The organism is Curtobacterium flaccumfaciens (assembly GCF_018598405.1).
Classification (GTDB): Bacteria; Actinomycetota; Actinomycetes; order Actinomycetales; family Microbacteriaceae; genus Curtobacterium; species Curtobacterium aurantiacum.
This window is the reverse complement of sequence record NZ_JAHEWS010000018.1, coordinates 1-57,671: the sequence shown is the minus strand read 5'-3', so window position 1 is coordinate 57,671 and position 57,671 is coordinate 1. Positions and strand designations below refer to the sequence as shown.

Sequence of the window (57,671 nt, the reverse complement as noted above, 5' to 3'; positions counted from 1 at the left end):
CATCGGGCCCGCGCCGACGCGAGACCCTCGGATTGCACTGCCTCCGCTTGCCATGGATCAGACCCCCGCCGTGAACTTGTTGATGAGACCGAGCACGATGATGGACACGATCCAGACCAGACCGAGGATCACCGTGATGCGGTTGAGGTTGCGCTCGGCCACGCCGGACGCACCGAGGTTGCTCGTGACCCCACCGCCGAACATGTCGGAGAGGCCACCACCGCGGCCCTTGTGCAGCAGGATGAGGAGCGTGAGCAGGAGGCTCGTGATTGCGAGCAGGACCTGCAGCACGACGGAGAGTATCGCCACGACGTACCTTTCGTGTCAGTCAGCCGTACCAGTGTACCGGCCGCGCGGAGCACGGCCGGTACACGGACCGGAGTGGTGCAGAACTGCAGCCGGCACCCGGCTCCAACTCGTGGGGGCTACAGCCCGACGTGCTGCCGGAACCGGGCGATCGCCGCGAACTCCTGCACGTCGAGGGAGGCGCCGCCGACGAGGGCACCGTCGATGTCCGGCTCGCGGAGGAACCCCGCGATGTTGCCGGACTTCACCGAGCCGCCGTAGAGCACGCGGGTGTCGGCAGCGGCCTGGTCGCCCCAGGCCGCGGCGATCCCGCGACGGATGGCCGCACACTCGTCCTGCGCCTGCTCGGCCGTGGCCGCCTGGCCGGAACCGATGGCCCAGACGGGCTCGTACGCGACGACGATCTCGGCGGGCTTGACCGCGTCGAGCACGACGCGGAGCTGCTCGACCGGCACGACACCGGGGCCGCGCTCCTCACGCTGCGCACCGGTCTCGCCGACACAGACCACCGGCACGAGACCGTGCTTGACGGCCGCGCCGGTCTTCGCCGCGACGACCTCGTCGGTCTCACCGTGCAGCGTGCGCCGCTCGGAGTGTCCGACGATGACGTACTGGGCGTCGAGCGCCGCCAGGAACGCACCGGAGACGTCGCCGGTGTAGGCACCGGAGTCGTACTGCGACAGGTCCTGGGCGCCGAAGCGGATCGGCAGCTTGTCGGCCGAGATGAGCGTCTGCACGCTCCGCAGGTCGGTGAACGGGGGGAAGACCGCGACCTCGACGTCGTCGAAGTCGTGCCGGGCGTCCTTGAGCGTCCACGCGAGCTTCTGCACGGTGGCGATGGCCTGGAGATGGTCCAGGTTCATCTTCCAGTTGCCGGCGATCAGAGGAGTACGGGTCATGCGGTCCACCCCAGTGCTTCGAGACCGGGCAGCGACTTGCCCTCGAGGAACTCGAGGCTCGCGCCGCCGCCGGTCGAGATGTGCCCGAACCTGTCGTCCGAGAACCCGAGCGAGCGCACGGCGGCAGCGGAGTCGCCACCACCGACGACGCCGAGGCCGTCGACCTCGGTCAGCGCCTGGGCGACGGTCTTCGTGCCGGCGGCGAAGGCCGGGAACTCGAACACGCCCATCGGGCCGTTCCAGAACACGGTCTTCGAACCCGAGACGGCCGAGGCGAACCGCGCGGCGGTCTCCGGGCCGATGTCGAGGCCGATGCCGTCCGTACCGAACGAGGAGGACTCGATCGCGTCGGCCGCGACGGTCTCGTGGTCGGCGTCGGCCGCGAAGCCGGAGGCCACCACGACGTCGGTCGGCAGGTCGATGGTGACGCCGAGCTCCTTCGCCCGCGAGAGGTACTCGCGGACGACGTCGAGCTGGTCGGCCTCGAGCAGGGACTTCGCCACCCCGTGGCCCTGGGCCGCGAGGAAGGTGAAGAGCATGCCGCCACCGATGCAGAGGGTGTCGACCTTCGGCAGGATGTGGTCGATGACACCGAGCTTGTCGCTGACCTTCGAGCCACCGAGCACGACCGTGTACGGCCGCTCCGGGTCCTTGGTCAGGCGCTCGAGCACGCGGAGCTCGGTCTCGATCAGCGAACCGGCGGCACTGGGCAGCGCGGACGCGAGTTCGTAGACCGAGGCCTGCTTGCGGTGCACGACCCCGAAGCCGTCGGAGACGAAGGCGTCACCGAGGGCCGCGATGCGGTCCGCGAAGGCCCCGCGTTCGGCGGCGTCCTTCGAGGTCTCCTCCGGGTTGAACCGGAGGTTCTCGAGCAGCAGGACGTCGCCGTCCTCGAGGGCCTCGGCGGCAGCGGTCGCTTCGTCACCGACGGTCTCGCCGACGAACGTGACCTCTTTGCCGAGCAGCTCGGAGAGCCGCTGGGCCACCGGTGCGAGCGAGAACTCGGGCTTGGGCTCCCCGTCGGGGCGGCCCAGGTGCGAGATCACGATGACGCGTGCGCCGGCGTTGACGAGGGTGTTCAGCGTGGTCAGCGACGCGCGGACGCGGCCGTCATCCGTGATCGTGCCGTCCTTGAGCGGAACGTTCAGGTCACAGCGGACGACGACGCGCTTGCCGGCGAGGTCGCCGAGGTCCTCGAGGGTGCGGAGGGCCATGTGTTACAGACGCTCGCCGACGTACTCGGTGAGGTCGACGAGGCGGTTCGAGTAGCCCCACTCGTTGTCGTACCACGAGGTGATCTTCACGAGGCCGCCGATGACCTTGGTCAGGCCGGAGTCGTAGATCGAGGAGTGCGGGTCCGTGGTGATGTCGGTCGACACCAGCGGGTCCTCGCTGTAGAGCAGGATGCCCTTGAGGGGGCCTTCTGCGGCCTCCTTGTAGGCGGCGTTGATCTCGTCGACGGTCACCTCGGACTTGGTCTCGAGGGTGAGGTCGGTGATTGAGCCGGTCGGGACCGGGACGCGCAGCGCGAAGCCGTCCAGCTTGCCGGCGAGCTCGGGGAGCACGAGGCCGATGGCCTTCGCAGCGCCGGTCGAGGTCGGCACGATGTTCAGCGCGGCGGCACGGGCACGGCGGGGGTCCTTGTGCGGGCCGTCCTGCAGGTTCTGGTCGGCGGTGTAGGCGTGCACCGTCGTCATGAGGCCACGCTCGATGCCGAACTTGTCGTGGAACACCTTGGCGAGCGGCGCGAGGCTGTTCGTGGTGCAGGACGCGTTCGAGATGATGTGGTGGTTCGCCGGGTCGTACTGACCCTCGTTCACACCGAGCACGATGGTGACGTCGTCACCCGAGGCCGGAGCGGAGATGATGACCTTCTTGGCACCGGCGTCGATGTGCTTCTGCGCATCGGCGGCCTTGGTGAAGAAACCGGTCGACTCGATGACGATGTCGACGCCCAGCTCGCCCCAGGGGAGGTTGGCGGGGTCGCGCTCGGCGAGGACCTTGATGGCCTTGCCGTCGACGACGATGTTGTCGCCGTCGAGCTCGACGGTCGCGGGGAGCTTGCCCGTGATGGAGTCGAACTTCAGCAGGTTGGCGAGCGACGCGTTGTCGGTGAGGTCGTTCACCGCCACGATCTCGAGGTCGGAGCCCTTCGCGAGGGCGGCCCGGAAGAAGTTACGGCCGATTCGGCCGAAGCCGTTGATACCGATCTTGACGGTCAATGGATCTCCTGGTGGTGTGGAGCGCCCAGGGGGCGCTGCTTTCGGGAGTCGCGCACCCTGGCGGGTCCGCGTGTGGTGGACGATACGCCCCGTAACGTCGCCGTAACGACCCTAGCAGTCGGACACTGCGTGCCCGAGCGGGATGACGGTCCGTCCGGACGGTCACCGACCGGGCCGGGAACGGGCCCGAGAACGGTCGGGAGACGGACAGGAGGCGCGGTGCCAGCTGGCACCGCGCCTCCTGTCCGCAGGGTCGACAGCCCGCGCTCAGACCCCTTCGAGCTCTTCCGGGACGCTCGCCTCGGTACCGGGGACGCCGAGGTCCGACGCCCGCTTGTCGGCCATCGCGAGCAGGCGGCGGATGCGCCCGGCGATGGCGTCCTTCGTCATGGGCGGGTCCGCGTGCTGACCGAGCTCGTCGAGCGATGCGTCGCGGTGCTGCAGACGCAGCGCGCCGGCGTACTTGAGGTGGTCGGGGACCTCGTCGCCGAGGATCTCGAGCGCACGCTCGACCCGGGCGCAGGCGGCCACGGCGGCCTGCGCGGAACGGCGCAGGTTCGCGTCGTCGAAGTTGACCAGGCGGTTCGCGGTCGCACGGACCTCGCGGCGCTGGCGCATCTCCTCCCAGTCGGCGGTGGTGCGTGCGGCGCCCATGACGGTGAGCATCTGACCGATGGCCTCGCCGTCGCGGATGACGACCCGGTGCACCCCGCGGACCTCGCGGCCCTTGGCGGCGACACCGAGGCGCGACGCGGCACCGACGAGGGCCATGGCTGCCTCGTTGCCGGGGCAGGTGACCTCGAGCGCTGCGGCGCGACCCGGGTCGGTCAGCGTGCCGGAGGCGAGGAATGCGCCGCGCCAGATGGCGGCGAGGTCCTCACGGTTGCCGGTGGTGAGACGGTTCGGCAGCCCGCGGACGGGGCGGCGACGGGCGTCCATCAGCCCGGTCTGGCGCGCGAGGGTCTCCCCCGCCTCGAGCACACGGACCAGGTAGCGGGTGCCACGGCGGGAGGACGCGGACGACCCCACCGAGGCCTCGCTGCGCACCCCGTAGAGCTCGGCGAGGTCCTTGCGGACCCGGTGCACGATGATCCGGGTGTCGAGCTCGACCTCGACCGCGATGCGGCCCGAGATGACGTGCAGACCACCTGCGAACCGGAGGATCGTGGCCAGTTCGGCGGCGCGGACCGTGTTGCGGTTCACGGCGACCCTGGCCAGTTCGTCCTTGACCTCGGCAGTCAACGGCACAGCATCATTCCTAACTTCGTTCAGTGGTTCCCGCAGATCCGGCGGCACGGGCGTGGGAGCGGCCGGAGGGACGGTCACTCCCGGCCGAGATCTCGGTTCTTCACACGCACGGCGACGCCTGGCATCCCGCGGAGGAGGTTCGCCAACTCGGCGACGATGGCGACCGAGCGGTGCTTCCCGCCGGTACAGCCGATGGCGATCGTAGCGTGTCTTTTGTTCTCGCGCTGGTACCCCTCGAACACCGGCTCGAGCACGGAGGCGTAGCGGTCGACGAACGGACGGGCCCCGGCCTGGGCCAGGACGTAGTCCGAGACGGGCTGGTCGAGGCCGGTGTGGGGCCGGAGTTCCGGCACCCAGTAGGGGTTCGGGAGGAACCGCACGTCGGCCACCATGTCGGCGTCGGCGGGCAGCCCGTACTTGAAGCCGAAGCTCATCAGCGTGACCTGGACACCCACGAAGTGCTCGTCGGCGAACTGCTCGATGACGGTGTTCGCGAGCTGGTGGATGTTCAGGTCGGACGTGTCGATCACCACGTCGGACGCCTCGCGCAGGCCGGCGAGACGGGCCCGCTCACGTGCGATGCCGTCGAGCAGGGTGTCCTCGCCCTGGAGCGGGTGAGGTCGTCGGACCTGCTCGAAGCGCCGGACCAGCACGGCGTCGGTCGCCTCGAGGAACAGCACCCGGACCCGCGCGGACGTGCTGGACCGGACCTGTTCGACCGCGTGCTCGGGGTCGGTGAAGAACCGCCCGCCCCGCACGTCGACAACGGTGGCGATCTTCGGGATCTTCTCCCCCGCACGGTCGGCGAGCTCGGTCAGCGGTGCCAGCATCTGCGTGGGGAGGTTGTCGACGACGTACCAGCCCAGGTCTTCGAGGGCCTTGCCGACGGTGGAACGCCCGGCGCCGGACATGCCGGTGACGATGAGGATGTCGTGCTGCGACGCGTGCGTGGTCGCGGTGGCGCTGTCGGTCATCTGGGAGTGGGCTCCGTCGTGGCGGCCCGGGCGCGTCGCCCGGGGAGGTCTCGGCTGCCGGACCAGGCTACCGCCCGGTCTCGCCCTGGAGGCACGGGGACCGTCACGACGGTCGCTGCGGACCGTCGCTGGTCACCTCGGGGACCCGCACCGGGCCTCCCGGGTGGGTGGCGGTCTGCTCGGTGGCCGCGTTCTCGGGTCCGGCGTCCGCGATCGCGTCCGTTCCGGTGTCCGAGATCGCGTCGGCGTCCGGTTCAGGGGCGCTGGACGCGCTCGTCGCCGGCGCGCTCGTCGGCGTCTGCGCGAGCTTCGACACGACCGCGGCAGCGGTCGCCGGGCCGATGCCGTTCACCTCGCCGATGTCCGCGGCCGTGGCCTCACGCAACCGTGCGACCGACCCGAAGTGCTTCAGCAGCGCGTTGACACGGCTCGGCCCCAGACCGGGGATCTCCGAGAGCCGGGAGCGGACGTCACGCTTGCGCTTGCTGCGCTGGTGCGTGATGGCGAACCGGTGCGCCTCGTCACGGATGCGCTGGATGAGGAACAGCGCCTCGGAGTTGCGGGGCAGGATGACCGGGAAGTCGTCGTCGGGCAGCCAGAGCTCCTCGAGACGCTTCGCGATGCCCACCAGGGCGATGTCGTGCACTCCGGCTTCGTCCATCGCACGCTTCGCGGCCTGCACCTGGGGCTGGCCGCCGTCCACGATGAGCAGCTGCGGGCGGTAGGCGAACCGCTTCGTGGGCTTCGACCCCTCGACGACCTCGTCCGTCGTGACGTCGGGGACGTCCGGCAGCTCGGCGTCCTCGTCCAGCCGGGCCAGACGGCGCGACAGCACCTGGTACATGCTGTCGGTGTCGTCGGTGGTCTCGGCGATCGAGTACCGCCGGTACTGGTCCTTGCGCGGGAGGCCGTCTTCGAACACCACCATCGACGCGACGACGTTCGTGCCCTGCAGGTGCGAGATGTCGTAGCACTCCATGCGGAGCGGCGCCTCGGTCATGCCGAGGGCGTCCTGGATGTCCGCGAGTGCGGCCGCGCGGGTCGTGTAGTCGGCGGAGCGCTTGGTCTTGTAGAGCATGAGCGCCTGGCCGGCGTTCTGCGCGGCGGTCCGGGCGAGACCCGCTCGGTCGCCGCGCTGCGCGGTGCTGAGCTTGGTGCCACGCCCGCTCCGGCGCTCGCTGAGCCACTGCTGCAGTGCGTCGGCGTCCTCCGGCAGCTCGGGGACGACCACCTCGCGCGGGGGCTCGTCGGTGACGTAGACGCCCTGGACGATCTGCTCGACGAGGTCGCCGGTGGCGATGTCGAGCTCCTTGTCGACCACCCAGCCGCGGACACCGCGGATGCGGCCGCCACGGACCGAGAACAGCTGGACGGCGGCGGCGAGCTCGTCTTCCGCGATGCCGAACAGGTCGAGGTCGACCGAGTCACGGAGGACCACGGCGGACTTCTCGAGCACGGCTTCGAGCGCCTCGACCTGGTCACGGTACCTGGCGGCCTGCTCGTACTGCATCGCATCGGCCGAGGCCCCCATGCGCTGCCGGAGTTCGGTGATGACGCGGCGATCGTAGGAGTTCATGAAGCGCACGAACTCCTCGACGAGCGCACGGTGCTCCTCGATCGTCACCTTCTGCGAGCACGGGCCCCCGCACTTGCCGATCTGTCCGGGGAAGCACGGGCGCCCGGTCTGCATCGCCTTCTTGTACGAGGAGTCCGAACACGTCCGGATCGGGAACACCTTGATCATCAGGTCGATGGTGTCGTGCACGGCCCAGATCTTCGGGTACGGACCGAAGTACTTCGCGCCCTTGATCTTGCGGTTGCGCGTCACCATCACCCGCGGCGCCTCGTCCCCGAGGGTGACCGCCATGTACGGGTAGGACTTGTCGTCGCGGAACTTGACGTTGAACGGCGGGTCGAACTCCTTGATCCAGGTGTACTCAAGCTGGAGTGCCTCGATCTCGGAGCCGACCGTCGTCCACTCGACGCTGCGGGCCGTGAGGACCATGCGCCGGGTTCGCTCGTGCAGCGTCGGCAGCGGGGCGAAGTAGTTGCTCAGCCGCGCGCGGAGGTTCTTCGCCTTGCCGACGTAGAGCACCCGACCGGCCTCGTCACGCCATCGGTAGACGCCCGGGTCAGTCGGGATCTCCCCCGCCTTCGGACGCCACGGGACGGTGTCCGCCACCTACCGAGCACCCGCCTTCTGCTTGCCGGTGCCCTGCTTGCCCGTGCCCTGCTTGGTCGCGCCCTGCTTGGTCGCGCCCTGCTTCTGGGTGGCCTGACGCGCGCCGACGGCCAGCTGCTTGCCGACCCGGGCGTCCTGCGCGTCGAAGATCTCGCGCAGGAAGACGCCGGTGTGGCTCTCCGGCACGGTCGCCACGTGCTCCGGTGTGCCGGTCGCGAGCACCGTGCCGCCACCCGAACCACCCTCGGGGCCCATGTCGATCACCCAGTCGGCGGACTTGATCACGTCGAGGTTGTGCTCGATCGTGACGACGGTGTTGCCCTTGTCGACCAGGCTCTGCAGCACGAGGAGCAGCTTGCGGACGTCCTCGAAGTGCAGACCGGTGGTCGGCTCGTCGAGCACGTAGACCGTGCGACCGTTGGAACGACGCTGCAGCTCGGTGGCGAGCTTGACGCGCTGTGCCTCGCCGCCGGAGAGCGTGGTGGCGCTCTGCCCGAGTCGCACGTAGCCGAGGCCGACGTCGACGAGGGTCGCCATGTAGCGGTGGATCGCGGAGATCGGCTCGAAGAACTCGGCCGCCTCGCTGATCGGCATGTCGAGGACCTCGGAGATGTTCTTGCCCTTGTAGTGCACCTGGAGCGTCTCGCGGTTGTAGCGCGCACCGCCGCAGACCTCGCACGCGACGTAGACGTCGGGCAGGAAGTTCATCTCGATCTTGATCGTGCCGTCGCCCGCGCAGTTCTCGCAGCGGCCGCCCTTGACGTTGAAGCTGAAGCGTCCGGGCTGGTAGCCGCGGGTCTTGGCCTCCTGCGTCTCGGCGAAGAGCTGACGGATGCGGTCGAACACACCCGTGTAGGTCGCCGGGTTGGATCGCGGCGTGCGGCCGATCGGGGCCTGGTCGACGTGCACGACCTTGTCGAGCTGGTCGAGGCCCTTGACGCGGGTGTGCTTGCCCGCGATGTGCCGTGCGCCGTTGAGCTGGTTGGCCAGCACCTTGTACAGGATGTCGTTCACCAGCGTCGACTTGCCGGAGCCGCTGACACCGGTGACGGCCGTGAAGACACCGAGGGGGAAGTCGGCGTCGATCGACTTGAGGTTGTTCGCCCGGGCACCCTGCACCGTGATGGCACGCTTGAGGTTGACCTTGCGGCGCTCGGCAGGCACCTCGATCGCACGTCGGCCGGCCAGGTAGTCGCCGGTGATCGACTCGCGGTTCTCGATCATGCCCTCGTACGAACCGGAGTGCACGACGTTGCCGCCGTTCACACCCGCGCCCGGACCGATGTCGACGACCCAGTCAGCCGTGCGGATCGTGTCTTCGTCGTGCTCGACGACGATGAGCGTGTTGCCGAGGTCCTTCAGCTTGACCAGGGTGTCGATGAGGCGACGGTTGTCACGCTGGTGCAGCCCGATGCTCGGCTCGTCGAGGACGTAGAGCACGCCCGTCAGGCCGGAGCCGATCTGTGTCGCGAGGCGGATGCGCTGCGCCTCGCCGCCGGAGAGGCCACCCGCACCGCGCGCCAGCGTGAGGTAGTTCAGGCCGACCTCGAGCAGGAACTCGAGACGGGCACGGATCTCGCGGAGCACCGCCGCGGCGATGTGCGCTTCACGGTCGGTCAGGGTCAGGTCGTCCATGAACGCGTACGCGTTGTCGAGCGACATGTCGGTGACGTCCGCGATGCTGCGGTCGTTGACCGTCACCGCGAGCACCTCGGGCTTGAGGCGTGTGCCCTCGCACACCGGGCACGGGACCTCGCGCAGGTACCCCTGGAACCGCTGGCGCTGCGAGTCGGACTCGGCTTCGGCGAACTTGCGCTCGATGTAGGGCATGACGCCCTCGAACCCGCTCGTGTACCGCATCTCGCGACCGAAGCGGTTGCGCCAGGAGACGGACACCTGGAAGTCCTTGCCGGTCAGGATCGAGGCCTGGACCGCCGGGTCGAGCTGGTTCCACGGGGTGTCGAGCGAGAAGCCGAGCTCCTTGCCGAGACCACCGAGCAGCTTCTCGAAGTAGGAGTACAGCCCGCTCGTCCCCGTCCAGGGCAGCAGGACGCCGTCGCGCAGCGAGGCCTCGGGGTCGCCGAGCACCAGGTCGGGATCGACCGACATGCGGGTGCCCAGGCCGGAGCACTCGGGGCAGGCACCGAACGGCGCGTTGAACGAGAACGTGCGGGGCTCGATCTCGGTGAGCGCCAGCGGGTGGTTGTTCGGGCACGAGAGGTTCTCGGAGTACGTCCGGACCGCTCCTGGCCCCTCGTGGTCGACCAGGTCGATGCCGACGGTGCCGTCGGTCAGGCGCAGGGCGGTCTCGAGCGAGTCGGTGAGACGACCGAGGATGTCGTCGCTCGCCACCAGGCGGTCGACGATCACCGAGATGTCGTGCTTGACCTGCTTCTTCAGCTTGGGCGGGTCGCTGAGCTGGATGCGTTCACCGTCGACGATCGCGCGTGCGTAACCGGACGCCGCGAGTTCCTGGAAGAGGTCGACGAACTCGCCCTTCTTCTTGGAGATGACGGGTGCCAGGACCTGGAACCGGGTACCGGTCTCGAACTGCATGAGCTGGTCGGCGATCTGCTGCACGGTCTGCTTGCTGATCACCTCGCCACAGGTCGGGCAGTGCGGGACCCCGATGCGCGCCCAGAGCAGACGCATGTAGTCGTAGACCTCGGTGATCGTGCCGACCGTCGACCGCGGGTTGCGGTTGGTCGACTTCTGGTCGATCGACACCGCGGGCGAGAGCCCCTCGATGAAGTCGACGTCGGGGCGGTCGACCTGGCCGAGGAACTGGCGCGCGTACGCGGACAGCGACTCGACGTACCGACGCTGCCCCTCGGCGAAGATCGTGTCGAACGCCAGCGAGGACTTGCCGGAGCCGGACAGCCCGGTGAAGACGACGAGCGAGTCACGCGGGATCTCGAGGTCGACGTCGCGGAGGTTGTGCACGCGCGCACCTCGCACGCTGAGCGTGGAGGTGCTGTGCGGTGCGGTGCCGCCGGGGAGGTGGAGGTCAGCGGGCTCGCCGAAGGCGTTCCGGCCCGACGTCGAGGTACCGGGATCAGAGGTGATGGTCATCGCCGTCGATTCTACGAAGCCGCACCGACATTCGGCCGGGAGGGAGGGTCAGACGAGTGCGTCGAGAGCGAACGCGACGCCCGAGGCCTGCTCGCTGGCGGCCCAGAGCCGGGCAGCGGCGGTGCGGTCGTGCGCCCGCGGCTCGGCGCGGACGACCGCTGCGGGCCCGCGCAGTTGCATCCAGCCGGCCGGGCCCCAGTACTCCCCCGAACGGACGTCGGTGCCGACGGCTGCGTGCACGAGCGGCTGTGCACCGACGTCCTTGCCCTGGGCGGCCAGCCGCTGCGGCGGACGGATCCACGACGGCTCCGGACGGCTCGGCGCGATGTCCGGACGGGCGGGTGAGAGGCGCTCGAGCGACAGACCGGGGTGCGCGACGACGCTCGACACCGACGAACCCGAGTCGGCCAGGCGTTCGGCGAGCTCGAACCCGAACAGCATCACGGCGAGCTTGCTGCGTGCGTACTGGCGGTGGTTCGAGTACCGGCCGACCCCGAGCGGGTCGACCGGGTCGAGGCGCGCGAACCGGTGGGCGATCGACCCGAGGTGCACGACACGGCCGGCGCGCCGTTCGAGCAGGGGCAGGACCAGGCCGATCCAGGCGAAGTGCCCGAGGTGGTTCGTGCCGATCTGCAGCTCCGTGCCCTGGGCCGTGCTCCCTCGGGTGGACGACCCGACGACACCGGCGTTGTTGACGACGGCGTCGACGCCGTCGGGTTCGAGCACGGCGAGCTCGTCGGCGGCAGCATGGACCGAGTCGAGGTCGGCGAGGTCGAGGTGCACGTGGGCGAGCGACGCACCGTCGACGTGGCGGCGGATGCTGCGCTCGGCCGACGCCGCCCGATCCCCGTCACGGGTCGCGAGCACGACGCGGTGCCCGGCCGCTGCCAGCTGCTCGGCAGCGTGGTAGCCGAGGCCGGCGCTCGCACCGGTGACGACGACCGTACGACGGTCGTCAGCTGACATGCCCGGCGGACTCCATCTGCCGCAGGGCCTTCTTCAGGTCCTGCACCTCGTCGCGCAGGCGGGCGGCGAGCTCGAACTTCAGTTCTGCGGCTGCCTGCAGCATCTGGTCGTTGAGGTCGGCGATGGTGGCACCGAGCTGCGTGGCGCCCTCGCCGGCGATGCCCCCTCGCTTGAGGTTCGGCGTCGGTGACCGACGACCATCGGTCCCGGGGCGGCCCTGCAGCAGCGCCTTCGTGTCGTCGTTCTCGCGCTGCAGCACCTCGGTGATGTCGGCGATCTTCTTGCGCAGCGGCTGCGGGTCGATGCCGCGCTCCAGGTTGTACGCGACCTGCTTCTCGCGACGGCGATCGGTCTCCTCGATCGCGGTCTTCATCGAGTCGGTCATCTTGTCGGCGTACATGAGCACCTGCCCCGAGACGTTGCGGGCAGCGCGGCCGATCGTCTGGATCAGGGACGTCGACGAGCGGAGGAAGCCTTCCTTGTCGGCGTCGAGGATCGCGACGAGCGACACCTCGGGCAGGTCGAGGCCCTCACGCAGCAGGTTGATGCCCACGAGGACGTCGTACACGCCCTGCCGCAGCTCGGTGAGCAGTTCGACGCGCTTGAGGGTGTCGACGTCGGAGTGCAGGTACCGGACGCGCACGCCGGCGTTCCCGAGGAAGTCGGTGAGCTCCTCGGCCATGCGCTTGGTGAGCGTCGTGACGAGGACGCGCTCGTCCTTCTCGACGCGCTGCTTGATCTCCTCGAGCAGGTCGTCGATCTGGCCGTCGCTCGGCTTCACCACGATCTCGGGGTCGATCAGGCCGGTCGGGCGGATGATCTGCTCCACCACGCTGTCGGTGACACCGAGCTCGTAGCGGCCCGGGGTGGCCGACAGGTAGACCTTCTGCCCGACGCGCTCGAGGAACTCTTCCCACTTCAGCGGACGGTTGTCCATCGCGCTGGGCAGGCGGAAACCGTGCTCGACGAGGGTCCGCTTGCGGGAGGCGTCGCCTTCGTACATCGCGCCGATCTGCGGCACGGTGACGTGCGACTCGTCGATGACGATGAGGAAGTCGTCCGGGAAGTAGTCGATGAGGCAGTGCGGTGCTTCGCCCGGCCCACGGCCGTCCATGTGGCGCGAGTAGTTCTCGATGCCGGAGCAGAAGCCGATCTGCTCCATCATCTCGATGTCGAACGTCGTGCGCATGCGGAGGCGCTGCGCTTCGAGCAGCTTGCCCTGGCCCTCGAGCTCGGCGAGCCGCTCCGCGAGTTCTTCCTTGATGGAGACGATCGCCCGGTGCATCACGTCGGTGTCGGCGACGTAGTGCGATGCCGGGAAGATCGAGACGGCGGGCAGGTCGTCGATGACGTTGCCGGTGAGGGGGTGCAGCGAGGAGAGCGCTTCGATCTCGTCACCGAACATCTCGATGCGGATCGCGTGCTCTTCGTACATCGGGATGATCTCGATGGTGTCGCCGCGCACACGGAAGGTGCCGCGGGCGAAGTCGACGTCGTTGCGCTGGTACTGCATGGCGACGAACTTGCGGACGAGCTGGTCGCGCGAGATCGTCTGACCGACGTGGAGCGCGACCGAGGCGTTCATGTACTGCTCAGGGGTGCCGAGACCGTAGATGCACGACACGGTCGACACCACCACGGTGTCCCGACGGCTGAGCAGCGAGTTCGTCGTCGAGTGCCGGAGGCGTTCGACCTCGGCGTTGACGGAGGAGTCCTTCTCGATGAACGTGTCCGTCTGCGGGACGTACGCCTCTGGCTGGTAGTAGTCGTAGTACGAGACGAAGTACTCGACCGCGTTGTTCGGCATCAGGCTGCGGAACTCGTTCGCGAGCTGCGCCGCGAGGGTCTTGTTGTGCGCGAGCACGAGCGTCGGCCGCTGCACCTGCTCGATGAGCCACGCCGTCGTCGCCGACTTGCCGGTACCGGTCGCCCCGAGCAGCACGACGTCGGTCTCACCGGCGTTGATCCGCCCGGCGAGTTCGGCGATGGCCGCGGGCTGGTCGCCGCTCGGCGAGTACTCGCTGATGACCTCGAACGGACGCACCGCTCGGGTCGGTTCGATCGCAACACCCATGGGCACAACGGTAGTCGGCACCCCTGACACGGGAGGACGTTGCTCGCCCTGGGCGTATTGTCCGCTGCAAGCAGGCTCCAAGTCCACTGCTAACGGTCAGGCATACCGTCCGATCTGTTCAGCACCCCGACTCCTTCCCACTCCCCCGAAGAGGCCTCATGACCACGGCGACCCCGGCCGCACCGTCCAAGGGCACCCCGTTCCGCGGACGCATCCGCGGCCGCGTGCTCGTCCTGCTCTGCTTCATGTACGCGATCTCGTACATCGACCGGACGAACATCTCCACCGCCCTGCCGCACATCACCGAGGAGTTCGGCTTCAACGAGGCCACCGCTGGGCTCATCGTCTCCGCGTTCTCGCTGCCGTACGCCCTGCTGCAGGTGTTCGGGGGCACCATCAGCGAGAAGTTCGGTCCGCGGAGGGCGCTCTTCGTCATCACGGTGATCTGGGGCGTCGCCACGCTCTGGACCGGGTTCGCCGTCGGTTTCTGGACCCTCTTCGCCGCGCGGGCGCTCCTCGGACTCAGCGAGGCCGCCGCGTTCCCGACCGCGACCCAGGCGATGAGCCGGTGGATCCCCCGTGACCGGAACGGCTTCGCCCAGGGCGTCGTGCACTCGGCGGCGCGACTCGGGAACGCCCTGGCCCCGCTCATCGTCGCGTGGGTGATCGGCGCGACGGGGAGTTGGCGCTGGGCGTTCTTCGCCACCGCGGTGCTCTCCCTGGCGTGGGCGATCGTCTGGTTCGTCTGGTTCCGCGACAAGCCCGAGTCCGCGAAGGGCATCACGCAGGTCGAACTCGCCGAGCTCCCGCCGGTCGAGACCCGGGCGACCCGTCCCCCGGTGCCGTGGCGGCAGATGGCGAAGCAGATCCTGCCGGTCACGTTCGTCGACTTCGGCTACGGGTGGACCCTCTGGGTGTTCCTCACGTGGCTGCCGACGTTCCTCAGTTCGACCTACGGACTCGAGATCGCCGACTTCGCGCTCTTCACCACCCTCATCCTGCTCGCCGGTGTCGTCGGGGACACCGTCGGCGGGATGCTCAGCGACCGGATCATCCACCGCGGCGGGGACACCCGGAACGCTCGACGGGTGATCCTGGTGATCGGCCTCGGCGGCTCGCTGCTCTGCCTCATCCCGCTCGTGGTCGGCCAGGGCCTGCTCGTCGCAACGGTCTCGCTCGCCCTGTCGTTCTTCTTCCTCGAGCTCTGCAACGCCAACCTCTGGGCGATCCCGATGGACGTCGCACCGCAGTGGTCCGGCACGGCCTCCGGCTTCATGAACACCGGGTTCGGGATCGCGGGTGTGGTCTCCCCCGTGGTCTTCGGCCTGCTCATCGACGCCTCCGGATGGCAGCTGCCCTTCGCGCTCTCCTGCGTCCTGCTCGGGGCCGCTGCCGTCGTCGCCTGGTTCATGAAGCCACAGCGGCTGACGTCGACGGACGGCGTGCTCGAGGTCGGCACCCCGAAGGCCGAGCAGCGCTCGGCCTGACGCGCGGTGCGCACGGGACGTGCGCCGTGCCCTGGTGGTCCGCACGCGCGGTCTGGAGGCCCGGGTCGGGCCCGCCCCGCGCCTCCAGACCGCCCCGCCACGGGTCCACCGCGCCGCACGCGGACGGCTGGTGCGAGGTTCCGGACTCCGTGCGGCGGAGCCGCCATCGCACGACGAACGGAACCTCGCACGAGAGCTGCGCCGTGCGAGCGCTCAGCGGTCGGCGCGACGCGCCCGCGCCGCCCGCTGCCCGCGCGAGGCGAGCGAGGGACGCCCGGTCAGCGGCACGCTGAGCGGGGTCCACCGGAACAGCTCGGTCACGGCGACCGACAGCACCAGCACGAGCAGGTAGGTCACCAGGGTGAGCCACGGCCGCGGCACCACGGCCTCGAGCCAGCTGTCGCCGTACAGCAGGACCCAGATCATGAACGGGTGACTCAGGAAGATGCCGAACGACCGATCGGACGCGTAGTCGACGAAGCGGGCGATCCGGCTGCCTGCCCGACGTCGGTCGGCCCACGCCGCACCGATCGCCAGGAAGCCGACGAACACGGCGGTGCTCCAGATCACCTGCATCGGCTGCAGCGGCGTGCCGGCTGCGTAGAGCGACTGGCCGAGCCCCACCTGCAGCGCCCACCCGCCGAGGGTCAGCCCGCCGACGCCGGCGAACGCCCAGAGCACCGCGCGCCGGTGGACCCGGACGAACCGCAGGAAGGCGTCCGCGTGGTCGGCGGCGATCGCTCCCGAGACGATGAAGAAGACGTACGAGAAGAAGAACTGCTTCTGGTACCCGTGCATCCAGGCGTCACTCGCCGGGAAGTACTTGTACCCGGCGAAGACCACCAGCTGCACGACGAGGGCGACGACCAGCACCGTGACGTGGTGCCCGCGGGTGCGTCGTACCAACCACACGATCACCGGGAGGAGCAGGTACACCTGCATCGTCACGAGCAGGAAGTACAGGTGGTACCACGACGTCCCGGTCACGATGCCCTCGGCCGCGGTCCGCACCAGGTCGGGGACGTCACCGCGTCGGGTCTGGCTGAGCAGCCAGGCCGATGCCACGTAGACGAACGACCACGCCAGGTACGGCACGCCGACGAGCAGGAAGCGCTTCGGCCAGAACTGCGCCATCGGCCGCGGGCGCAACGTGTAGCTGTAGACGAGCACGAACGCGGTCAGCGAGAAGAAGACCAGCCGCGTGAAGTGGAGCAGGGCGAGCAGCGCGTTCAGCCCGACGTCATCGGTGGCTGCGGTGTGGCTCGTGGTGTGCACCCCGATGACGCACGCGAACGTGAGGATGCGCAGCACGTCGACCTCGTACAGGTGCCTCGGCTTGCCCTCGGCGGTGCGTGTCGGCGTCTGCACCCCCGTCCCGGCGCCCCTGCGAGCGTCCCCCGTCGAGGGCGCCGGCGACGCTCCGGTCACGAGGGTCGGGCCATCGTCCGGACCTTCGCGCGCTGCACCTTGCCGGTCGGCGCACGCGGGAGGTCGGGCACCACGATGACCTCGACGGGGCGGCGGAACCGCGTCAGCCGCGCTTCGGCCCGCGCCACGAGATCGGCGACGAGGGTGGCGGGGTCGACTGGTTCATCGGGCTGCGGGATCACGTAGGCGACCGGCACGGATCCGAGCACGTCGTCGGGGCGACCGACGACGACCGCCTCGAGCACGCGCGGGTCGCCGAGCAGGACGTCCTCGACCTCGGACGGGTAGACCTTCTCACCGCCGCGGTTGATGACGTCGTCGGAGCGTCCGGCGAGTGACACCCAGCCGTCGGCACCGACGGAACCGACGTCGCCGGTGTGGAGCCAACCGTCCGCGTCGAAGCGCTCGGCGGCCCGGCCACCCAGGTAGCCCCGGACGATCCCCTCGCCCCGCACCCACAGCGCGCCGACCTCGTCGGCGGGCAGCACCGAGCCGTCCTCGCCGCGGACCTGCACCTCGGACCCCACCGGCACCCCGACGGTCCCGGGCCGGGCGGGCTCGTCGAGCGGGGTCGCGGTGATCTGCGAGGCCCCCTCGGTCATGCCCCAGCTGACGACGAGCGGCACGTCGCCGAGGGCCGCGCGGACCGGATCGGGGAGCGGCGCCGACGCGCTGCGCACGAACCGCAACCCCGGTGGGAACGCGAGGGGCCCGGTCTTCGCCAGGACCGCGAGGACCGCGGGGACCGCGTTCAGCCAGGTGATGCGCCGTTCTGCCAGCAGCTCCCAGAACCCGGTGCGGCGGAAGCGGCGGTCGAGGACGAGCGTCGCGCCCGCGACGAGGGTCGCGAGCAGTCCGACCACCTCGGCGTTGACGTGGAACAGCGGCAGCGAGTTGAAGCCGCGGTCGTCCGGCGTGAGCCGGTTGTGCCGCGCGACGGCCCGGGCGACGAACAGGAGCTGTGTCTCCGGCAGTTCGACGCCCTTGGGGGTACCGGTCGAGCCGGAGGTGAAGAGCACGACGGAGCCCTCGCCCGGTGCGTGCGGGCTCACGGCGGGCAGGTCGCCGTCACGGACGGTGGCCGGGAGGAACGTGGCCGGGTCGATCCCGCTGGCCGGCGCCCCGGGGACGGTCGCGTCCACCGCGCGGTCCGACACGACCATCGACGCGCCGCCGATGAGGTCGGCGAGACGGCCGGGCTCGGTGGTCGGCTGTCCGGTGTCGACGGGGATGGCGCGGCGGCCGGACGCGACGGCGGCAAGGTGCACGACCGCGAAGGCGAGCGGGTCCCCCACGTCGACCAGGACGGCGCCGGACGGGGCGATGCCGATCGCGTCGAAGGTGTACGACCAGGCGGTCACCGCGTCGTCGAGCACGCCGTAGGTGAGGACGCGTCCGGACCGGGCGTCCTCGAGGAAGTGGCGCTCGCCCCCGTCGGCCGCACGGGCCCGGATGAGCGAGCGCAGGTCGGGTTCGTGACGAACGGGCTGCACGGAGAAAGCGTATTGCGCGACCCTATGAGCGGTCGGAGGGAGCAGCGGGATCTGTGGAGAACCGCTGCAGCATCCACTGCCAGAGCGGGAGCATCCGGGGCTCCCCGTCGCTGCCGAGCGGGGTCGAGTCCTTGATGATCACGGAGTGCGCCTTGCCGTCACCACCGATGTCCGTGAGGATCGCGTGCGGGTCGGCGCCGGCGAGGGGCGGCGCGGTGTCCGTCTCGAACGGGCCGGTCACCCCGCTCAGCCCGAGGACGTCCCACGAACCGGTGATGCGGGGGCCGAAGGTGTCGCGGACGTCGTCGATGGCGTACATGCGGTCGACGGGTGTCCTCCCGGGTCGGTCCATCCACGCGGCGTGCGCCGGGCCGCGGGACTCGACCGGCGAGGAGAACATCAGCGCACCGCGGACACTGCGGATGTGCGCGATGTACGCGGCCTCGCCCCCGCCCTGCGAGTGACCGGCCACGACGATGTCCTTCCAGATGATCCGGTCGTCGCCCTGCACGAACCGGCCCCAGCCACCGTCCGGGTCGTGGTCGTCGAGGTAGGCGACGGCGTCACGGAAGCGCGAGACGATGGACCCGGCCGGGCTGACGGCGCTGAACTCGGACGGTCGGGTGCCGTCGAAACGGTTCCGCTGCACCATGCCGTAGCAGCGGGCGTTCGCCTCGCAGGTGCCGGACAACGTGCGGCCGAGGTTCCAGTAGTCGAGTCCGAGCACGTGGTACCCGTCCGCCAGCGCGGCAGCCAGGAACCGCTGGTACTCGGCCGGGCGCGAACGGGTCGCCGGCAGGAACAGCAGCAGCGGGCCGTCGGACGAGGTCCGGGCGGCGAAGTCGTCCCGGTTCGGGGTGAGCCGCTCCCCGTTCACCGTCCCCAGCCGGAACCGGTGGAACTCCCCGTCGGGCCCGTACTCGTCACCGGACGGCCCCTCGTCGCCCGACGGACCGGCTCCGGCTGCCGGCCGGTCGTCGGACCTGGGCTCCTCGTGCACCGCGACCCGCCCGTTGTCCGCCACGCGCTGGGCGCCGAGGACGTTCGCGGCGACGAGTGAGCCCGCCCCGATCGCCACGAGGACGATCGCGGCGAGCACCAGGAGCAGGCGGTGGCTCATGCCGTGATCCGCGCCCAGACCTCGTCAGCGGAGCGGATCGTCTGCTCGAGCGTTCCGGTGGCGTCGACGACGTGGTCCGCGAGGGCGAGACGGTCCGCATCGCTGGCCTGCGCGGCGACGCGACGCTCGGCCTCGTCCCGTGGCATGCCGCGGTGCTCGACGAGCCGTTCGATGCGCTGCGCGGCGGGCGCATCGACGACCACGACCGCGTCGAACCGGAGCGGGCGGGATCCCCGGGCCTCGGCGAGCAGTGGCACGTCGTACACGACGACGGCGTCGGGATCGGCGGACTCGGCGGCATCGAAGGCCTGCTGCGCGAGGCGCCAGACCTCGGGGTGGGTGATCGCCTCGAGGTCCTTCCGCGCCGAGGGGTCCGCGAACACGACCGAACCGAGTGCCGGCCGGTCGAGCGAGCCGTCCGCAGCGATGACGGACGGACCGAACCGCTCCGCGACCTGCGTCAGGCCGGGGCTTCCCGGTGCCACGGCGTCCCGCGCCAGCCGGTCGGCATCGACGACGACCGCGCCGTGTTCGGCCCAGCGCCGGGAGACCGTCGACTTGCCCGCGGCGATGCCGCCCGTGAGTCCGATGATGTGCACGGCAACAGGGTAACGACCCGGGCCGCCGGAAACGCCGGAAGCCCGGCACCCTGTCAGGGGTGCCGGGCTTCCGGTCGGGACGAACCGCTCGATCAGTTGTTGGTCGAGCTGAGCTTCTCGCGGAGTGCTGCGAGCGAGGCGTCGTCGGCCAGGGGGCTCGCGCCACCGGTCTCGCCGGCGAACGACGAGGAGGAGGAAGACGACGACGACGACGACGAAGCGCCGGCCGGGAGGTCGAAACCACCCTGCGCCTCGTCGGCGATGGTCTTCGCGACCTGCGCCTTGTGGGCTTCCCAACGCCCCTGGGCGGCCGCGTACTGGCCTTCCCACTCGGTGCGCTGGGTGTCGTAGCCCTCGAGCCACTCGTTGGTCTCCGGGTCGAAGCCCTCGGGGTACTTGTAGTCACCCTTCTCGTCGTACTCGGTCGGCATGCCGTAGAGCGCCGGGTCGAACTCGTCGCTCTCCGGGTCCACGCCCTCGTTCGCCTGCTTGAGGCTGAGCGAGATGCGGCGACGGTCGAGGTCGATGTCGATGATCTTGACGAAGACCTCGTCGTTGACCGAGACGACCTGCTCGGCGAGCTCGACGTGCTTGTTCGAGAGCTCCGAGATGTGCACGAGGCCCTCGATGCCGTCGGCAACGCGGACGAAGGCACCGAACGGGACGAGCTTCGTGACCTTGCCCGGTGCGATCTGACCGATCGCGTGGGTACGGGCGAAGACCTGCCACGGGTCCTCCTGCGTCGCCTTGAGCGAGAGCGACACGCGCTCGCGGTCCAGGTCGACCTCGAGGATCTCGACGGTGACTTCCTGACCGACCTCGACGACCTCGCTGGCGTGCTCGATGTGCTTCCAGCTGAGCTCGGAGACGTGGACGAGACCGTCGACGCCGCCGAGGTCCACGAACGCACCGAAGTTGACGATCGAGGACACGATGCCCTTGCGGACCTGGCCCTTGTGGAGGTTGTTGAGGAACGTGGTCCGGGACTCGGACTGCGTCTGCTCGAGGAGCGCACGGCGCGACAGGACCACGTTGTTGCGGTTCTTGTCGAGCTCGAGGATCTTGGCCTCGATCTCCTGGCCGAGGTACGGCGTGAGGTCGCGGACACGACGGAGCTCGATGAGCGAGGCGGGGAGGAAGCCACGGAGACCGATGTCGACGATGAGGCCGCCCTTGACGACCTCGATGACCGTGCCGGTCACGACGCCGTCGGACTCCTTGATCTTCTCGACGTCGCCCCACGCACGCTCGTACTGCGCGCGCTTCTTCGACAGGATGAGGCGGCCTTCCTTGTCCTCCTTCTGGAGAACCAGGGCCTCGACCTCGTCGCCGACGTTGACGACCTCGTTGGGGTCGACGTCGTGCTTGATCGAGAGCTCGCGCGAGGGGATGACGCCCTCGGTCTTGTAACCGACGTCGAGGAGGACCTCGTCGCGGTCGATCTTCACGACGGTGCCGGAGATGAGATCACCGTCGTTGAAGAACTTCAGGGTCTTCTCGACCTCGGCCAGGAAGTCATCAGCCGAACCGATGTCGTTGATGGCGACCTGCTTAGGAGCCTTGGTCGTAGTGGTTGTCATGTAGAGATTGCTCCGAACGGACATGAGTCGGGCCATGGCGTGCGGGGACTCGGCCCCCGTGGTGCACCGCCGTGGCGATTGATTGAGTGGCGCGGATTGCGCCGCACAAGTCTAACCGCACCGGCGGAGGCCCCACAACCGGGCGTGTCGACGGCGCGTCACCCGACCAGGGCGGTCCGGAGGGTGTCGAGGCCGATGCTGCCGAGCGAGAGCGCACGGTGGTGGAACGCCTTCAGGTCGAACTCGGCCCCCTCGCGCGCGGCGACCTCGTCGCGGATGGACTCCCACACGCGCTGGCCGACCTTGTACGACGGTGCCTGCCCCGGCCACCCGAAGTACCGGGCGACCTCGAACCGGACGAACGCCGGGTCCATGTTGACGTTCTGCCCCATGAAGTCGAGGGCGTACTCCCACGTCCAGCCCCCGCCGTCCGGGTTGGTCTTCTGCAGGTGCACGCCGATGTCGAGCACCACACGGGCCGCACGCATCCGCTGTCCGTCGAGCATGCCGAGCCGGTCGCCGTCGTCGTCGAGGAACCCGAGCTGCTCCATCAGCCGCTCGGCGTACAGCGCCCAGCCCTCGACGTGCCCGGAGGACCCGGACAGCTGCCGGCGCCAGGTGTTCAGCTCGCCGCGGTTGTAGACGCCCTGGCTGATCTGCAGATGGTGTCCGGGGACGCCCTCGTGGTAGACCGTCGTCTTCTCGCGCCAGGTGCCGAACTCGGTGACGCCCTCGGGCACGGACCACCACATGCGGCCGGCACGGGAGAAGTCGTCGGAGGGGCCGCTGTAGTAGATGCCGCCCTCTTGCGTGGGGGCGATCCGGCACTCCAGGCGACGGATCGGGTCCGGGATGTCGAAGTAGGTCCCGGCCATCGCGGCGATCGACGCATCACTGGCCTCCTGCATCCACCGCTGCAGGGCGTCGGTTCCGTGCAGGATCCGGGACGGGTCGGTGTCGAGCACCTCGATCGCACGGGCGACGCTCGCACCGGACTCGATGCGGTCGGCGATGCGCTCCTGCTCGTCCCGCATGCGCGCGAGTTCCTCGAGGCCCCACTCGTAGGTCTCGTCGAGGTCGACGACCGCACCGAGGAACCGGCGCGAGTGCAGCTCGTAGGCTTCGCGCCCGACCGCGTCGACCGGGGTGGCGAGCGGCAGCAGCTCGTGCTCGAGGAACTGCCCGAGGGAGCGGTACGCGGCCGAGGCGACCTGGGCTCCGCGGGTGAGCTCGGCGCGGAGCGTGTCCGGCACCGGCGAACCGTCGTCGAACGCGGCACCTTCGGCGAGGCGTGCGAAGAAGCCGTCCTCGGCACCGTTCCGGGCTGCCTGCTCGGCGACCAGGGCGACCTGGCGCTTGGCCGGGGTGACGTCTTCACGGGTGCCCTCGAGCAGGGTCTCGCGGATTCCCTCGAGCGCATCGGGCAGCGCGTGCAGCCGGCTCGCGATGTCCTGCCAGTCGCCCTCGGTCGCGGTCGGCATCAGGTCGATGATCTCGCGGACCGACTGCGCCGGGCTCGCGATGACGTTGAGGTCGCGGAGGTGCAGCTTGCGCTCGTACGACTCCTGCACCAGGTCGAGTTCGGCGCCGAGGTCGGCCTTCGTCACCTGGTCCACGGAGTCGACGGCGGGCGCGGCGTCGAGCGCACGCTTCGCACCGCGCGCGGCCTCGGCCATCGCGGCGGCACCGGCGGGCGAGGTGTCGCCGTACTCCCCCGTGCGCCCCGGGACGCCGATGTACGTGGCGGTCGTGGGGTCGAGGTCGACGAGGGTGGTGACCCAGTCCTCGGCGACGCGGTCGACGGCGGACGGCTGGCGGACAGGACGCTCTTCGCTCATGCCCCGACCCTACCGACCCGCGGGGCAGGACGGCCCCCGGGCAGAGCAGAGTCCGCGCCGCCCCCGGGTCAGTGGGCGGCGATCTCCCAGTTCGGCCCCACGCCGACCGAGACGTCGAGCGGGACGCTCAGCTCGGCGGCGTTGCCCATCCGGGTGCGCAGGATCTCCTCGACGCGCTCCTGTTCACCGGGAGCGACCTCGAGGATGAGCTCGTCGTGCACCTGGAGCAGCAGGTGGGACTGCAGCTCGCCCTCGCGCAGGTCGTCGGCGACACCGAGCATCGCGATCTTGATGATGTCGGCGGCCGAACCCTGGATCGGGGCGTTCAGCGCGGCCCGCTCGGCGTTCTCACGCAGGACCCGGTTCGGGCTCTTCAGGTCCGGGAACGGACGACGGCGACCGAAGATCGTCTCGGTGTAGCCGTCTTCGCGGGCCTGCTCGACGACGTTGCGCAGGTAGTCGCGCACGGCGCCGAAGCGGGCGAAGTACTCGGTCATCAGCGTGCGCGCCTCGGACTGCTCGATGCGCAGCTGCTTCGACAGACCGAAGGCGCTCAGGCCGTAGGCCAGTCCGTACGACATCGCCTTCACCTTGGTGCGCATCTCGTTGGAGACCTCGGACGGGTCGACGCCGAAGACCCGGGCGCCGACGAAGCGGTGCAGGTCCTCGCCCTCGTTGAAGGCCTGGATGAGCCCGGGGTCGCCGGACAGGTGCGCCATGATGCGCATCTCGATCTGCGAGTAGTCGGCGGTGACGAGCGTCGTGAACGGCTCGGCGACCGCGAAGGCCGAACGGATCCGACGGCCGACGGCGGTCTTCACCGGGATGTTCTGCAGGTTCGGGTCGGTCGACGACACGCGGCCGGTACTCGTGCCGGTCTGCTCGTACCGGGTGTGGATGCGACCGTCGACGACGGCGGCGTCGAGCGTGTCCACGATCTGGCGGAGCTTGGTGGCGTCACGGTGCTGCAGCAGGAGCCCGAGGAACGGGTGCGGGTGCTGTTCCTGCAGGTCGGCGAGGCTCGCGGCGTCGGTCGAGAACCCGGTCTTGGTCTTGCGGGTCTTCGGCATCGCGAGCTCGGTGAACAGGACTTCCTGCAGCTGCTTCGGCGACCCGAGGTTGACCTCGTGCCCGATCTCGGCGAAGGCCTGCTGCGCGAGTTCGGCGGCACGCTCCCCCAGCTCCTTCGACAGGCCGGTGAGCACCGGGCGGTCGATGCCGACACCGATGGTCTCCATGCCGGCGAGCACGGACACGAGCGGCAACTCGATGTCGTCGAGGACCTGCAGCGAGGACGCGTCGATCCGGGCGCGCAGGGCCGTGGTGACGCGGAGCACGAACCAGGCGTGCACCCCGACGTTGACCGGGTCGGTCTCGGGGACGAGCTGGTTCGGGTCGGCCGTCGGCAGCTCTTCGCCGAGCTCCTGGTAGACGAGGTCGGACAGCGGCTGCCCCTGCTTGCCGGGCTGCGCGAGCCACCCCATGATCCGGGCGTCACCGGCGATGCCGTTGACGACGAAGCCGGCGGTACCGAGCGCCTTGATCGCGGCCTTGGCGTCGTGGAAGTGCTTCGGGGCGTCGGAGGCGAACCAGGCCGAGAGCTGCTCGTAGTCCTTCGCACCGCTGCCGCCCGGCACGAGCACGGCGTCGTCGTGGGTCGCGATGCCGATGGCGCTGAGGCGGCCGTCGATGACCTCGACCGCGACGCCGTAGCCGTTCGCCGCCTCGGTCGCGTTGCGGCGCTCGAGCCAGTAGCCGAGCTCTTCGTCGATCAGGGTCTTGACGGGCGGCGGGGTCGGCGCGCCGTCGGTGACGGTGCCCTCGGCCGCGGGCTCGGCGGGGTCGCCCGATCCGGCGACCTTGAAGACGCGGTCGAGCAGCGTGCGGAACTGCAGCTTGGCGAAGAGCTCGCGCACCGCGGTCTCGTCGACCGGGCGGAGCGCGACGTCGGCGGGACCGACGGGCAGCTCGACGTCGGTGACCAGGCGGTTGAGCCGGCGGTTCCGGATCGCCCGGTCCCGCTGCTCGCGCAGGTTGTTGCCCACGACGCCCTTGATCTCGTCGGCGTGCTCGAGGACGCCGTCGAGTGACCCGTACTGCGTCACCCACTTGACCGCGGTCTTCTCGCCGACCTTGTCGATGCCGATCAGGTTGTCGCTGGTCTCACCGACGAGGGCGGCGATGTCCGGGTACTGGTGGGGCTCGATGCCGTACCGCTCGTAGACCTTGTCGCGGTCGTAGCGGGTGAGCTCGGAGACACCGCGGACCGACGGGTAGAGCAGCGTGACGTCGTCGTTGACGAGCTGGATCGAGTCGCGGTCGCCGGAGACCACGTAGACCTGGAAACCCTGGTCGGCACCCTGCTTGGAGAGGGTCGCGAGGATGTCGTCGGCCTCGTAGTCCTCCTTCGTGACGGTGGTGATCCCCATCGCCTCGAGCGCCTGCTGCAGGAGCGGGATCTGGCCCTTGAACTCGGCCGGGGTCTCGGAGCGGGTGCCCTTGTACTCCGCGTACTCACGCGTGCGGAACGAGAACCGGGAGATGTCGAACGCCACCGCCAGGTGGGTGGGCTTCTCACGCTGCAGGAGCATCAGCAGCATCGAGATGAAGCCGTGGATCGCGTTGGTGTGCTGCCCCTCGCGGTTCACGAAGCTGTCGACCGGCAGCGCGTAGAAGGCCCGGAAGGCGAGCGAGTGGCCGTCGATGACCATGAGGGTAGGCTTTGCGGAGTCCGACACCCGGACAGCCTACCGACGCCCGCTGACACGGAAGGTCGACGCAGACCGTGACCGACGACACCACATCGACCACGATCGATCCCCGCCTCGACGAACGCGGCATGGGCGAGCTGGCCGAGAAGATGGGCATGGTCATCACCGAGCTCTCGGCCGAGCGGGCGGTCGGTTCGATCCCCGTCGAGGGCAACCGCCAGCCGGTCGGGCTGCTGCACGGCGGCGCCTACGTCGTGCTCGCGGAGAGCCTCGGTTCGATGGCCGCGAACGTGCACGCCGGGCCCGGCCGCTACGCCGTCGGCATCGAGCTCAACGCCTCGCACTCCCGGAGCGCCACGAGCGGCATCGTCACGGGCACGTGCACCGCCATCCACCTGGGCGGCACGCTCACCACGCACGAGATCGTCCTGACCGACGACCAGGGTCGCCGGTGCTCCACCGTGCGGATCACGAACATGATCCGCGAGCGTCGCTGACCGACCGACGGACCGCTCAGTCCTCCGGCGGCCGCTGCAGGAGCAGGCGCGCGTCGCCGAACCCGAGCCGCCGGTAGAGCCGTTCGCCGTCCACGCTCGAGTGCACCGACGTCCGCTCCACGCCGAGTTCGTCGGCGAGCTCGAGGAGGGCCGTCACGAGGCGTCCGGCGACGCCGGAACCTCGCAGCTCCGGATGCACGTAGACCGTCTGCAGTTCAGCGGCGAACCGGTCACCGTCGACGTGCGGCGCCGGCGGTCGCGGGTTGACCGCCAACCACGCCATGCCGAGCACGACACCGTCCCGCTCGGCGACGACGCACCGGTGCGACTCCTGGTGCGTGGCCGCGAACTCGGTCATCGCACGGCGGTACTCGTCCGGCGTCTGCACGGGCGCGCGGCCGTCCTCGTCCACGCTCCACCGCCACCGCAGGTCGGCCACGGCCGGCATGTCGTCAGGCCGGGAGGCCCGGATCACCACGTCGTCCATGCCTCCAGCCTGCCAGGTGGTCGCGGAACACGCCCCGCCCCCGGACGCAGGAACGCCGCCGACCCCAGGGGGTCCGGCGGCGTTCCGTGAGCGACGGTGGTGCGCTGGACTACTTCTTGGCGCTGAGCTGCTCGATGATCGCCTTCGCGACGTCGTGCATGGTCAGGCGGCGGTCCATCGAGGCCTTCTGGATCCAGCGGAAGGCCTCGGGCTCGGTGAGGCCCATCTTCTCGTTCAGCAGGCCCTTGGCACGGTCGACGAGCTTGCGGGTCTCGAAGCGCTCGACGAGGTCGGCGACCTCGGCTTCGAGCGTGATGATCTGCTGGTACCGCGAGAGGGCGATCTCGATCGCGGGGAGCAGGTCGTTCGGGGTGAAGGGCTTGACCACGTAGGCCAGCGCGCCGGCCTCGGTCGCACGCTCGACGAGGTCCTTCTGGCTGAACGCGGTCAGCAGGACGACGGGCGCGATGTGGTTCTTGGACAGCTTCTCGGCTGCGGAGATGCCGTCGAGCTGGGGCATCTTGACGTCCATCACGACGAGGTCGGGGCGGAGGTCGGTCGCGAGCTGGACGGCGGTCTCACCGTCACCGGCTTCACCGACCACGTCGAACCCGTTGTCGCGGAGGATCTCCACGATGTCGAGGCGGATGAGCGACTCGTCCTCGGCGACGACGACGCGACGGGGTGCTGGTGCTGTTGCTTCTGTGTCACTCACGGACGAAAGCCTACTAGACGCCGGAAGTGCCGTATCCCAGACCACGCAGAACGATGCTTGGTACGAGTGGCGGGACGCGGGTCCGAACTGCCCCGCACGCCGTGAGCAATTTCGTACGAGTGGCGGGACGCGGGTCCGAACTGCCCCGCACGCCGTGAGCAATTTCGTACGAGTGGCGGGACTTGAACCCGCACGCCGTGAGGCAGAGCATTTTGAGTGCCCCGTGTCTGCCGATTCCACCACACTCGCGAGGAGGCCAACACTACCAGCCCGACCCGCGCCTCCCGGCCCGTCGTCGACGGTCTCAGAAGCCCTCGAGCGCCTCGATCGCCGCCACGAGACCGGCCCGTCGCGGCGACCGACGCGGCAGCACCGCGAGCAGCGCGCGGAGCACGAGCGCGTCGGTCGCGCCGTCCGGGGTGCGCGCCCATGCGAGCAGGGCATCGACGCCGCCGTCGGCGACGACCGACTCGCGGAACCGCAGCCGCACCAGGTCACGGACGGCGTCCACGCCGGGTGCGGCGGAGCCCGGCAGCACCGGTCCGGCGTACCGGTCGACGGCCTGGAGGCGCGCCCCACGTTCGAGCGCGGACAGCACGCCGTCGACGTCGGTCCGGACCCCGGTCACCCGGTACGGCCGCGACGTCACGGTCACGTCCGGCGCGTGCCGCGCGAGGACCCGGCGCAGCCGGACGACCTCGGCGCGCAGGGTCACCACGGCCCGCGGATCGCCGTAGACGGCGGTGGCGAGGTCCGGGGCCGCGAGGCCGCCCGGGTGCGCGGCGAGCACGACCAGCAGTTCCGAGTGCCGGGCGGACAGCTGGACCCGGCGGTCGGCGAGCCGGAGCACGGCGGTGTCGGTGCCGAGCACCGTCAGCTCGGCCGCGGCCTCCGGCGCGCGGGGCGGCCGTGACGGCGTGCGGGCCGCGGCGAGGGCGAGCTGGGCCTCGGCCGCGGCGACCGTGGCGGTGAGCAGCGACAGCGTGTGCCGCTCGACGGCGCGGTCGTCGCCCGTCAGGTCGAGCACCCCGATCGTGGCACCGCTCGCGTCGTGCACCGGGACGGCCGTGCACGAGAACGGTTTGACGGCGTTCGCGTAGTGCTCGTCGGAGCGGATCTGCACCGGACGGTCCAGGCGCAGTGCCGTGCCGGGCGCGCTGGTGCCGACGCGGTCCTCCGACCAGTCGGCCCCGGGGACGAAGCCCATGTCCTCGGCGGCGCGACGCGTGGAGCGGGCACCGTCGACCCAGACGAGACGACCCGCAGCGTCCGCGACGGCGACGACGCACCCGGCCGAGCGGGAGTCGTCGAGCAGCAGCCGGCGGACCACCGGCAGCAGGGTGGCGAGGGGGCCGTCGTGCCGGACGGCGTCGAGTTCGTCGTCGCCGAGGGCGAGGACCGGGGCGGCGTCGGGGTCGACCCGGGCGGACCGCTGCCACGACGCGGCGACGAGCGGGCGGAGCCGACCGGGTGCGCGCATGCGTCCTCCGATCGACCCCACCCGCCGCTCCGTCGCGACGCGTGCGGCCAGCCTACGTCCGGGCCACCCGCGGGACCAGGCCGAGATCGGCGAGCTCGGCGTCGTCGAACATCCGCGACCGGGTGAGGAACCGTTTGCCTTCCGGGACCTCGACCGAGAACCCGCCGCCCCGACCGTCGACGACGTCGATCGTCAGGTGCGTGTACTTCCAGTACTCGAACTGCGACACCGACATGTACACCTCGACCGGGTCCAGCCCGTCGACCTGCAACGCACCGAGCAGGACGTCCCCGGGGCCGGTCCGGAACATGCCGACCGGGTAGCACATCGGACTCGAGCCGTCGCAGCAGCCGCCGGACTGGTGGAACATCAGCGGGCCGTGCCGGGCGGTGAGGGTCCGCAGGAGCTCCCCCGCCGCCGGCGTCACCGCGACGCGTGCGGTGTCGGGCATCAGAAGAAGCCCATCGGTCCGTCGGCGTAGGAGACGAGCAGGTTCTTCGTCTGCTGGTAGTGGTCGAGCATCATCTTGTGGTTCTCGCGCCCGATGCCGGACTGCTTGTAGCCGCCGAAGGCCGCACCCGCCGGGTACTGGTGGTACGTGTTCGACCACACGCGCCCGGCCTGGATGTCACGTCCGGCGCGGTACAGGGTCGTGACGTCACGGCTCCACACGCCGGCGCCGAGCCCGTACAGGGTGTCGTTGGCCGTGGCGATCGCGTCGTCGTAGCCGCTGAAGGACGTCAGGGCGAGCACGGGCCCGAAGATCTCCTCCTGGAAGATCCGCATCGAGTTGTCACCCTCGAACACCGTCGGCGTGACGTAGTAGCCACCCGAGAGTTCGCCGCCCAGGTCGGCGCGCTCGCCACCGGTCAGGAGCTTCGCGCCCTCCTGCTTGCCGATGTCGATGTAGCTCAGGATCTTCTCGAGCTGGTCGTTGGACGCCTGGGCGCCGATCATCGTCGACAGGTCGAGCGGGTGCCCCTGCTTGACGGCACGGACGCGCTCCAGGCCGTCGGCGACGAACCCGTCGTAGATCTCCTTCGCCACGAGCGCCCGGGACGGACACGTGCAGACTTCGCCCTGGTTGAGGTTGAAGAACGTGAAGCCCTCGAGCGCCTTGTCGTAGAAGGAGTCCTTCTCGGCCGCCACGTCGGGGAAGAACACGTTCGGGCTCTTGCCGCCGAGCTCGAGCGTCACCGGGATGAGGCTCTGCGAGGCGTACTGCATGATCAGTCGCCCGGTGGTGGTCTCCCCCGTGAAGGCGATCTTCCGGATGTCCGGGTGCTGCGCGAGCGGTGCGCCGACCTCGATGCCGAAGCCGTTGACGACGTTGAGCACGCCGGCGGGCAGCAGGTCGCGGATGAGCTCGACGAGCACGTGGATGGACGCCGGGGTCTGCTCGGCGGGCTTCAGCACGACGCAGTTGCCGGCGGCAAGGGCCGGTGCGAGCTTCCACACCGCCATCAGGATCGGGAAGTTCCACGGGATGATCTGCCCGACGACGCCGAGCGGTTCGTGGAAGTGGTAGGCCACGGTGTCGTGGTCGATCTCGCCGGCGGAGCCCTCCTGCGCACGGATCGCCCCGGCGAAGTACCGGAAGTGGTCGATGGCGAGCGGGATGTCCGCGCCGAGGGTCTCGCGGATCGGCTTGCCGTTCTCCCACGTCTCCGCGACGGCGAGCATCTCGAGGTGCTCCTCCATGCGGTCGGCGATCTTGTTGAGGACGACCGCGCGCTCGGCCGCGCTCGTCCGTCCCCAGGCCGGGAACGCCTTCCACGCCGCCGCCACTGCACGGTCGACATCGGTGGAGTCTCCGCGCGCGACCTCGGTGAAGACCTTGCCGGTGACCGGGGTGGGGTTCTCGAAGTACTGGCCGCTCGCGGACGGCACGTACTCGCCGCCGATGAAGTGGTCGTACCGCGACCGGAACTCGACGAGGGAGCCGGCCTCGCCGGGTGCGGCGTAGCTGGTGGGCGAGGGTGCGATGGTCATGGTGGTGCCCTTTCGACGACGCTGTCGGGGCGCACGGGTCGCGCGCCTGCTCCGCACGGTACGACCGCGGGGGTTGCAGGTCGTTGCACGGCCCGCGGCTCCGACGGGTAGCGTGCTGGACACCAGCGCTGGCGATCAGGGAGGAGCGCTCGTGGATTCTCGTGCCGTCAGGACGTTCCGGGTGTTCGTCGTCGTCACCGCCGTCGTCGCCATCGCACTGGGCATCGTGGCGATCGTCTGGCCCCGCCCGTCGCTCGTGCTCGTGGCGCTGCTGTTCGGCGTGTACCTCGTCGTGGCCGGAGCGCTCCGGGTCTTCGCCGCGGTGCGGGGGCACGGCACCCGTCCGGTGTGGCGGTGGACGTCCGGCATCGTCGGCGGCCTGGTCGCGGTCGCGGGGCTCGTGACCCTGCTCGACCCGGCGATCCCGCTCGTCGTCTACGCCGTGCTCGCCGGGGTCGGGTTCCTGATCGAGGGGGTCGCCGCGATCGTCGGCGGGTTCGTCGGCCACCCCGGTTCGTCACGCGTGCCGACGGTGGTCAGCGGTGTGCTGTCGATCATCGGTGGCATCGTCGTGCTCGTCGCGCCCGGGCTGGCGCTGACGGTGTTCATGGTGTTCGCGGGGATCGCCCTCATCACGGTCGGCGCCGCGGCACTGCTGCTCCTGCCGCCGCGCGCCGCCGTCCGCAGGTAGGCAGCCGCCAGGTCGTGCGCTGGCCGGCCGGGACGGCCCGCGCTCAGGCCGCGCCGGTCCCGAAGAGCAGCCCGAGCGCGTAGGTGACGATCGCCGCACCGAACCCGATGGCGAGCTGCCGGAAGGCCCGCTTGCCCGGCGAGGCTCCGCTCAGCACACCGACGACCGCACCGGTGCCGAGCAGCGCGATCCCCACCAGTCCCCCGGCGACCGCGATCGCCGGCCATCCCTGCATCCCGAACAGGAACGGCAGCACCGGGATGACCGCGCCCGAGGCGAAGAAGCAGAAGCTGGACACCGCGGCGCTCAGGCCCGTGCCGACCGCCTCGTGGTCGTCCCCCACCGGGACCGGGCCCGTCGCCGGCCGCCGTTCCCCGATGCCGGACAGGACCCGGGCGGCGTGCTCGGTCGCCTCGGCCTCGGACATCCCGCGGGCCCGGTAGACCAGCGCGAGTTCGTTCGCGTCGACGTCGAGGTCGGACACCGCACTGCGCGCCTCGGGGTGCGGCGTGGACGCGTCGAGCAACTCGCGCTGCGAGCGGACGGACACGTACTCCCCCGCCCCCATCGACAGCGCGCCGGCGAGCAGACCGGCGATACCGCTGAGGAGCACGAAGTGCCGATCGGCCCCGGACGCGCTGATGCCGATGATGAGGGCCAGGTTCGACACCAGGCCGTCGTTCGCGCCGAAGACCGCGGCGCGGAAGGTACCGGACAACCGCATCCGCCCCCGGTTCGCGAGCCCCCGGACGACCTCGCCGTGGATGCGCTCGTCGGCGGCCATCCGTGCGGTCGCGTCGGCGTCGTCGGCGTACGGCGAACGGTCCTCGGCGCGCTGCATGAGCGCGAGGACGAAGACCGACCCGAACCGCTTGGCCAGCACGGCGAGCACCCGGGTGCGCAGGCTCCCCCGCTGCGGCCGTCCGACGTCGTCGCCGAGCAGGTCGAGCCAGTGCTCGGCGTGCCGCCCCTCGGCCTCGGCCAGGGCAGCGAGGATCTCGCGTTCCTCGCCGGACCGGCGGGCGGCGAGGTTGCGGTACACGGCCGCCTCGGCGCGTTCGTCGGCCAGGTAGCGACGCCAGCGGCGGACGTCGGCGCGCGACGCCGGGGTGTCGGATCGGAGGCTCACAGCGACCATCCTGCCGCCTGCGGCCGACGTCGGGTCGCCACCAGGGCCGTGGAGACGCGGCAGGGCGCGGACCGGAAGCGGTCGGCGCTGCTCGCACCGTGCCTCCCGTCCGCGCCCTGGTGGCGACGGAACCTGCTGATCAGTCGCGGACGTACGCCGGGGCGGCCTCGGCGTGGGCGTCGCCCACCCGGTGCACACGCAGGTCGTTCGTCGAGCCCTCGATGCCGGGAGGGGACCCGGCCGTCACGATGACGCGGTCGCCGGGGGCGGCCAGGCCGTTCTCGAGGAGGACGTCGTCGACCTGCGAGAACAGCTCGTCGGTGTGGGTCTTGCGCTCCACGAGGAACGAGCGGACGCCCCAGGTGAGGGCCATCCGACGGCGCGTGGCCTCGTTCGGGGTGAAGGCGATGATCGGCAGGCCGTGGCGCAGGCGCGACATGCGGCGGGCCGAGTCACCGGACTCGGTGAAGACGCAGAGGTACGACGCCTCGGTGAACTCGGCGATCTCGACGGCGGCGAGGGTGATCGCACCACCGAGCGTGCGCGGCTTCGTGCCGAGCGGGGCGATGCGCTCGAGGCCGTGGTCCTCGGTGGACTCGACGATGCGGGCCATCGTTCGGACGGTCTGCACCGGGTACTCACCGACGCTCGTCTCGCCGGACAGCATGACCGCGTCGGCACCGTCGAGGACGGCGTTCGCGACGTCGGAGGTCTCGGCGCGGGTGGGGATCGGCGACGAGATCATCGACTCGAGCATCTGCGTCGCGACGATGACCGGCTTCGCCATGCGGCGGGACAGCTCGACGGCGCGCTTCTGCACGATCGGGACGGCCTCGAGCGGGAGCTCGACACCGAGGTCGCCGCGAGCGACCATGATGCTGTCGAACGCGTCGATGATCTCCTCGAGCGCGTCGACGGCCTGGGGCTTCTCGACCTTGGCGATGACCGGGAGGCGCTTGCCCTCCTCGTCCATGATCTCGTGGGCACGCACGACGTCGCTCGCGTTGCGGACGAACGACAGCGCGATGAGGTCGGCGCCCTGGCGGATCGCCCAGCGGAGGTCGGCCTCGTCCTTCTCGCTCAGCGCGGGGACGTTGACGGCGACACCGGGCAGGTTGATGCCCTTGTTGTTCGACACCGTGCCGGCCACGACGACCTCGGTGCGGACCCGCACGCCGTCGGTGTCGAGGACACGGAGGCGGACGCGGCCGTCGTCGATGAGCAGCGGGTCGCCGGGCTTGACGTCCTGCGGCAGGCCCTTGAACGTCGTGCCGCAGATCTCCTTCGAGCCGGGCACGTCCTCCGTCGTGATGGTGAAGATGTCCCCCACCGCCAGGTCGTGCGGGCCGTCGGCGAACTTGGCCAGGCGGATCTTCGGACCCTGCAGGTCGACGAGGATCGCGACGGGCTTGCCCAGCTCTTCGGCGGCACGGCGGACGTTGACGTAGTTGGCCTCGTGGACGCTGTAGTCACCGTGGCTGAGGTTGAGGCGGGCGACGTCGACGCCCGCTTCGATGATCTCCTTGACGGTCTCGTAGTCCGACGTTGCCGGTCCGAGCGTCGAAACGATCTTTGCGCGTCTCAATGGATTCCTTCGTGGTGGTGGATGGAGCTTGGGTTTCCGCGCTGTGGGGCCGCGCGGAACGAAGCGAGGCCACCAGCACCTTATCGAGTGCTGGTGGCCCCACGCTCACGGGAGCGTGAGCATCTGGTGGAGACGGTCCGCCGCCTGGCCGCGTCCCGACATCCGGTGACCGTCCGACATCAGACGGAGATCGCCCGGTCGGTCGCCTTGACCGGTGCCGGCAGGATCGTGGAGCCCTCGAGGTACTCGTCGACCTGCGCGGCCGCGGCACGGCCCTCGGCGATCGCCCACACGATGAGCGACTGCCCGCGGCCCGCGTCTCCGGCGACGAACACGCCCGCCTCGTTGGTCGCGTAGTCGGCACGGCGGTCGAGCGCCCCGGACACCGCGGTCGGCAGACCGAGCTGCGGCTCGATGGTGTCCGACTCGGGACCGGTGAAGCCCATCGCGATGAGGACGAGGTCGGCGGGGATCTCCCGCTCGCTGCCCGCCTTCGGGACCCGTCGGCCGTCGAGGTACTCGGTCTCGGCGACCCGCAGCGCACGGACCTCGCCGGCCTCGTTCGACAGGAACTCCACGGTGGAGGCGAGGAAGTGCCGCTCGCCGCCCTCCTCGTGGGCGCTGGTGATCTCGAACACGGTCGGGAACATCGGCCACGGCTGGTCGGACGGACGCTCGAGCGGCGGCTGCTTGCCGATCGCCAGGTTCGTCACGCTCAATGCGCCCTGGCGGTGGGCGGTGCCGATGCAGTCCGCACCGGTGTCGCCGCCGCCGATGACGACGACGTGCTTGCCCTCGGCCGTGATCTGGTTGTCGACCGTCGTGCCAGCGTTCGCCTTGTTCTGCTGGACCAGGTAGTCCATGGCGAAGTGCACGCCCTCGAGGTCGCGCCCCGGGATCGGCAGGTCGCGCGGCACCGTGGCACCGGTGGCGACCACGACCGCGTCGTAGCGCGACTTCAGGTCGTCCCAGGTGATGTCCTTGCCGATCTCGACGCCGGCACGGAACCGGGTGCCCTCGGCCTGCATCTGCGCGAGACGCGCGTCGATCTGGCGCTTCTCCATCTTGAAGTCCGGGATGCCGTAGCGGAGCAGCCCACCGATGCGGTCGTCCCGCTCGTAGACGGCGACGGTGTGACCGGCGCGCGTGAGCTGCTGTGCGGCGGCGAGCCCGGCGGGACCGGACCCGACGACGGCGACGGTCTTGCCGGTCAGACGCTCGGGCGGGTGCGGGGTGACCCAGCCGTTCTGGTACGCCTGGTCGATGATCGAGACCTCGACCTGCTTGATCGTCACCGGGGGCTGGTTGATGCCGAGCACGCAGGACGACTCGCACGGTGCCGGGCACAGCCGACCCGTGAACTCCGGGAAGTTGTTCGTCTCGTGCAGGCGCTCGATCGCCTGACGGCCCTCACCACGCCACGTCAGGTCGTTCCACTCGGGGATGAGGTTGCCGAGCGGGCAGCCCTGGTGACAGAACGGCACGCCGCAGTCCATGCAGCGGCCGGCCTGACGCTTGAGTACGCCGGACTCCTGCTGCTCGTAGACCTCTTTCCAGTCCATGAGCCGCACGGGCACGGGTCGCCGGGGCGGGAGTTCGCGTTCCTGGACCTTCAGGAATCCCTTGGGGTCAGCCACCGGTCACCTCCGAGGTCGTGTCGGGCACTGCCTGTTCCGGACGTGCGTGACGCTCAGCCACCGGTCACCTCCATGATCCTGTTCCAAACGATGTCACCGTCGGGGTCGAGCCCCTCGTCGACGGCCTGTCTGCGCGTCTCGAGCACCGCGGCGTAGTCGCGCGGCAGCACCTTGACGAAGTCGCTCAGGTCTCCGGACGCGAGCAGGTCCGATGCGAGCGTCGACCCCGTCTCGTCGGCGTGCCGGGTGAGCAGGTCGGTGACGATCTCGACGTCGGCACTGTCGAGTGCCTCGAGCCGGAGTTCGCCGGAGGCCAGCGCGTCGGTGTTGACGTGCTCCTCGCGCAGCCCGCGGACGTACGCCGTGCCGCCGGACATGCCGGCGCCGAGGTTCCGACCGGTCTCACCGAGGATGAGCGCGAGGCCGCCCGTCATGTACTCGAGCGCGTGGTCGCCCACGCCCTCGACGACGGCGGTGGCACCGGAGTTGCGCACCAGGAACCGCTCGCCCACGATGCCGCGGATGAACATGCTGCCCTGGGTCGCGCCGTAGCCGATGACGTTGCCGGCGATGACGTTCTCGGCCGGGTCGAAGCCCGATCCGGCATCCGGCCGGACGACGATCTGGCCGCCCGACAGCCCCTTGCCGACGTAGTCGTTGCTGTCCCCGATCAGCCGGAGCGTGATGCCCGCGGGGAGGAACGCCCCGAGCGACTGCCCGGCCGAGCCGCGAAGGGTGACGTCGATCGAGCCGTTCGGCAGCCCGTGCTCGCCGTGCCGCAGGGTGACCTGGTGGCCGAGCATCGTGCCGACCGCACGCTCGGTGTTCCGGATCGGCAGGTCGAGCGCGATCGAGCCACCGTGGTCGAGCACGTCGGCGGTCTGCTGGATGAGCTGCACGTCGAAGTGCTGGTCCAGCTCGTGGTCCTGCTCGCGGTGGTGGCGACGCGGCTCGGCGTCGTCGAAGTGCGGCCCCTTGAGCACCGGCGCGAGGTCGAGCCCCGACGCCTTCCAGTGGTCGACGGCGCGGTCGACGTCGAGGACGTCGGTCTGCCCGATGGCCTCGTCGAGGCTGCGGAAGCCGAGCTCGGCGAGGAGCTCGCGGACCTCCTGGGCGATGAACTCGAAGAAGTTCACGACGAACTCGGGTTTGCCGGAGAACCGCTTGCGGAGCTCGGGGTTCTGCGTGGCGACGCCGACGGGGCACGTGTCGAGGTGGCACACGCGCATGAGGATGCAGCCCTCGACCACGAGCGGCGCGGTCGCGAAACCGTACTCCTCGGCGCCGAGGAGCGCTGCCACGACGACGTCGCGGCCGGTCTTCATCTGCCCGTCCACCTGCACGACGACCCGGTCGCGCATGCCGTTGAGCATGAGCGTCTGCTGCGTCTCGGCCAGACCGATCTCCCACGGGGTCCCGGCGTGCTTGAGCGAGTTCAACGGGCTCGCACCGGTCCCACCGTCGTGGCCGGACACGAGCACGACGTCGGCCAGGGCCTTCGTCACGCCAGCGGCGACCGCGCCGATGCCGGACTGGCTCACGAGCTTCACGTGGACGCGGGCGGCCGGGTTGGCACGCTTGACGTCGAAGATCAGCTGCTTGAGGTCCTCGATGGAGTAGATGTCGTGGTGCGGCGGCGGTGAGATGAGCCCGACGCCCGCGGTCGCGTGTCGGGTCCGGGCCACCCACGGGTAGACCTTCGCCGGGGGCAGCTGTCCGCCCTCGCCCGGCTTCGCACCTTGTGCCATCTTCAGCTGGATGTCGGTGGCGTGCGTCAGGTACATGCTCGTCACACCGAAGCGCCCGGAGGCGACCTGCTTGATCGCACTGCGGCGCTCGGGGTCGAGCAGGCGGTCGACGTCCTCGCCGCCCTCGCCCGTGTTCGAACGGCCGCCGAGGCGGTTCATCGCGATGGCGAGCGTCTCGTGGGCCTCCTTCGAGATGGACCCGTAGGACATCGCACCCGTGTTGAACCGCTTGACGATCGACTCGATCGACTCGACCTCGTCGAGCGCGATGGGCTTCCGCGCGCCCTGTTTGAACCGGAACAGCCCGCGGAGCGTCATGAGCTGCTCGGACTGGTCGTCCACGGCGCTCGAGTACTCGCGGAAGATGTCGTACCGGCGGGCACGCGTGGCGTGCTGCAGGCGGAACACCGTGTCCGGGTTGAACAGGTGCGGCGGACCCTGACGGCGCCACTGGTACTCGCCACCGACCTGCAGTCGCTCGTGTGCGAGCACCGCGCCGTCCTGCGGGTACGCCTGGGCGTGCCGCTCGGCGTTCTCCTTGGCGATGACGTCGATGTCGACGCCGCCCAGGATCGACGAGGTGCCGGTGAAGTACTTGTCGACGAACTCCTGGCTGAGCCCGACGGCCTCGAACGCCTGCGCACCGGCGTAGCTGGACACCGTGGAGATGCCCATCTTCGACATGATCTTCAGCACGCCCTTGCCGAGGGCCTTGATGACGTTCTTGACGGCCTGCTCCGGGGTGATGCCGGGGATCATGCCGGCGCGGACCAGGTTCTCGCAGGTCTCCATCGCCAGGTACGGGTTGATCGCCGACGCGCCGTACCCGATGAGGGTCGCCACGTGGTGGACCTCGCGCACGTCGCCGGCCTCGACGATGAGCCCGACCTTCATGCGCTGCTCGGTGCGGATGAGGTGGTGGTGGACCGCGGCGAGGAGCAGGAGGCTCGGCACCGGTGCCTGCTCGGAGTTGCCGTCGCGGTCGGACAGCACGATGAACTGCTTGCCGGACTCGATCGCGGCGTCGACCTCGTCGCACACGGCGGCGATGCGCTTCTGCATCGCCTTCTTGCCGGCGTCGACGCGGTACAGGCCCTTGATCGTGACGGTCAGGTGGCGACCCGACTCGGTCTCGAAGTGCTGGACCTTGGCGAGCTGGTCGTTGTCGATCACCGGGAAGTCGAGCGTGATCTGCTTCGCGTGCTCGGGACCGGCGGAGAGCAGGTTGCGCTCCGGACCGAGCCCCATCCCCATCGAGGTGATGACCTGCTCGCGGATCGAGTCGAGCGGCGGGTTCGTCACCTGGGCGAACTGCTGCGTGAAGTAGTCGAAGAGCAGGCGGGGGCGCTCCGAGAGCACCGCGATCGGGGTGTCCGAGCCCATCGCACCGAGCGGCTCCGCGCCGGCGGCCGCCATCGGGCGCAGCAGGATCCTGACCTCTTCTTCGGTGTACCCGAACGCGCGCTGACGGCGGGTGACCGAGGCCGGGGTGTGCACGATGTGCTCACGCTCGGGCAGGTCGTTCAGGTTGATCCGACCGGCTTCGAGCCAGTCGCCCCACGGACCCGACGCGGCGAGTTCACGCTTGACCTCGTCGTCCTCGATGATCCGACCCGCCTCGGTGTCGACCAGGAACATCCGGCCCGGACGCAGGCGGCCCTTGCGCACGACCTTCTCGGCCGGCACGTCGATGACCCCGGTCTCGGAGCCCATGACGATGAGTCCGTCGTCGGTGACCAGGAAGCGCCCGGGGCGCAGACCGTTGCGGTCGAGCGTGGCACCGACGAGCGAGCCGTCGGTGAACGTGATGGCGGCGGGGCCGTCCCACGGCTCCATGAGCATCGAGTGGTACTCGTAGAACGCCCGGAGGTCCGGGTCCATCCCGACCTGGTTCTCCCACGCCTCCGGCACCATCATCGACACCGCGTGCGGCAGGGTGCGACCGGTCAGGGTGAGCAACTCGAGTACCTCGTCGAAGGAGGCCGAGTCGCTCGCGCCGGGGCTCACGATGGGCAGGAGCGGGGCCATGTCGCCGAGCAGTTCGCTCTCGAGCTGGGACTGCCGGGCACGCATCCAGTTGCGGTTGCCGCGCACCGTGTTGATCTCGCCGTTGTGGGCGATCGTCCGGAACGGCTGCGCCAGCGGCCACGACGGGAACGTGTTCGTGGAGTAGCGCGAGTGCACGATGGCGAGCTTCGACGCGAAGCGCTCGTCGCTGAGGTCCGGGTAGAACGGCTCGAGCTGGAGCGTCGTGACCATGCCCTTGTAGACCATGGTCCGACTGGACAGCGACATGAAGTAGAGGTCGTTGTCGTGCTCGGCACGCTTGCGGAGCCGGAAGGCCTGCCGGTCGAGGGCGATTCCGCTCCACGAGGCGCCGTGGACGTCGTGCCGGATCGACGCGACGAACAGCTGCTCGAACGCGGGCATCGCCGCGCGGGCCAGGGTGCCGAGGACCTCCGGGCGGACCGGGACCTCCCGCCAGCCGAGGACTTTCAGGCCCTCTTCACGGGCGAGTCGCTCGACCGCGCCCTTGACCGCGTGGCGGGCGTCCTCGTCGAGGGGCAGGTAGGCGGTCCCGACGGCGTACTCCCCCGCGGCGGGCAGCTCGAACGGCACGACGGCCCGGAGGAACTCGTCCGGCACCTGGCACAGGATGCCCGCGCCGTCACCGGTGCCGGCGTCCGAGCCGACGGCACCGCGGTGCTCGAGGTTCCGGAGCGCACCGAGCGCCGCGTCGACGATGTCGTGGCCCGGGGTCCCGCGCAGCGTCGCGACCATGGCGAGCCCGCAGGCGTCCTTCTCGTTCGCCGGGTCGTACATGCCCGTGGCGTCCGGGATCGCCGAGAACCGGCGGTGCGGCGGCACGAGGCTCGTCGATGCCGAGGGCTGTGTTGGCTGGAGCGCCATGGGGAACCGTCCTCACGAGGAAGTGGAACAGGGACAGCGGTGGCCCGGTGGTGCGTTCCGCCCGAGCGGGCGGGACTGGTGCCCGTGCCCGCCGTCAGTGAGTTGCCCTGCCGGCCGGCGAGGTTGCCCGGCCCCGCTTGTGGCGGGTCCGTCTGGTGCTGCTGGTGGTGCTGCTGCGCGTGACCGGTGGCCGTCGGAGAGGGTGTCCCCGCGCGGCGATCAGCGAGTGGTCGTGACCGGTTCGTCGCTCGTGACGCCGTCTGCTGCGTCGTCGTCGTGCTCCGAGAAGGTGTCGTCCGAGTCTACAACGGACCTCGGACCGGGCTCGCGGCCGGGCAGGTACGGGCTCGGCTCCTTGCCGGTGTGCCGGCGGCTCTGCACCACGAAGATCAGGATGCCGATCAGGACCGCGGCCAGGGCCACCCACACGTTCGTGCGGACCCCGAAGAAGGTCTCGCTCGTGTCGACGCGGATGGACTCGAGCACGGAGCGCCCGGCGCCGTACCAGATCAGGTACAGGCCGAGGACCTTGCCCCACTGCAGCGTGAACTTGCGCGCCAGGAAGAGGATGACGACGACACCGAGGACGTTCCAGATGATCTCGTACAGGAAGGTCGGGTGGAACAGCGTGCCCTCGGGCAGCCCCTTCGGGAACGCGGCGTTGCTCGAGTCGATCTCGAGCCCCCACGGCAGGCTCGTCGGCATGCCGAAGAGCTCCTGGTTGAAGTAGTTGCCCAGACGGCCGAACGCCTGCGCGAGCAGGACGCCGGGCACGACGGCGTCGATGAACGACGAGAAGCGCAGGCCGACCTGACGGCAACCGATCCAGGCACCGACCGACCCGAGGATCAACGCGCCGAAGATCGCGAGCCCGCCCTCCCAGATGTACAGGAACGACAGCGGGTCGATGCCGGGGCCGAAGTAGTCGGACACGTGCGTGAACACGTGGAAGAGCCGACCGCCGATGATGCCGGCTGGGACGGCCCAGATCGCGATGTCGATGATGATCCAGCGCTCGACGCCGCGGGCGTTGAGTCGACGGTTCGCCAGGACGACCGCGGCGACGATCCCGATCAGGATGCAGATCGCGTACGCGTGGATGCGGAAGTCGAGGGGCAGCGACCAGCCGAACGCGTCGCGCAGCCAGGCGGTCAGGTCGAAGTACTGCCAGGCGGTGCTCGGGCTCGGGATGCTCAGGAGGGGCATGGAGGTGCTGTCGCCTTTCGGAACTGACGGGGCGCGGTCGACGTGGCGTCGGCCTCGCTCACTGTAGCGCGGGTCGCGGGCCCGACAGGAACTGGACTAGCGGCGGCGGGCGCCGGTGGCGAGGTCGGCAGCGCGGTCGGCCACGCCCTGCACACCGAGGTCGGCCAGTGCGCGGACGAACGCGGACCCGACGATCGCACCGTCGGCGTACTCGAGCACCTCGCCGACCTGCTCGGCCGTCGAGATCCCGAGGCCCACGCAGGTGCGCTCGACCCCGGCCTCGCGCAGGCGCGACACCACGGTGCGTGCGGCCACGTCGACCCCGGCCCGCGCCCCGGTCACACCCATCGTCGAGACGGCGTACACGAACCCGCGGCTGGCCTCGACCGCCTGACGCATGCGCTCGTCCGACGAGGACGGTGCGGCGAGGAAGACCCGGTCGAGGCCGGTGCGCTCCGAGGCCTCGGTCCACGCAGAGGCCTCGTCGGGGATGAGGTCCGGCGTGATGAGCCCGGCGGCACCTGCGGCGACGAGGTCGTCGGCGAAGCGGTCGACGCCGTAGCGCAGCACCGGGTTCCAGTACGTCATGACGAGCACCGGGACGTCGGCCCGTTCGGTGATCTGCTGGACGGCGTCGAAGACCTGTGCGACCCGGAAGCCGTTCGCCAGGCTCTCCTCGGCCGCACGCTGGATGACGGGGCCGTCCATCACCGGGTCCGAGTAGGGCAGGCCGAACTCGATGACGTCAACGCCGTTCTCGGCGAGGGCGACGGCGGCGTCGACGCTGGTCTGCAGGTTCGGGTACCCGGCGGGCAGGTAGCCGACGACGGCTCCGGCGCGCTCGGCGTTGGCGGTGTCGATCGTCGTGGCGACGGTCCGGTTCGTGGTCACAGCTGCACCGCGTTCTCGTCGAGGATGCCGAAGTAGCGACTGGCGGACGCGACGTCCTTGTCACCCCGGCCGGACAGGTTCACGAGCACGACGCCCTCGGGGCCGAGCTCCTTGCCGAGCTTCATGGCACCGGCCAGGGCGTGCGACGATTCGATCGCCGGGATGATGCCCTCTGTCTGGCTCAGCAGGCGGAACGCCTCCATCGCCTCGGTGTCCGTGATGGGCTGGTACTTCGCACGACCGATCGACGCCAGGTAGGCGTGCTCCGGACCGACGCTCGGGTAGTCGAGCCCGGCGGAGATGCTGTGGCTCTCGATCGTCTGACCGTCCTCGTCCTGCATGAGGTAGGACTTCGCGCCCTGCAGCACGCCCTCGCGACCGAGCGTGATGCTCGCCGCGTGCCGACCGGTCTCGACGCCGTCGCCGCCGGCCTCGAAGCCGTGCAGCGCGACGGACTCGTCGTCGAGGAACGCCTCGAAGATGCCCATCGCGTTCGACCCGCCGCCGACGCAGGCCGCGACGGCGTCCGGCAGGCGCCCGACGCGGTCGAGGACCTGCTGCCGGGCCTCTTCGCCGATGACCTTGTGGAACTCGCGCACCATCTCGGGGAACGGGTGCGGACCGGCGACCGTGCCGAGCAGGTAGTGCGTCGACTCGACGTTGGCGACCCAGTCGCGCAGGGCGTCGTTGATGGCGTCCTTCAGCGTGCGCGAACCGGTCTCGACGGGGACCACCTCGGCGCCGAGCAGCCGCATCCGCGCGACGTTGAGGGCCTGGCGCTCGGTGTCGACCGCCCCCATGTAGACCACGCACTCCATGCCGAACAGCGCGGCAGCGGTCGCGGTGGCGACACCGTGCTGCCCGGCACCCGTCTCGGCGATCAGGCGGGTCTTGCCGAGGCGACGGGCGACGAGTGCCTGCCCGAGGACGTTGTTGATCTTGTGGGAACCGGTGTGGTTCAGGTCCTCGCGCTTCAGGATCACGCGGGCGCCACCGGCGTGCTTCGCGAACCGCGGCACCTCGGTGATGATCGAGGGGCGCCCGGTGTAGTCGCGCTGCAGCTCGTCGAGCTCCGCACGGAACGCCGGGTCCGCCCAGGCCTGACGGAAGGCGGCCTCGAGCTCGTCGAGCGCGAGGACGAGGGACTCGGGGACGAAGCGTCCGCCGAAGTCACCGAAGTAGGGGCCGTGCAGGTCGCGGAGTGAGGTCACGATGTGTCTCCCGGGACGAGTCCGACGCGGCCGGTGTGGTCGCGTCGGACGGGTGGAACGTGCGGCCGCGGTCGGCGGCCTCGATGCGAGGGTGTCGGTCAGGCGGGTCGAGCAGCCTCGGTGCGGAGGTGTCGGTCAGGCCTGGTCGGCGGCGTCGATGAACGATGCCAGGGTCGCGGCGGGGTCGTCGCCCGTCACGAGTGCTTCGCCGACCAGCACGACGTCGGCGCCCGCTGCACGGTAGTGGGCGACGTCGGCCGGACCGGAGACCGCGGACTCGGCGACGCGCACGACGCCGTCGGGGATGCGGTCGGCGAGCGATCCGAACAGGTCGCGGTCGAGCGAGAAGTCGGTGAGGTCACGGGCGTTGACGCCGAGGATGCGTGCGCCGGCGTCGAGGCCACGGGTGACCTCGTCTCCGGAGTGCGCCTCCACCAGCACGCGCATGCCGAGTTCTTCGGCCAGGGTGTGCAGCTCGACCAGGCGGGGCTGCTCGAGCGCCGCGACGATGAGCAGCACGACGTCGGCACCGGACGCCCGGGCCTCGATCACCTGGTACGGGTCGGCGATGAAGTCCTTGCGGAGCACGGGGACGCCCACGCGGGCCTTCACGGCTTCGAGGTCGGCGAGGCTGCCGAGGAACTTGCGCCCCTCGGTCAGGACGCTGATCGTCGACGCTCCACCGCGCTCGTAGTCGGCGGCGAGGGCGGCCGGGTCGGCGATGGCGGCCATCGACCCGCGGGACGGGCTGGCGCGCTTCACCTCGGCGATGATCTTCACCCGGTCGCCCGGGCTCAGGAAGGCGAGGGCGTCGAGCGGCGACGCCACCCGGTCGAGGTCGCGTTCGACGTCCGAGTAGGGACGGTCGACACGACGGGCGGCGGCGTCCTCGAGCGCGCCCGCGACGAGGGTCTCGAGCACGTTCGGCATCGGAGCCCTACTCGCCGTGGTGCTTGGGGACGAACTTCGGACCGTCGACGCCGTAGCCGGCCTTCTTCATCAAGCCACCGACGATGAGGCCGATGAGGACGACGCCAGCGGAGGCCCAGACGCCCCACGGCTGGTCGAACCAGAAGAACAGCGTGCCTGCCGCGAATCCGATCAGCATGATCACGACGGCGGTCCAGGCGGCCGGCGAGTGGCCTTCGCCGAGTTCTGCGGGCTCAGTGTTGCTCACGGTGCTCCTCGTTCTGCTCCGGCGTCGTCGGTCGAGCGACGCCCTGTCGATCCTACCGTGTCGTCGTCCGGGGCCCCCGCGCCCGCGCCGACCTCGGTGGTGGGGTCCACGCCGGCACTCAGGTCGTCCCAGTCGACGACGGCGTCGCGCTGGACGGGCGCTGCTGCACGCGCCGCCGCGGCGGCTCCGGCGGTGGCGGCGCCGTACTTCCGGCTCGGGCCGGGCCAGGCGCGCTGGACCACGATGACGACCACGCCGAGCAGCACGGCGAGCACGCCGCCCGCGATGCCGACGGCGGGCCACGGGCTCACGCTGACGCTCGACACGACGGCGCGGACCGCGCTCAGGTCACTGACGCCGGCGACCTCGCCGACGGCACCCCGGGCGGCGGCGATCGGGTCGCCGAGCGCGGCGATCCCGCTCACGACCACGCCGAGGCCGAGCAGGATCTCGACGGCTGCGAGCACGACACGCAGCACCCGACCGGCGATGGTCATCGCCAGGAAGAGTGCGAGGCTCGCGATCGCCAGTGCGGTGTACTGCGGCACGACCGCCGCCCCGTCGGCCGCGACCGTCGAGGTCACGGCCGCGCCCGCGTGCAGGCGCACGGTGAACCAGGTCTGGGTCCAGGCCAGCATGATGACGCCGGCGACCAGGAGCCCGGCGACGACGACGATCGGACGCGAGCGCTTCACGAGCGGACCTCCCGCATCCTGTTCGCCGTGGCGACGGCCCGCAGCGGGGCCGCGGCCTTGTTGACCGCCTCGACGTGCTCGGTCTCCGGGTCGGAGTCGGCGACCAGTCCGGCACCGGCCTGCACGCGGGCCACGCCGTCCTTGATCAGGGCGGTGCGGATCGCGATCGCCAGGTCGGCGTCGCCGGCGAAGTCGAAGTACCCCACGACACCGGCGTACGCGCCACGCTTCGCCGGCTCGAGTTCGTCGATGATCTCGAGCGCGCGCGGCTTGGGCGCGCCCGAGAGCGTGCCGGCCGGGAACGTCGCCCGGAAGACGTCGATCGCCGAGGCCTCGGGACGCACCCGACCCTCGACGCTCGACACGAGGTGCATGATGTGGCTGAACCGCTCGACGGTCATGAACTCGGTGACGGCGACCGTGCCCGGCTCGCACACCTTCTGCAGGTCGTTGCGGGAGAGGTCGACGAGCATCAGGTGCTCCGCGCGCTCCTTCGGATCGCCGAGCAGGTCCTCGCCGAGGCGGACGTCCGCTTCCGGCGTGGCACCCCGCGGGCGGGACCCCGCGATCGGGTGCGTGATGACGCGGTCACCCTGCACCTTCACCAGCGCCTCGGGTGAGGCGCCGACGATCCAGAACCGCTCGTCGGCGGTGTCCGCGAGCGCGAGGAAGTACATGTACGGACTCGGGTTCAGCGTCCGGAGCACGCGGTACACGTCGAGCGGGTCGGCCGTGACCTCGTGGTCGAACCGCTGCGAGATGACGACCTGGAAGACGTCGCCTTCGCGGATGAAGCCCTTCGAACGCTCGACGGCGGCCATGTAGTCGGCCGGACTCGTCCGGTGGGTCGGTGTCGGCTCGGCGATCTCGAACGCCTCGGCGACGGTCGCGACGCTCGGCTGCACCAGGTCGCCCTGCATGCGGTCGAGGCGCTGCTGCGCGTCTGCCCAGAGCGTCTCCGCGTCGTCAGCACCGTCGTTCAGCACGCTCGCGACGAGCAGGACGAGGCCGGTGCGGTGGTCGAGTGCGGCGAGCTCGGAGACGAAGGACAGGGCCTGTCCGGGGACGTCGAAGTCGGCCGGTGGCACGTTCGGCAGGTGTTCGAGCTGGCGGACGGCCTCCCACCCGATGAAGCCCACGGTTCCGCCGACGAGCGGCGGCGATCCGGGCACCCGGGGCGTGGCCCAGCGCTCGTGCAGCCGCGCGAGCACGTCGAGCGGTGCGCCGTCGAGCGACCCGACCGCGCGCGCGGCGTCGATGCCGGTGTCGATCCAGGCCGCGCGGTCGCCGTCCTGCGTGAGCACGCCGAAGCTCCGCACGCCCACGAAGGACCAGCGCGACCAGAGGCCGCCCTGGCCGGCCGACTCGAGCAGGAACGACCCGGGGCGGCCGTCGGCGAGCTTGCGGTAGACGCCGACCGGCGTCTCGCTGTCGCCGTAGAGCGCGCGGACGACCGGCACGACACGGTGCTCGGCGAGCAGGCCGTCGAACTCCGGCCGGGAGGTCGTGTGCGGGTCCTCGGGGCTCGTCGCGGTCGTCATCGGGTCGGCTCCACGGCCGCGTCGGCCGGGGCAGACGCGGTCACGGGCGCGAGCGGGTCGACGTCGAAGCACCGGTGCGCACCGGTGTGGCACGCGGCTCCGACCTGCTGCACCGTCACGAGGAGCGTGTCGTCGTCGCAGTCGAGCGCGGCACCGCGGACGTACTGGGCGTGTCCCGACGTGTCGCCCTTCCGCCAGTACTCATTCCGCGACCGCGACCAGAAGGTCACGCGGCCCTCGGTGAGGGTGCGGCGGAGGGCTTCCCGGTCCATGTACCCGAGCATGAGGACGTCCTTCGACGATTCCTCCTGCACGATGGCGGGGAGCAGGCCGTCCGCACCGAAGCGTGCGCGGTCGAGGACCGCCTCGGTGTCGGTGCTGGTGCTGTCGGTCATGAGACTCCTAGCCTACGGCGGCGGATCAGCGGACGGCGTGGCCGGTCGCGCGGAGCGCGGCCTTGACGTCCCCCACGGTCATCTCGCCGCGGTGGAAGACGCTGGCTGCGAGGACGGCATCCGCACCCGCGTCGACGGCCGGGGCGAAGTGCTCGACGCGACCCGCGCCTCCCGAGGCGATCACCGGGACGGACGACACGGCGCGCACCGCGGCCACCAGTTCGAGGTCGAACCCGTTCTTCGTGCCGTCGGCGTCGATGGAGTTGACGAGCAGCTCCCCCGCACCCCGCTCGACGGCCTCGCGCGCCCAGGCGATCGCGTCGAGGTCGGACTCGGTCCGACCGCCGTGCGTGGTGACCACGAAGCCCGAGGGCATCCGGTCGGACCGCTTGACGTCGAGCGAGAGCACGACGGCCTGCGCACCGAACCGGTCGGCGATCTCGCCGATGAGTTCGTGGCGGGCGATGGCGGCGCTGTTCACGCCGATCTTGTCCGCGCCGCACTGCTGCAGCCGTGCGACGTCGTCGACGCTGCGGACCCCGCCGCCGACGGTGAGCGGGATGAAGACCTGCTCGGCCGTCCGGGTGACGGTGTCGTACATCGTGGCGCGGTTCTCGACCGTGGCGCCGACGTCGAGGAAGGTCAGCTCGTCGGCACCCTGCTCGTAGTACCGCGCCGCGAGCTCGACCGGGTCACCGGCGTCCTGCAGGTCGAGGAAGTTGACGCCCTTGACGACCCGGCCGCCCTTGACGTCGAGGCACGGGATGACCCGGACCGACACGCCGCCGGACGTGGCGGGGCCGGCGCCGGACGCGGCGGGGCCGGCGCCGGACGCGGCGTTCACAGGCGGGCGGCGTGGATCGGGCTGACGAGGATCGCCCGGGCGCCGAGGTCGTAGAGCGCGTCCATGATGAGGTTCGCGTCGTCGCGCGGGATCATCACGCGGACGGCCGCCCAGTCGCGGTCGTGCAGCGGCGAGACCGTCGGCGACTCGATGCCGGAGGCCACCGCGGTCGCCTGCTCGAGCAGGGCCGTGGGGACGTCGTAGTCGAGCATCACGTAGCCACGCGCGACGAGCACGCCCTGGAGCCGTCGGCGCAGGACGTCGATGCCGGGGATGGTCTCGTCGGTGGAGACGAGCACCGCGGTCGACTCGAGGATCACCGGGCCGAAGATCTCGAGCCCGGCCTGCCGGAGCGTGCTGCCCGTCGACACGACGTCGGCCACGGCGTCGGCGACCCCGAGCCGCACGGCGCTCTCGACCGCGCCGTCGAGCTTGACGAGCGTCGCGGTGACGCCGTGCTCGGCGAGGAACGCACCGACGAGGCCGGGGTAGCTCGTCGCCACCCGCACTCCGTCGAGGTCCTGCAGCGAGGCGAACCGACCGGGGATGCCGGCGAAGCGGAAGGTGGAGTCCGCGAATCCGAGCGCGTCGACCTCGTGCGCCTCGGACCCGGAGTCGAGCAGCAGGTCGCGGCCGGTGACGCCGACGTCGAGTGCGCCGGACCCGACGTAGGTTGCGATGTCGCGGGGACGGAGGAAGAAGAACTCGACGCCGTTGCGCTCGTCGAGCAGGTGCAGCGCCTTCGGGTCGCGGCGGCCGGCGTACCCGGCCTCCCGCAGCATGTCGGACGCGGTCTCGGACAGGGAACCCTTGTTGGGCACGGCGATGCGGAGCATCAGGGGGTCTGCTTTCTGTGGGGTCGTCGGCGGTGGTGGGTGCGCCGGGCGGCGCTTCCTACAGATGTCGCCAGACGTCCGCCGGGGTGAGTCCCTTGGCGACCATGAGGACCTGGAGGTGGTAGATCAGCTGCGAGATCTCCTCCGAGGTGCGCTCGTCGCCCTCGTACTCGGCCGCCATCCAGACCTCGGCGGCTTCTTCCACGATCTTCTTGCCGATCTGGTGCACGCCGGCGTCCAGTTCGGCGACGGTGCCGGAGCCCTCGGGGCGCGTCTGCGCCTTCTCGGTCAGCTCCTGGAACAGGTCGTCGAACGTCTTCACGCTCACCAGGCTACCGGTCTCCGCTGACGCTTCCGACGCACCGTCCGGACGGGAGGCGGTGGTCGCCTCGGTGACGCCGGTTCCGTCCGGCGCTCCCCCGGTCACGAGCGTGCCCGGGCGGCGGCTTCGCGCAGGTCGGCGATGCGCGCGGCGGGCTCGCCGCCGTACACCGCTGAGCCCGCGACCAGCGTGTCGGCACCGCTCCGCACGGCCTCGGGCACGGTGTCGACCGCGATGCCGCCGTCCACCTCGAGCCAGACGTCGAGCCCCGAGGCGTCGATCGCGGCACGGGCGTCGGCGAGTTTCGGCATCACGGACGGCATGAAGGACTGGCCGCCGAACCCGGGCTCGACGGTCATCAGCAGGATCATGTCGTAGGCGTCGAGGTGGTGCAGCACCTGCGTGATCGGGGTGCCGGGCTTCACGGCGACGGCCGCACGGGCACCGTTCGACCGGATCGCGGCGGCGGTCGCCACCGGGTCGTCGGCGGCCTCGAAGTGGAACGTGACGCTCGACGCACCGGTCTCGGCGTACTTCGGCGCCTCGGAGTCGGCGTCGGTGATCATCAGGTGCACGTCGAGCGGCACCGGCGACACCTGCTGCAGACGCTGCACGATCGGCAGCCCGAGCGTGAGGTTCGGCACGAAGTGGTTGTCCATCACGTCGACGTGCACCAGGTCAGCGGTCTCGATGCGCTGGAGTTCGCGCTCGAGGTTCGCGAAGTCGGCGGACAGGATGCTCGGCGAGATGCGGATCGTCACCGGGCAAGCCTACCGGCGTGCCGCTGGAGGCCCGCGGTCAGGGCCAGAGAGACGTGGCGTTCCAGTCCGCTGGCGCCCCCGTCTGTTCGAAGGGGACCAGCGTGATCGGTGGGTAGGCAGCCATCGCTCCGGCGAGCAGCCGTGATGGCCCGATGCCGCGGGCCTGGCGAAGGTACTGCACCAGCGTCAGCTGGCCGTAGGTCCGGTTCATCGCGTGGGCGGCGAGGTCGAGTCCGTCGTGCGTCCCTCCGCGCGGCAGGCGGGGGCGCTTCGGGTACACCCGGTTGAACAACCGCCCGTGGTGGGCACAGGCGTTGCGGACGACGTTCAGCGCACGGAGCCACGAGGAGAACTGCGGCGGCCTCAGCCCGAACGCTCCGGCGACCACGGTCTGCACCATCGGCGGTGCGAACCCGAAGAGCCGGCTCAGACTCCCCCAGTCCATGAGCTCGACGGCGGCCCACACTGGCAGGGTCCCGCCGTACGCGAGTCGGTGGTGCTCGACGAAGTCCTCTCGGGACCGCCCGACCTCACGGTCGTGGCGACGGCGCCAGTCGGCGTACTGGTCACCCGACCGGGCGAGCACGCCGAGCAGCGCCGGCTCCAGGTGGGCGCAGGGGTCGAGCCGCCCCAGTTCATGGCCGAGTGCGGCTCGGACGGCGAGTTCGATCGGCGCGATCGCGTCGAAGACCGTGGTCCGGAGGCGGGCGTCGAAGTCGTAGAGGGAGACCACGTCAGCCAGACGAGTGCCCGTAGCGAAGTCGTCGCTCCGGTGCCCGGACCGCAGCCGACGGAACGAGTACCAGTACCCGCTGAGGCGGTAGTAGCTGACCCGCCGCAGCAGCTCGACCGCGACGTCGTGGTCCCCGACGTCCATCCCGCGGGCCTCGAGCAACGCGACCTGTTGTCTGGTCGACCGGAACGCCTTGACCTCGCTCAACGCACCCCCACACGAAGAGGACCGGCCCTGGACCTGCTTTCGCAGGCGGAACCGGTCTTGTGGAACCAACATATCAGAAGCGTTCCGACGGAGCAACCGCCTCAGTCGACGCGACGGAACAGCGCGATGAACATCGCGTCCGTCCCGATGCGGTGCGGCCAGAGCTGCGCGGTGGCGCCGTCCGCGACCTCGGGGTCGCGTGCGGCGACGCCACGGACGATCGTCGCGGTGTCGAGCTGCTCGAGCCGGTCGCCGTGCCGCCCCATCAGGGCGTCCACCTGCCCGCGGGTCTCGGCCAGGTGCGGCGAGCACGTCACGTACGCGAGCGTCCCGCCCGGTGCGAGCACCCGCACGGCCGCGTCGAGCAGTTCGGTCTGCAGGGCTGCGAGCTCCTCGACGTCCTCGGGGAGCTTCCGCCAGCGCGCCTCCGGCCGGCGACGCAGCGCGCCGAGCCCGGTGCACGGGGCGTCGAGCAGGATGCGGTCGAAGGTCATCCCGGTGCCGTCGCGTCCGTACCGACGCGCGTCGCCCTCCACGACCCGCACGTGCTCGCCGAACACGCCGAGGGCGTTCCGCACGAGTCCGGCCCGGGCCGGCACGAGTTCGTTGGCGACCAGGGTCGCGCCGCCCTGCTGCGCCTCGGCGGCGAGCAGCGCGGCCTTCCCACCGGGGCCGGCGCACATGTCGAGCCACCGCTCCCCCGCGCGCACCGCAGACGAGCGACTGAGCGCCAGCGCGGCGAGCTGTGACCCCTCGTCCTGCACGCGCAGGCGTCCGGCGGCGACGCCCGGCACGCGCGCCGGGTCGCCGCTGATGCCGCGGATGCCGACGGGCGACACCGGCGCGGCGTCCGCCTGCAGGACGGGCTCGCTGGTCCGGACGGGAGGCACGGTGCCCGTCGCGCCGTCGGCCTCCGGTTCGTCGTCGGCCGGCACCAGGGCCGCGGGCACGTCGTCCGCACCGGTCGCGTCGGCGAACGCGGCGTCGGTGTCGCCGTCCGGGGCGGTGCGGGCGGTCGCGGTGGCGATGTCCTCGTCGGTGGCGAGTCCGGGCAGGGCCGCGAGCTGCACCCGGGGCGCGGCGTTGTCGGCGGCGAGCAGGGCGGCGAGCTCGTCGCGGGAGCGTTCGGCGGCCAGGGCGTCGCGGAGTGCCGAGACGACCCAGACCGGGTGCGACCAGCGGGTGGCGAGCAGGGCGTCACCGGCCCGGCCCTCGGTGATCAGGGCGTCCCACTCCTCATCGGTGCGGGCGGCGATCTTGCGCATCACCGCGTTGACGAACCCGGTGGCGCGGCGGGCACCGACCTCGCGGGCGAGCTCGACCGTGGCGTCGACGGCGGCGTGCGTCGGCGTGCGCATGGCGAGCAGCTGGTGCGCACCGAGGCGCATCACGTCGAGGACGTCCGCCTCGATGTTCTCGGCACGACGACCGGATGCGAGGGCGATGATCACGTCGTACCGACCGAGCATCCGGATCGAGCCGTAGGTGAGCTCGGTCGCGAACCCGGCGTCGCGGGCGGTGAGCCCGGCGCGTCGGATACGCGTCGGCAGCAGCAGGTTCGCGTAGGCGTCGTCCACCTGCACGGCGCGGAGCACGTCGAACGCGACCCGGCGGGCGCTCACGGGTCGGGGCCCGCGGCGGGCACCCTGGGGCTTCGTCTGGGGGCTCATGCGAGGACCTTCCCGTCCAGTTCGCCGAGGCCACGGGCCCAGGCGGCAGCGTCCATCGCCTTCTTGCCGGCGGGCTGCACCTCGAGCAGCACCAGCGGGGTGTCGGCGGTCCCGACCAGCAGCCGACCGCCGTGGAGTGCGAGTGCGCCGGGCGCGAGCGACGGGGCGGGGTCCCCCGTGCCTCCCGGTCGGTTGCTGCGGAGCAGCTTCACGCGGGTCTCGCCCAGGTGGGCGTAGGCGCCGGGCTCGGGCGTGACGCCGCGCAGCCGCGCGTGCACGGTGGCGGCGGGCGCGGCGAAGTCGATGCGGCCGTCGTCGATCGTGAGCTTCGGGGCGAGGGTCGGCTCGCCGGACTGCTCGGTCGCGACGGCGGTGCCGGCGGCGATGCCGTCGACGACGTCGGCGACCACGTCGGCACCGACCTCGGCCATCGCGGCGAGGACCTCGCCCGAGGTCGCCTCCGGGTCGATGGCGAACGGGCGCGCGGCGTAGACCGGGCCGGCGTCGAGCGCCTCGACCAGCTGGAAGACCGTCGCGGCCGTCCGGGCGTCGCCGGCCATCACCGCACGCTGCACGGGAGCCGCACCGCGGTACGCCGGCAGGTCGGAGAAGTGCAGGTTGATCCAGCCGTGCCGTGGGGCATCGAGGGCGGGGCGGCGGAGCAGTGCGCCGTAGGCGACGATCACGCCGAGGTCGACGTCGAGTTCCGCGATCCGCGCGGTGACGCCTTCGTCGACACGCGAGGCCTCGATCACCGGCAGTCCGAGCTCCGTGGCGACGACGGCCACCGGGGTCGGGGTGAGGACGCGCTTGCGGCCCTGCGGGGTGGCCGGCCGCGTGAGCACCGCGACGATCTCGTGGTCGGACGCCGCCAGACGGCGGAGGGTGGGGACGGCCGCAGCGGGGCTGCCGGCGACGACGAGACGCATGGGTTCGATCTTCCCACGTCGACGGGACCGCCCCGCTCCGCACATCTGTCCGGAGCGCGCGGCGGCAGACTCATCCTGTGCGCCGGCAGAGCGCGGGCTGCGTACGTTCTGGCTGCATCGACGGAAGGAGCACCATGACCGACCGAGAACTCCCGATACCGGACTTCGACCACGTCCCGCTCGGCAACCTGACCGAGCACCTGACGGCCCTCGACCGCGAGCAGCTCCGGGTGCTGCTCGATCACGAGAACGCCCACGGCGCACGGTTGCCGGTGCTGGAACGGATCCGCCACCGGATCGAGGCCCTGGACGGCGGTGCGGAGCCGACCGGCTCCGTGCCGGAGCACCTCCCCGAAGCATCCGCGGGGGCTTCGGCACCCGCGGACGTCACGCCGGCCACGGCCGGTCCGACGATCAACCCGCCTTCCCACGGCGTGCCCACCAACCCCGCGCAACCGCGCTGAGATCAGGAGACACCATGAGCGACGTCACCACCGCCACCAACCGCTACGCCGGTTCGTCCGTCCAAAAGGCCGCCCTCGTGGTCGGCATCGTGTTCCTGCTCGTCGGGATCGCCGGGTTCATCCCCGGCATCACCACGGGCGACCTGGCCGGGGCCGGGCACGAGTCGATGGCGATGCTGCTCGGCATCTTCCAGGTGTCGGTCCTGCACAACATCGTGCACCTGCTGTTCGGCGTCGTCGGCCTGCTCGCCGCCGCCCGTGCCTCGGGCTCGCGGATGTACCTCGTGATCGGCGGGATCGTCTACTTCGTCCTGTGGATCTACGGCCTGTTCACCGCCGGCCACAGCTCGGGTGCGAACTTCGTGCCGCTGAACAACGCCGACAACTGGCTGCACCTCGTGCTCGCCATCGGCATGGTCGCCCTCGGCGTCGTGCTGCCGCGCGAGCGCCGTCGGCCGGCCAACGCCTGACCCGCACAGCCGGTCGCCTCAAGGCGGCAGACCCCGAACGACACCGCCGACGTCCGACGACGTCGACGGTGTCGTTCTGCGTCGGGCAGCAATCGGGCCCACGCGGGACCGGCCGGCTCAGACCTCGGAGAACGGCTCCGCGTCGTCGAGCCGCACCCGGAGGGTCGGGGCGGCCCGTCTGCGGTTGCCGCCCTTGAGCACGCGCCGCGTCGAGGAGCGCCGGATGACCTCGGCCTTCAGCGTCGCCGCGACCTCCGCCCCGTGTGCGTACGGGAACCGCACGATCGCCCGGACCGTGCCGGGCAGGGCGTCGTCCTCCACCGGCACCGGCCCGAGCACCGGACCGACGACGGCGTCGCCGAGGGCCTCGACCGCGGCGGTGACGGCCTCGTCGGTGCCGGTCATCGTCGCCACCCGGACCGCCGGTGGGAAGTGCAGCTCACGGCGGTCGGTCAGTTCGTCGTGTGCCGGCCCGTCGAGTCGCCACAGGGCCATCGCCGACGCGAGCGGCCCGCCGATCCCGACCAGGTACACCTCCGCGCCGGGAGCCGACTTCGCCGCGGCGTTCGTCCAGAAGCGCAGGACGTCCTCCTGCACGCGCAGCCCTTCGCGGGCGAGCATCTTCTCGCCGTCGAGCAGCAGCACGCACGCGTAGCCCCCCGGCACCGACGGCTCGGCCCCCCGGGTGGCGACCACCACGGACGGGCGGGCGGGGACCTCGTCGAGCGGGCGTGAGCCGTCGGCGACGACGATCCGCGTGCCCGGGAACGCGCGCCCGAGTTCGTCGGCCGTCCGTTGCGCCCCCTGGCCGACCGGCTTGACCGTGCCGTTGCCGCACGTCGGGCAGCGGAAGCCGACAGCCAGCGCGCCGCAGAACCGGCACTGGGGCGTGGCGCCGCGGTGCGGGCTGCCGAGCGGCCCGCCGCAGACGCGACAGTGCGCGCGTTCGCCGCACTCGGCACAGACCAGCCCGGTGCCGAAGCCCGGGCTCGCGACCTGCACCAGGACGGCACCGTGCTGGCTGGCCTCGCGCGCGGCTCGCCAGGCGGAACTCGGGATGCGCGCCTGTGCGGCGAACCCCTCCGCTCCGGTCTGCTGCACGGTGGGGATGACCTTCGGGGTCTTCACGCGGTACGGCACGACGTCCTGCAGCCAGTGCAGCTCGACCAGGCGCTGCACGTCGGTGCTGCGCGCGTGCGACACGAACAGCAGGGCCGCCCCGGACTGGGCAGCCCGCACCAGGGCGACGTCGCGCGTGTGCACGTAGGGCGCCCGCTGCTCGATGAACGAGGCGTCGCCGTCGTCCCACATCGCGATGAGGCCCAGGTCGGTCGCCGGCGCGTACATCGCCGTGCGGTTGCCGATCGCGACCACCGGGTGCGTGCGGGCCTGCAGCAGGGCCTTCGCGCGCTGCCCGTTCGTCTGCTTGGCGTCGAACCGCACCACCCGCTCCGGTGGCAGCACGGCGAGCAGGGCACGCTCGAGGTCGATGACGTCGCGGAAGTCCGGCACGGCGATCACCGCGGACTGCTCGGCCGCCACCGTGTGCGCGGCAGCCTGGGCGAGCGTCGCGGCCCACCCCGGCACCCAGACCGGCTCGTCCGCGTCACCCAACGCCACAGGCTGGGGCACAGCGGCGACCGCGGCGCGTCCGTGTTCCGTCACCACGGCCTCCAGGACGCCGTCGGCGTAGCCGGTGACGGGCGGGGCGGTCACCGGCGGGGGCGACCACGCGGTGTCCCGGGCGAGCCAGGCCTTCTCGGCGCGCACCTGCCGCGGGGGCACGGCGAGGCGCAGGACGTCGGAGGCGACACCCGCGGCCCGGTCGGCGACGGCGCGCGCGAGGGTCCAGATCTCCGGCGCGAGCACGGGCACCGGGGACAGCACGGCCTCGATCTGGCTGAGCTCCCCCGGGTACTCGCCCTCGGTGACGATCTCGACCACGTAGCCGTCGGACATCCGGGCGCCGGTGCGCAGCGGCACCTTGACGCGGACCCCCGCGACGCAGTCGTCCTCGAGCTCGGCCGGCACCCGGTAGTCGAACAGACGGTCCAACTGCGGGAGCGGCGAGTCGAGGACGACGCGCGCGACGGTGGTCACGCGGTGCTTCAGACGGTCGCGGCGACGAGTCCTGCGGCGGCGCGGAGTTCCTCGACACGGTCGAGCTGCTCCCACGTGAACCCGGGGAGCTCGCGGCCGAAGTGGCCGTAGGTCGCGGTCTGCGCGTAGATCGGTCGGAGCAGGTCGAG

48 protein-coding genes, 1 tRNA gene and 1 pseudogene (1 of these 50 running past the window's edge) are annotated in these 57,671 nt (G+C 70.9%); 5 read left to right on the top strand and 45 right to left on the bottom strand.

What is annotated here, in order from left to right:
- From KK097_RS12235 to uvrB, 11 genes are all read right to left on the bottom strand, one after another.
- Nucleotides 1-54, bottom strand: partial view of an RNA polymerase-binding protein RbpA gene (locus tag KK097_RS12235; protein WP_214529738.1) — the beginning only. 315 nt of this gene lie to the left of the window's left edge; only the first 54 of its 369 coding nucleotides appear in the window; it begins with the start codon at nucleotides 52-54; the stop codon falls past the left edge of the window.
- Nucleotides 55-57: 3 nt separating this feature from the next.
- Complete coding sequence (gene secG / locus KK097_RS12230) at nucleotides 58-309, bottom strand: preprotein translocase subunit SecG (protein WP_017887256.1); 252 nt, start codon at nucleotides 307-309, stop codon at nucleotides 58-60.
- A gap of 116 nt (nucleotides 310-425) precedes the next feature.
- Nucleotides 426-1,205 (bottom strand): triose-phosphate isomerase, encoded by a 780-nt coding sequence (gene tpiA / locus KK097_RS12225; protein WP_214544991.1) that lies wholly within the window; start codon nucleotides 1,203-1,205, stop codon nucleotides 426-428.
- Complete coding sequence (locus tag KK097_RS12220) at nucleotides 1,202-2,419, bottom strand: phosphoglycerate kinase (protein ID WP_214544989.1); 1,218 nt, start codon at nucleotides 2,417-2,419, stop codon at nucleotides 1,202-1,204. Before KK097_RS12220 ends, tpiA begins: the two co-directional genes overlap by 4 nt.
- 3 nt (nucleotides 2,420-2,422) lie before the next feature.
- A complete protein-coding gene (gene gap / locus KK097_RS12215; RefSeq protein WP_027465689.1) occupies nucleotides 2,423-3,427 on the bottom strand; it encodes a type I glyceraldehyde-3-phosphate dehydrogenase in 1,005 nt (334 codons plus the stop codon).
- Between the two features lie 267 nt (nucleotides 3,428-3,694).
- Entirely contained in the window at nucleotides 3,695-4,675 is a 981-nt protein-coding gene (whiA, locus tag KK097_RS12210) for a DNA-binding protein WhiA (protein WP_214529741.1), read from the bottom strand.
- 74 nt (nucleotides 4,676-4,749) lie between these two features.
- A complete protein-coding gene (rapZ, locus tag KK097_RS12205; protein ID WP_214529742.1) occupies nucleotides 4,750-5,649 on the bottom strand; it encodes an RNase adapter RapZ in 900 nt (299 codons plus the stop codon).
- 103 nt (nucleotides 5,650-5,752) lie between these two features.
- Nucleotides 5,753-7,831 carry an excinuclease ABC subunit UvrC gene (uvrC, locus tag KK097_RS12200; RefSeq protein ID WP_214544987.1) on the bottom strand — a complete coding sequence of 693 codons (2,079 nt, stop codon included), beginning with the start codon at nucleotides 7,829-7,831 and terminating at the stop codon, nucleotides 5,753-5,755.
- Entirely contained in the window at nucleotides 7,832-10,903 is a 3,072-nt protein-coding gene (uvrA, locus tag KK097_RS12195) for an excinuclease ABC subunit UvrA (protein ID WP_214544986.1), read from the bottom strand.
- Nucleotides 10,904-10,951: 48 nt separating this feature from the next.
- Entirely contained in the window at nucleotides 10,952-11,869 is a 918-nt protein-coding gene (locus tag KK097_RS12190) for an SDR family NAD(P)-dependent oxidoreductase (RefSeq protein WP_214544984.1), read from the bottom strand.
- A complete protein-coding gene (gene uvrB, locus KK097_RS12185; RefSeq protein WP_307858388.1) occupies nucleotides 11,859-13,931 on the bottom strand; it encodes an excinuclease ABC subunit UvrB in 2,073 nt (690 codons plus the stop codon). Before uvrB ends, KK097_RS12190 begins: the two co-directional genes overlap by 11 nt.
- A gap of 170 nt (nucleotides 13,932-14,101) precedes the next feature.
- Here uvrB and KK097_RS12180 point away from each other — a divergent pair, with 170 nt between their 5' ends.
- Complete coding sequence (locus tag KK097_RS12180; RefSeq protein WP_214544982.1) at nucleotides 14,102-15,430, top strand: MFS transporter; 1,329 nt, start codon at nucleotides 14,102-14,104, stop codon at nucleotides 15,428-15,430.
- Between the two features lie 213 nt (nucleotides 15,431-15,643).
- Here the strand turns inward: KK097_RS12180 and KK097_RS12175 are convergent, their stop codons facing one another.
- The 7 genes from KK097_RS12175 to polA form a co-directional block, all read right to left on the bottom strand.
- On the bottom strand, nucleotides 15,644-16,798 hold the full coding sequence (locus KK097_RS12175) for an acyltransferase (protein WP_214529747.1): 1,155 nt from the start codon (nucleotides 16,796-16,798) through the stop codon (nucleotides 15,644-15,646).
- A gap of 56 nt (nucleotides 16,799-16,854) precedes the next feature.
- On the bottom strand, nucleotides 16,855-18,351 hold the full coding sequence (locus tag KK097_RS12170) for a class I adenylate-forming enzyme family protein (protein WP_214544980.1): 1,497 nt from the start codon (nucleotides 18,349-18,351) through the stop codon (nucleotides 16,855-16,857).
- A 22-nt stretch (nucleotides 18,352-18,373) separates the two neighbouring features.
- Complete coding sequence (locus KK097_RS12165; RefSeq protein WP_214544978.1) at nucleotides 18,374-19,471, bottom strand: BPSS1187 family protein; 1,098 nt, start codon at nucleotides 19,469-19,471, stop codon at nucleotides 18,374-18,376.
- Entirely contained in the window at nucleotides 19,468-20,070 is a 603-nt protein-coding gene (gene coaE / locus KK097_RS12160; RefSeq protein WP_214544976.1) for a dephospho-CoA kinase, read from the bottom strand. The genes KK097_RS12165 and coaE overlap by 4 nt, the downstream gene beginning before the upstream one ends.
- Nucleotides 20,071-20,162: 92 nt before the next feature.
- Nucleotides 20,163-21,650 (bottom strand): 30S ribosomal protein S1, encoded by a 1,488-nt coding sequence (gene rpsA, locus KK097_RS12155; protein WP_214529751.1) that lies wholly within the window; start codon nucleotides 21,648-21,650, stop codon nucleotides 20,163-20,165.
- A gap of 158 nt (nucleotides 21,651-21,808) precedes the next feature.
- Complete coding sequence (locus KK097_RS12150; protein WP_214544974.1) at nucleotides 21,809-23,488, bottom strand: DUF885 domain-containing protein; 1,680 nt, start codon at nucleotides 23,486-23,488, stop codon at nucleotides 21,809-21,811.
- A 68-nt stretch (nucleotides 23,489-23,556) separates the two neighbouring features.
- Nucleotides 23,557-26,226: a DNA polymerase I gene (gene polA, locus KK097_RS12145; RefSeq protein WP_214544973.1), complete on the bottom strand. Its 2,670-nt coding sequence runs from the start codon at nucleotides 26,224-26,226 to the stop codon at nucleotides 23,557-23,559.
- Nucleotides 26,227-26,327: 101 nt separating this feature from the next.
- Here polA and KK097_RS12140 point away from each other — a divergent pair, with 101 nt between their 5' ends.
- Nucleotides 26,328-26,696: a PaaI family thioesterase gene (locus KK097_RS12140; RefSeq protein ID WP_214545012.1), complete on the top strand. Its 369-nt coding sequence runs from the start codon at nucleotides 26,328-26,330 to the stop codon at nucleotides 26,694-26,696.
- 16 nt (nucleotides 26,697-26,712) lie between these two features.
- On the opposite strand, the gene KK097_RS12135 is transcribed toward KK097_RS12140, so the two are convergent.
- The 6 genes from KK097_RS12135 to exaC form a co-directional block, all read right to left on the bottom strand.
- The gene (locus tag KK097_RS12135; protein WP_214544971.1) at nucleotides 26,713-27,183 is read right to left on the bottom strand and encodes a GNAT family N-acetyltransferase; all 471 of its coding nucleotides are present in this window, start codon (nucleotides 27,181-27,183) and stop codon (nucleotides 26,713-26,715) included.
- 109 nt (nucleotides 27,184-27,292) lie between these two features.
- The gene (locus KK097_RS12130; protein WP_017887240.1) at nucleotides 27,293-27,898 is read right to left on the bottom strand and encodes an ANTAR domain-containing response regulator; all 606 of its coding nucleotides are present in this window, start codon (nucleotides 27,896-27,898) and stop codon (nucleotides 27,293-27,295) included.
- A gap of 167 nt (nucleotides 27,899-28,065) precedes the next feature.
- Nucleotides 28,066-28,147 (bottom strand) — tRNA-Leu (locus KK097_RS12125).
- A 55-nt stretch (nucleotides 28,148-28,202) separates the two neighbouring features.
- Complete coding sequence (locus KK097_RS12120) at nucleotides 28,203-29,378, bottom strand: GAF domain-containing protein (RefSeq protein ID WP_214544969.1); 1,176 nt, start codon at nucleotides 29,376-29,378, stop codon at nucleotides 28,203-28,205.
- Nucleotides 29,379-29,430: 52 nt separating this feature from the next.
- A complete protein-coding gene (locus tag KK097_RS12115) occupies nucleotides 29,431-29,829 on the bottom strand; it encodes a DUF779 domain-containing protein (protein ID WP_042540264.1) in 399 nt (132 codons plus the stop codon).
- The gene (gene exaC, locus KK097_RS12110; RefSeq protein ID WP_214529757.1) at nucleotides 29,829-31,370 is read right to left on the bottom strand and encodes an acetaldehyde dehydrogenase ExaC; all 1,542 of its coding nucleotides are present in this window, start codon (nucleotides 31,368-31,370) and stop codon (nucleotides 29,829-29,831) included. The genes KK097_RS12115 and exaC overlap by 1 nt, the downstream gene beginning before the upstream one ends.
- Nucleotides 31,371-31,521: 151 nt before the next feature.
- Here exaC and KK097_RS12105 point away from each other — a divergent pair, with 151 nt between their 5' ends.
- Complete coding sequence (locus tag KK097_RS12105; protein ID WP_214544967.1) at nucleotides 31,522-32,061, top strand: HdeD family acid-resistance protein; 540 nt, start codon at nucleotides 31,522-31,524, stop codon at nucleotides 32,059-32,061.
- Nucleotides 32,062-32,104: 43 nt separating this feature from the next.
- On the opposite strand, the gene KK097_RS12100 is transcribed toward KK097_RS12105, so the two are convergent.
- From KK097_RS12100 to fmt, 19 genes are all read right to left on the bottom strand, one after another.
- A complete protein-coding gene (locus KK097_RS12100; protein ID WP_214544966.1) occupies nucleotides 32,105-33,199 on the bottom strand; it encodes a VIT1/CCC1 transporter family protein in 1,095 nt (364 codons plus the stop codon).
- 130 nt (nucleotides 33,200-33,329) lie between these two features.
- The gene (gene pyk, locus KK097_RS12095; RefSeq protein WP_214529760.1) at nucleotides 33,330-34,775 is read right to left on the bottom strand and encodes a pyruvate kinase; all 1,446 of its coding nucleotides are present in this window, start codon (nucleotides 34,773-34,775) and stop codon (nucleotides 33,330-33,332) included.
- Nucleotides 34,776-34,954: 179 nt separating this feature from the next.
- Nucleotides 34,955-36,412: a glutamate synthase subunit beta gene (locus KK097_RS12090; RefSeq protein ID WP_214544964.1), complete on the bottom strand. Its 1,458-nt coding sequence runs from the start codon at nucleotides 36,410-36,412 to the stop codon at nucleotides 34,955-34,957.
- A 53-nt stretch (nucleotides 36,413-36,465) separates the two neighbouring features.
- Entirely contained in the window at nucleotides 36,466-41,070 is a 4,605-nt protein-coding gene (gene gltB, locus KK097_RS12085) for a glutamate synthase large subunit (RefSeq protein WP_214544963.1), read from the bottom strand.
- 219 nt (nucleotides 41,071-41,289) lie between these two features.
- Nucleotides 41,290-42,276, bottom strand: a complete 987-nt coding sequence (gene lgt, locus KK097_RS12080) for a prolipoprotein diacylglyceryl transferase (RefSeq protein WP_214529763.1) — start codon at nucleotides 42,274-42,276, stop codon at nucleotides 41,290-41,292.
- Between the two features lie 96 nt (nucleotides 42,277-42,372).
- Entirely contained in the window at nucleotides 42,373-43,167 is a 795-nt protein-coding gene (trpA, locus tag KK097_RS12075; RefSeq protein ID WP_214544962.1) for a tryptophan synthase subunit alpha, read from the bottom strand.
- Nucleotides 43,164-44,378 (bottom strand): tryptophan synthase subunit beta, encoded by a 1,215-nt coding sequence (gene trpB / locus KK097_RS12070; protein ID WP_214544960.1) that lies wholly within the window; start codon nucleotides 44,376-44,378, stop codon nucleotides 43,164-43,166. Before trpB ends, trpA begins: the two co-directional genes overlap by 4 nt.
- A gap of 135 nt (nucleotides 44,379-44,513) precedes the next feature.
- A complete protein-coding gene (gene trpC, locus KK097_RS12065) occupies nucleotides 44,514-45,299 on the bottom strand; it encodes an indole-3-glycerol phosphate synthase TrpC (RefSeq protein WP_214545011.1) in 786 nt (261 codons plus the stop codon).
- A 16-nt stretch (nucleotides 45,300-45,315) separates the two neighbouring features.
- Nucleotides 45,316-45,555, bottom strand: a complete 240-nt coding sequence (locus KK097_RS12060) for an HGxxPAAW family protein (RefSeq protein ID WP_214544958.1) — start codon at nucleotides 45,553-45,555, stop codon at nucleotides 45,316-45,318.
- Nucleotides 45,552-46,250, bottom strand: coding sequence for a Trp biosynthesis-associated membrane protein (locus tag KK097_RS12055; RefSeq protein WP_214529765.1), 699 nt, complete (start codon nucleotides 46,248-46,250; stop codon nucleotides 45,552-45,554). The genes KK097_RS12060 and KK097_RS12055 overlap by 4 nt, the downstream gene beginning before the upstream one ends.
- Nucleotides 46,247-47,791, bottom strand: a complete 1,545-nt coding sequence (locus tag KK097_RS12050; protein WP_214544956.1) for an anthranilate synthase component I — start codon at nucleotides 47,789-47,791, stop codon at nucleotides 46,247-46,249. The genes KK097_RS12055 and KK097_RS12050 overlap by 4 nt, the downstream gene beginning before the upstream one ends.
- Nucleotides 47,788-48,186 (bottom strand): phosphoribosyl-AMP cyclohydrolase, encoded by a 399-nt coding sequence (hisI, locus tag KK097_RS12045; protein WP_214529767.1) that lies wholly within the window; start codon nucleotides 48,184-48,186, stop codon nucleotides 47,788-47,790. Before hisI ends, KK097_RS12050 begins: the two co-directional genes overlap by 4 nt.
- A 25-nt stretch (nucleotides 48,187-48,211) precedes the next feature.
- Nucleotides 48,212-48,967 (bottom strand): imidazole glycerol phosphate synthase subunit HisF, encoded by a 756-nt coding sequence (hisF, locus tag KK097_RS12040; protein ID WP_214545009.1) that lies wholly within the window; start codon nucleotides 48,965-48,967, stop codon nucleotides 48,212-48,214.
- A gap of 59 nt (nucleotides 48,968-49,026) precedes the next feature.
- Nucleotides 49,027-49,866, bottom strand: a complete 840-nt coding sequence (gene hisG, locus KK097_RS12035; RefSeq protein WP_214529769.1) for an ATP phosphoribosyltransferase — start codon at nucleotides 49,864-49,866, stop codon at nucleotides 49,027-49,029.
- A gap of 58 nt (nucleotides 49,867-49,924) precedes the next feature.
- Nucleotides 49,925-50,188 carry a phosphoribosyl-ATP diphosphatase gene (locus tag KK097_RS12030; RefSeq protein ID WP_214544954.1) on the bottom strand — a complete coding sequence of 88 codons (264 nt, stop codon included), beginning with the start codon at nucleotides 50,186-50,188 and terminating at the stop codon, nucleotides 49,925-49,927.
- Between the two features lie 101 nt (nucleotides 50,189-50,289).
- A complete protein-coding gene (gene rpe, locus KK097_RS12025) occupies nucleotides 50,290-50,949 on the bottom strand; it encodes a ribulose-phosphate 3-epimerase (protein ID WP_214544953.1) in 660 nt (219 codons plus the stop codon).
- Nucleotides 50,950-50,986: 37 nt separating this feature from the next.
- Entirely contained in the window at nucleotides 50,987-51,889 is a 903-nt protein-coding gene (locus KK097_RS12020; protein WP_250896695.1) for an Abi family protein, read from the bottom strand.
- 101 nt (nucleotides 51,890-51,990) lie between these two features.
- Nucleotides 51,991-53,559 (bottom strand): RsmB/NOP family class I SAM-dependent RNA methyltransferase, encoded by a 1,569-nt coding sequence (locus KK097_RS12015; protein WP_250896694.1) that lies wholly within the window; start codon nucleotides 53,557-53,559, stop codon nucleotides 51,991-51,993.
- Nucleotides 53,556-54,488, bottom strand: a complete 933-nt coding sequence (fmt, locus tag KK097_RS12010; protein WP_214544950.1) for a methionyl-tRNA formyltransferase — start codon at nucleotides 54,486-54,488, stop codon at nucleotides 53,556-53,558. Before fmt ends, KK097_RS12015 begins: the two co-directional genes overlap by 4 nt.
- A gap of 134 nt (nucleotides 54,489-54,622) precedes the next feature.
- Between fmt and KK097_RS12005 the strand changes: the two genes are divergently transcribed.
- Nucleotides 54,623-54,952 carry a DUF8129 domain-containing protein gene (locus KK097_RS12005; protein WP_214529773.1) on the top strand — a complete coding sequence of 110 codons (330 nt, stop codon included), beginning with the start codon at nucleotides 54,623-54,625 and terminating at the stop codon, nucleotides 54,950-54,952.
- 14 nt (nucleotides 54,953-54,966) lie between these two features.
- Complete coding sequence (locus KK097_RS12000) at nucleotides 54,967-55,422, top strand: DUF4383 domain-containing protein (RefSeq protein ID WP_214529774.1); 456 nt, start codon at nucleotides 54,967-54,969, stop codon at nucleotides 55,420-55,422.
- A 117-nt stretch (nucleotides 55,423-55,539) separates the two neighbouring features.
- Here KK097_RS12000 and KK097_RS11995 read toward each other — a convergent pair whose 3' ends face one another.
- Both KK097_RS11995 and KK097_RS11990 read right to left on the bottom strand, forming a co-directional pair.
- Nucleotides 55,540-57,522 carry a primosomal protein N' family DNA-binding protein gene (locus KK097_RS11995; protein ID WP_214529775.1) on the bottom strand — a complete coding sequence of 661 codons (1,983 nt, stop codon included), beginning with the start codon at nucleotides 57,520-57,522 and terminating at the stop codon, nucleotides 55,540-55,542.
- Nucleotides 57,523-57,530: 8 nt separating this feature from the next.
- Nucleotides 57,531-57,671, bottom strand: a pseudogene (locus tag KK097_RS11990) (methionine adenosyltransferase domain-containing protein); the annotation flags it as partial.

Coding starts and splice junctions, on each gene's coding strand:
- hisI (WP_214529767.1), bottom strand. CDS start 48,186: ATGACCGACAGCACCAGCACCGACACCGAGGCGGTCCTCGACCGCGCA.
- KK097_RS12190 (WP_214544984.1), bottom strand. CDS start 11,869: ATGTCAGCTGACGACCGTCGTACGGTCGTCGTCACCGGTGCGAGCGCC.
- KK097_RS12050 (WP_214544956.1), bottom strand. CDS start 47,791: ATGACGACCGCGACGAGCCCCGAGGACCCGCACACGACCTCCCGGCCG.
- KK097_RS12115 (WP_042540264.1), bottom strand. CDS start 29,829: ATGCCCGACACCGCACGCGTCGCGGTGACGCCGGCGGCGGGGGAGCTC.
- KK097_RS12140 (WP_214545012.1), top strand. CDS start 26,328: ATGGGCGAGCTGGCCGAGAAGATGGGCATGGTCATCACCGAGCTCTCG.
- rapZ (WP_214529742.1), bottom strand. CDS start 5,649: ATGACCGACAGCGCCACCGCGACCACGCACGCGTCGCAGCACGACATC.
- exaC (WP_214529757.1), bottom strand. CDS start 31,370: ATGACCATCGCACCCTCGCCCACCAGCTACGCCGCACCCGGCGAGGCC.
- fmt (WP_214544950.1), bottom strand. CDS start 54,488: ATGCGTCTCGTCGTCGCCGGCAGCCCCGCTGCGGCCGTCCCCACCCTC.
- rpsA (WP_214529751.1), bottom strand. CDS start 21,650: ATGACAACCACTACGACCAAGGCTCCTAAGCAGGTCGCCATCAACGAC.
- gltB (WP_214544963.1), bottom strand. CDS start 41,070: ATGGCGCTCCAGCCAACACAGCCCTCGGCATCGACGAGCCTCGTGCCG.
- tpiA (WP_214544991.1), bottom strand. CDS start 1,205: ATGACCCGTACTCCTCTGATCGCCGGCAACTGGAAGATGAACCTGGAC.
- KK097_RS12015 (WP_250896694.1), bottom strand. CDS start 53,559: ATGAGCCCCCAGACGAAGCCCCAGGGTGCCCGCCGCGGGCCCCGACCC.
- KK097_RS12220 (WP_214544989.1), bottom strand. CDS start 2,419: ATGGCCCTCCGCACCCTCGAGGACCTCGGCGACCTCGCCGGCAAGCGC.
- KK097_RS12135 (WP_214544971.1), bottom strand. CDS start 27,183: ATGGACGACGTGGTGATCCGGGCCTCCCGGCCTGACGACATGCCGGCC.
- uvrA (WP_214544986.1), bottom strand. CDS start 10,903: ATGACCATCACCTCTGATCCCGGTACCTCGACGTCGGGCCGGAACGCC.
- KK097_RS12165 (WP_214544978.1), bottom strand. CDS start 19,471: ATGAGCCACCGCCTGCTCCTGGTGCTCGCCGCGATCGTCCTCGTGGCG.
- hisG (WP_214529769.1), bottom strand. CDS start 49,866: ATGCTCCGCATCGCCGTGCCCAACAAGGGTTCCCTGTCCGAGACCGCG.
- KK097_RS12005 (WP_214529773.1), top strand. CDS start 54,623: ATGACCGACCGAGAACTCCCGATACCGGACTTCGACCACGTCCCGCTC.
- KK097_RS12000 (WP_214529774.1), top strand. CDS start 54,967: ATGAGCGACGTCACCACCGCCACCAACCGCTACGCCGGTTCGTCCGTC.
- KK097_RS12180 (WP_214544982.1), top strand. CDS start 14,102: ATGACCACGGCGACCCCGGCCGCACCGTCCAAGGGCACCCCGTTCCGC.
- KK097_RS12100 (WP_214544966.1), bottom strand. CDS start 33,199: ATGGTCGCTGTGAGCCTCCGATCCGACACCCCGGCGTCGCGCGCCGAC.
- KK097_RS12150 (WP_214544974.1), bottom strand. CDS start 23,488: ATGAGCGAAGAGCGTCCTGTCCGCCAGCCGTCCGCCGTCGACCGCGTC.
- lgt (WP_214529763.1), bottom strand. CDS start 42,276: ATGCCCCTCCTGAGCATCCCGAGCCCGAGCACCGCCTGGCAGTACTTC.
- KK097_RS12120 (WP_214544969.1), bottom strand. CDS start 29,378: ATGCGCGCACCCGGTCGGCTCCGCCCGCTCGTCGCCGCGTCGTGGCAG.